We start from the raw sequence: 53,133 nt of genomic DNA on the forward strand, positions 1-53,133 counted from the left end.
GCTCCACACAGCAGCGACAACGCGATCACGAAGGTCGTTCGACAAAGGTCGGGTCATAGATACTGGCCTCCATCCAGCCAGCATCTTGAATCACAATCATCCTGATTCGGGAATCACCTCAGATTCAGACCAAAGCGGAAACGGTCTAGAGCGTTAGCTCGCTAACCCTCTATTTGGTTGTTTTACGCAATTCCGCGAGGCGCGCACAGGGGAGACGAGCACTCCGCTTTCCCGGTTTCCGGGTCAGCGAAATGCTCGAACTCGATTTTTAGATGTTGGGCGCTGAAATTAAAGACGCTGTACGATCCAGCGCGCGCAGAGCTATGCGTGGCTGCTCGGCCGGCGGCGTGCCGCGCGGCGGATACCGGCAAAGTCTACCGAACGGGCGGCAACGCTGCTCGCCCCGACGCTGCACAGCCTGCGCAGCAATTCCATGTCACTGGCCATGGCATCGCGCTTTGCGAACCAGTCGTCCAGTGCTTCTGAGAAAATTTCAGCGGCATCGGAATAGGTGCCGGCTGCGACTAACCGGCGAAGCGCTTCTGCCTGCTGGCCAGTCAATTCCACGTTAAGCCTCTCGTTCATGGGACTATGAACCTCCTCGTTCATGAGACTATGAACCTCCGTGAAGCGGCGGAGGCGGATACTACCACCGTCACCACCTAGGGACAAGTACGGCACCACTTAGGAAGAAGTGCCGGCAAGGCAAGGGCATTCCGCTCAAAACAGCGATCTTACCTTCAATTTCCAGGTTTTTTCGACAGCCGATCCTGTGAATGAGGAGACGGCGGAAGGCCCGGCGCGCGCCACGGCGCTTGCGCCCCTCGCCTGCCCACCCTACCTTAAGGCCATGACCTCGACACCGTTTGAAACCACAGCGCTCGACGCATCGGCGATCCCGTTCGACAACAGCTACGCGCGCCTGCCGCCGCAATTTTTCGCGCGCCAGGCGCCGTCGGCGGCGACCGCTCCCAGATTGATCAAGCTCAATGAAGCGCTCGCCGAAGAACTCGGGCTCAACGTCGAGGCGCTGAAGCGCGAGGGGGCAGCGATCTTTTCCGGCAATCTCGTGCCGGCGGGCGCCGATCCGCTGGCGATGGCCTATGCCGGCCACCAGTTCGGCCAGTTCGTGCCGCAGCTCGGCGACGGCCGCGCCATCCTTCTCGGCGAGGTCGTCGACCGCAACGGCAAGCGCCGAGACATTCAGCTGAAGGGTGCGGGCCAGACCCCCTTCTCGCGGCGCGGCGACGGGCGCGCGGCGCTCGGCCCGGTGTTGCGCGAATATATCGTCAGCGAGGCGATGCATGCGCTTGGGGTTCCGACGACGCGGGCGCTCGCGGCCGTCACCACCGGCCAGCCGGTCTACCGCGAGGACATTCTTCCCGGCGCCGTCTTCACCCGGGTCGCTGCCAGCCACATCCGCGTCGGCACGTTCCAGTTCTTCGCCGCACGCGGCGATGACGAGGGCATCAGGACGCTCGCCGACTATGTCATCGACCGCCACTATCCGGAGCTGAAGGGCAGCGATGCCCCCTATCTCGCGCTCTATCGGGCCGTGTCGGAGCGGCAGGCGGCGCTGATCGCCCGCTGGCTGCAGATCGGCTTCATCCACGGCGTCATGAACACCGACAACATGACGATTTCAGGCGAAACCATCGACTTCGGCCCCTGCGCCTTCGTCGACACCTACCATGCCGGCACTGTGTTTTCCTCGATCGACCAGAACGGCCGCTACGCCTATGCCAACCAGCCAGCCATCGGCCAATGGAACCTTGCAAGGCTCGGCGAGACGCTGCTGCCGCTGATCGACGCGGATGTGGACAGGGCGGTGGAAGCCGCCAACGCCGTCATCAAGGATTATGGCGAGCGCTTCCAGCATCATTGGCTTGCCGGCATGCGCCGCAAGATCGGCCTTGCCAACACTGAGGAAGACGATCTCGATCTCGTCCAGGCGCTTTTGGCGCTGATGCAGGATGGGGAGGCCGATTTCACCCTCGCCTTCCGCCGCCTTTCAGGCACGATGGAAGCGGGCATGGATGAGGAAGGCTTCGCGGCCAGCTTCAAGGACCCGGCGGCACTCTCCCCCTGGCTTGACCGCTGGCGGGAACGCCTGTCGCGGGATCCGCAAGCCACGCTCCAGCGGAAGGCGGCGATGCGGCGCGTCAACCCGGCCTTCATTCCCCGCAACCACCGCATCGAACAGGCGATCCAGGCGGCGGTCGAGGACGACGATTTCTCGCTGTTCGAAGCGCTGCTGAGGGTGCTCGCCAAGCCCTATGAGGACCAGCCGGAGTTCGAGCCCTACACGCGGCCGCCGCAGCCCGCCGAGCGCGTGCTGCAGACCTTCTGCGGGACGTGAGCCCAGCTTCGCTGAGGACATTGCTCCTCACTGGGGGCGGCCCTTGTCGGCCAATGACCTCCAATGTTCTTCCGCGCTTTGGATGTTGGAGGCGCTGCTGCTCTGAAAATCGGCCAGACCTTCCTTGTCGGCATTAAGGTAGAGCTTGCCATCGATAATCGCCCAGACCTCCGGATCGGCCTTAACGGTGGTGCCAAGAACCATGGCCCCCGCACAAAAGCCGCCGAAACGCGGCGCGTAGGTCTCCGGCTGCTTGGCGAACATGTCGCGATGCGCCTCGTTCGCAAACCACCAACGCGCACCCAGCCACTCGGTCTCAAAGTCTGACTTGCCCTGGATCGGTCGTCCGTCGGTGAAATAGGCGACGCTATCGTAGCCCCCTATCGCCACCTTTTTGAGATTGACGCTTACGGGGACCTTGGTGTCTTCGCCGAACGCCTGCAGCCCGGCCGATAGGCCGGCGTAGATCCCGATCGTGCAGGTCAACAACAGGAAATCTCGTCTGGAGACAAACATTCGCCACCTCCTGGCCGAGCCAAACCTTGCGAAGTGCGATTTCGTGCAGGAATTTTACTCTATTTGCACTGGAGGAGCTATGTTCTTCATCTGACGCAACGCGGGCTTGATTGCGGGGATACACCGACACGATAGGCGATGCGGCATGGAAGATCATTCGTCGCTCAGAAAACTCGCCGCTATCCTGATCGCCGATGCTGTCGGTTTTTCGCGGCAGATGGGCAAGGACGAGGAACGCACCTTGCGCGCCTTGCATGCGAGGCGCGATCTCATCGAACGTGAGATCGGCGCTTATCACGGCCGTGTCTTCGGAGGAGCCGGCGACAGTGTCGTCGCGGAATTTCCAAGCGCGGTCGATGCGCTGAAGGCGGCACTGGAGATCCAACGATCGATCGCCGCGCTCGATCATGCGGCTCCCGAAGAGGAGCGCATGCCTTTTCGGATCGGCATCAATCTCGGAGACGTGATCGTCGAAGCGCAAAACCTCTACGGCGAGGGCATCAATATCGCCGAGCGGCTTCAAACGCTGGCAGAGCCGGGCGGCATCTGCATCTCCGGCAGCGTGCGAGAGCAGGTCAGGGACAAGTTCGATTTCGACTTCATCGACCTTGGCACGAAGCAGCTGAAGAATATCGCGCGGCCGATCCAGGTTTTCTTCGTTCCTGCCGTGGGTGGGAAGGCCAGGCCGGCGAGGATCTTCGGGCGCACGGGTCGGCATTCCTGGTACCGGCTGGGAATTGCCGGCGCGATGGTGGCGGTAGCGCTGGCTGTCGTCGGTACCGCAGTTTTTCTGCGGCCCCCCGAACACGCAGCTTACAACGGATCGGGCCAACCGATCATCGCCGTTCTGCCCTTCGCCAATCTGAGCGGCGATAAGGAGCAGGACTATTTCAGCGATGGGATCACCGAGGATATGGTCGCAGCCCTGGGCCGCTTTTCCGATCTCTCGGTTCTGGCGAGCGCCGCGACCGCGAGGTTCAAAAACAATACCGGCGACCTTGCGGATTTACCGCAGAAGCTCGGCGTACGCTACGTCGTCAGGGGCAGCGTGCGCCGGAGCGGCGATCGAATAAGAGTGTCCGTGGACCTGACCGACACCGATACGGACATCCATCTGTGGACGCGGCAATTCGACAGGGAGCTCACCGACATCTTCGCCTTGCAGGACGAGATCACCCGCAACATCACCGGCGCTCTCGCAATCAAGCTGTCGCGCATCGAGCAGGATCGGGCGCTTCAAAAAGGGACGCAGAGCCTCGATGCCTATGACTACTTCCTTCGCGGACGTGCCCATCTGGCAACTGGCGGTCGCGCAGAGGTGCTTGCCGCGCGCGCAATATTCGAAAAAGCCATCGAGCTGGACCCGCGCTATGCCGGCGCAATCTCCGCCCTTGGGGAGACTTACCTGCTGGAGGCAAACCAGGGCTGGAGTGAATTTGTCGGCGATGCCCTGAAACAAGCCGAGGCGCTCGGCCGTCAGGCGCTGTCTCTCTCTCCCGAACTGACCGACGCGCATCAATTGCTCGCCTACGTTTACCTTGCGCGGGGAGAATACGACCGCGCGATCCTGGAGACGAACCGCGCCATCGAGATCAATCCGAGCGACGCCTATGGTTATGCCTCGCTCGGCTCCATGCTCATGTGGGCGGGTGATGCCAACGGAGCCATCGAGGCCGTCGAAAAGGCGAGGCTGTTTGATCCCACGCTCCCGTCGGACCATGTCTCTGTTTTGGGCTTCGCCTATTTCCTTGCCGGCCGCTACGAGGAGGCCGTCGCCACTCTGGAGCCACTTGCCGGAGGGGAAGCAACCTATTTCGTCTTCGCGGGACTGGCCGCGACCTATGCGCAAATCGGCCGCGCGCCGGATGCCAAACGCGCCGCCGACGAGGTTACGCGGCGTTGGCCATTCTTCAAGACCGCGCTTTTCGTCGAACAATGGCGCGACGACAAGTCTCGCAAACTCGTCGCTGACGGTCTCATCAAGGCAGGACTGGACTGACAGGTCACGAGGCCGCCGCGATGCTTCCGGCGAAGGTTTGCCCGACACATGGCTGGTCGAGCCGAGGTCGAAGGTCATCGGCGTCGCCGACGGTCAACCCGGCTGCGGCCATCGCTGTAGCGCTTCGCGGCCGGCATCCGTCAAACCGTAGATGCCTCTGTCGAGCCGTTCAAACCAGCCATATACATTGGAAAGCAGTATCTTGCCCGCCTCGGGTACGCCCGCCCTGATCTCGCGAACACGCGACGGTCCTGCGGCGAGAGCCGCCGCACAGCCGAGCGCCTGCTGGCGATATGCCGTCATGACCGGTGCGCGCGTGCTGCCGCCAAGCGCTGGATCGCCGCGTCGACGCCGGTGTTCGCTGACGAGGCGCGAACGCCGTTTCGAATTGGTCCGAGGCATTGGTGATACGGAGCCTACGATTATGCTGACATCGCCGGTATCGGAGATGCCCAGCATGCCGATGCCCAGTCGGCGGCAGAGATCGCGGTAGCGCTTGTCGGCCTCTCGTCCTCTGCCTTTGGCCGATATTCTGGCGGCGATCCAAACCTCGTCCGAAACCGCGGCCCGGTCGACGGCCTGCAGAATGAGCTCGAGATTGAAGGTCAGCTTCAGCTCGCAGATCACCACAACCGGCGGATCGCCATCATTGAGGCCGACAAGATCGCAGCCGCCAACTTCGCCTTTGACGACGTAGCCCGCCTTTTCGAGAAAGCCCTTCACGGGCAGGTAAAGAGAAGTTTCCATATTTCGGGGGATTTTGAAATTTGAGAATCGTTCCCCCAGGCTACATCGATAGCCGTTGCGCGTCACCGTGGGTTGGCGACGTGGAGGTCGCGTTCACTTCCAAGGCGTCACGAACGCCTAATGATATCGCCTGACGCACCACTTCCAACACCGTTCGGGTCTGGCCCGCAATGTCGGCTTCAACGGCCAAAAGCCGACCTCAAGAGAGTTTGCTATCGGCAGGTCGAATGCGTGCAAGAACGCGACCGAGGGCCTTTTCCAGCGCCGCGGTCCCACGGAACTTGCGGAAGTCCTCGAGCACCTGTTCGTTCAACCCGCCCTTGGTCGAATGCTCGCCGACGAGCTCGTCAAAGCTCGTGAGAGGTCTTGAACGGGCGGCATGGGCAAGGCCGGAAAACAACTGACGGAGGTAGGCGTCGCCAGAGGCCTTGGGAAGTCCCTGGCTCTCCAGCCAGCTCGACGTCGCGTCCAGGATGCCGAAATAGGTGCCCATCAGGGAACTCGCCGTGGCGAGAAGATCGAACTCGCGTTTGCTTTCAACTTGGACCGCCGCTCCGAGCACCGAGAAGACGGCATTTGAAACCTCGTCGGGCGGGTGGATCGCGGTCGCGCCCTGGAGATCGGCGACGAAAGGAAGCGGAATTGCCTGGCTCAGGCGAACAGGCTGATCGATCCACGCCTGCAGTCCATCGAGTGGCGTGGCCGCGACAAAGCTGATGACATGGTGGTTCGGCCGAAATTGCAGAGCGCGGACGACCTCCTCGGCGATCTGCGGCCTTACCGCCAGGAATACGAGATCGGATCGGTCGAGGACATCCTGGTTGCCCGATGCGATCGACACGTTCCGGTTCGCCGCGGCGAGGCGGGCGGCGACGCTTTCGCTGCGAGGCGACACCACGATCGAGGTGTCGCGAAACTCCGTCTTGCTAAGGCCGGTGACGACCGCATCCGTAATCGCTCCCGTCCCCACGAACCCGATCGTCATCCGCTTCGGATCGATCTCCATTGGCACCCCCCTTGCGACGGCTTGCGCCCCGCAACGAGCGCTGCAGCCTATACCGGCTTCCAATACGCCCGAAGCGCCCCAACTTGTCCAGACCGTCGTCGACGTTGGCGCAAGCGCCGTCGGCGGCCGCATGGAGACAAGGCCGCGCGCTGGATTGAAGAAGGGCCCTCAGCGCGCTAGATGCGGCCACGCATGCCAAGCCTGCCGTGGTGAGGGCGATGCCAATGCCTGCTGAACGTAAGGTAACGAAATCTGAGGAGGGTTCCATGCCAAGCATGCGCGCTGTTGAAGTCAAGAACGCGAACGGCTCATTGCAACTGGTCGAACGGGAGATTCCGACCCCCGGCGCTGGCCAGGTCTTAATCAAGGTCCAGGCCTGCGGCGTATGCCACAGCGACGCCTTCACTGTAATGGGAGCATTTCCGGGCATCGCCTATCCGCGCGTGCCTGGCCACGAAGTGGTCGGCGTCATCGAGAAGGTCGGTGAGCGCGTGCCGAATTGGAAACCTGGCAAACGCGTCGGCGTTGGCTGGCACGGCGGCCATTGTGGGCATTGCACCTCCTGCCGTCGCGGCGATTTCATAACCTGCGAGAACGCGCAAATTCCAGGCATCAGTTATGACGGCGGCTATGCGGAGTATATGGTCGCGCCGTTTGAGGCTCTGGCTGCCATCCCCGATGAACTCGGGGCGGCCGAGGCCGCGCCGCTTCTGTGCGCGGGCATCACGACCTACAACGCATTGCGCAACAGCGGCGTTCGTGCGGGTGATACCGTTGCCGTGCTTGGTATCGGCGGGCTCGGTCATCTCGGGGTGCAATTTTCCGCGAAGATGGGCTGCCGGACGGTGGCCATCGCGCGCGGCGCCGACAAGGAGCCGCTGGCGCGTGAGCTCGGCGCTCATGTCTACCTTGACAGCACGACCCAGGATGTCGCCGCCGAACTGAGCAAGCTGGGCGGCGCCCGCGTGATCCTGTCCACGGTCACCAATTCGCAGGCGATGAGCGCGGTGCTTGGCGGACTGGCCGTTAATGGCAAGTTGATCGTAGTGGGTGTTTCGGCCGAGCCGATCGAGGTCTCGCCACTCCTGTTGATTGGCGGGCGTCGCGGGATCCAGGGATGGCCTTCCGGAACATCGAGCGACTCGGAAGACACGCTTGCGTTCAGTGCCCTCGCCGACATTCGGCCGATGATCGAAACGATGCCGCTCGAGCGGGCTGCCGAGGCCTATGAGCGGATGATGAGCGGCGCGGCGCGGTTCCGGATGGTGATCACGACCGGCAAATAGTCTCTCTCTGCCGACATCGGAAATGCCTGGCGACTTCACCGAACAGTCGCCAGGCGAACACGCGGCGGCCCTGGCGCATGTGCGTTCGCGCCGACAGCAAGATGGATCTCGGCCTCGATCAACGAGGCGCAAGCCGAATTGCTCCCTTCTCGACACGACTCCATATCTCCAATATGTATGCATTTGCAGATAAAATTCGGAGGAGATTTTCTTGGTTGAGGGCAGCAGCAAACCGGTCGTTTTGGTTACCGGCGGTGGAAGCGGCATCGGCGCGGCTACGGCGGTGCGGCTTTCGGGCGAATATGAGGTGGCCATTTGCGGTCGGCGCGGCGATGCGCTGAAGGCGGTCGCCGAACGCGCCGACGGCATCCACCCGTTCGTCGCCGACATCGGCGATCCGGCGGCCGCGAGCAAGCTGATCGGCGATATCGTCGCGCGGTTCGGCAGGCTGGACGGGCTGGTGCTCAATGCCGGCATCGTCATTACCAAGCCGTTTGCCGAGACCTCGCTCGAAAACTGGAACCAGCAGTTGGCGATCAATCTGACCGGGCCGTTCGTGCTGGCGCAGACGGCCTTGCCGCATCTGCTTGCCCGCCACGGTGCCATCGTCTCGGTCAGTTCAGTCGGCGCGGTGCAGACAGGTCCGGGGCTTGCAGCCTACTCCGCGTCGAAAGCCGGCCTCACGCTGATGACGCAGGCGATCGCCTATGAGCATGCGCGCAACGGCCTGCGCGCCAATATCGTTGCACCTGGATGGATACGCACGGAGATGGGCGATGAGGAAATGGCGACGATGAACATCGCCGAAGACCTGGAGGGCGCCTACGCCAAGGTCAGCGAGGACGTTCCCCAGCGGCGGGCCGGCACGGCCAATGAAGCTGCCGAGGCGATCGCCTGGTTGCTGTCGCCGGCCGCATCCTTCGTCAACGGCGCCGTGCTCGCCGTCGACGGCGGATCACTCATCGCCAATGTCGGCATGACCTATTTCGACAAGATCGCCTAGCTCTACTCTACCGTCGCGCTTTTCTTGGAATTGCTCCGGGCACGATCGCACCCACTCACGCGGTGCGATCGTCATCCGGCTTGCCTATCATCGAGCGGATCGCGCCGCGAATGCGGCGGGCGTTGATCAGCACCGCGCAGAAAATCGCCAGCATGACCAGCGCGATGCCGGTCTGGACCAGGGTGAAATGCAGGGTATCGCGCGAGACGAAATATCCGGCGATGACGCCTGCTATCCCCAAAGGAAGCTGAACGAGAATCGGCATATGGCACCCCGCCTTTGGCGTGCATCCTATGCACGTCACTCGAAGCCACGCAACGGCTTTGCGCCGCCGCTCTATCTGTTTGTTTTTACGCAATTCCGGACGGAAAACCGCATCACGCTTTTCCTGGAATTGCCCTACCCCACCATTCCCGCGATGATCTTCGATATGTCGGCGAAGGCGGCGTCGAGTTCCGCGCCGGCAAGCTTCGCGTCGGCGACATAGGCGGTCACCAGGACCGGCCCGCGCTCCGGCGGCCAGATGACGGCGATATCGGCGGCAGCGCCGTCCTTGCCGGTGGTCGCGATGCCCCCGACCTTCCAGTCCTTGGCGAGACCGGCGCGAAGGCGGGCGTCGGCCAGTCTTTCCGATACCATCCAGTCGACGAGCTGCGCACGCAACGTGTCGCTCAGCGTATTGCCGAGGGTCAAGAGACCGATCGTGTCGAGCATGGAATCCGGCGTCGTCGTGTCGCGCGGATCGTCGGCCTTGCGATCGTCGAACTCCGGCGCCGGGCGGTCGACGCGGGTTTCCGTGTCGCCGGTGCTGCGCAGCCAGGCGGTCAGTGCCTTTGCCCCGCCGGACGCATCCAGAAGCAGATTGGCGGCGGTGTTGTCGGCGGCGGTAACGGCGGCCTTGCAAAGCTCGGCAACGGTCATGCCCTCGCCGCCCTCATGCGCCTCGGTTGCCGGCGAGCCGGCGACCACCGCGTCCTTGGAAAAGGTGATGCGACGGTCGAGCTTCTCGGCGCCCTGGTCGACCCTTGCGAGCGTGAAGCCGACGATGAGCGCGTTGACGGTACTGCCGAGCGCGAAGCGTTCGGTTTCGCGTGCGCCGAGCGAAATATTCGTTTCGGTATCGAGCACGGACACGCCAAGACGGCCACCCATCCGCTGCTCGATCGCGGCAAGCTGCTTGTCGGCATCGTCCTGGACTGCCTGGTCGGCAGCCGAAGGCGCGCTGCTCGGCAGCCCGTATTCATCAAGCGCGCCTTGCGCATTCGGCGCCGACGCCGGCGCTGGATCATCGGCAAGAGCCAATCGCGGCGGCAACGCCAACGCTGGCAGAACGAGGGCCGAGCCGATGAGCAGACGGCGACGGGTGGTAGAAACGGACATGCGAAGCCTCCGGCAGAATCAGGCTGATTCTCAGCTACGCGGCGAATATGGCAAGCGTCTGTTGCAAAAGACCGAAATGAAGGGAAGCCGTTATCGTTTCAGGCAGAGCGCGGTCCACGCCGCTATGCAGCGCCTGCGAGCGTGACCTCCACCGTGACATGGGAGAGTTCATGGATGCCGGAGAGCTTTTTCTTGTAGAAGGACGGCTCCTGGCGCTGCGGCGTCACGACTGAAACGATTGCGGCGTGATGGCCGGGGCCGACCTGCCAGACGTGAAGGTCGGTAATGCGGTCGGCGCCGGTCTCGATCGCCGCGCGGATTTCCGCCGGCAGATCCTCGCCCTGCGGCAGCGCATCGAGCAACACCGAGCCTGAGGCCTTCGCCAGCCCAAAGGCCCATTGCGCGATGACCAGCCCGCCGACGATGCCCATCAGGGGGTCGAGCCACACCCAGCCGAAGCGGCTACCGGCGAGAAGTGCTGCAATCGCCAGCACCGAGGTGAAGGCATCGGCGATGACGTGAACGTAGGCGGACCGCAGATTATTGTCCTTGCCGCCGCCGTGATCGCCGTGATGATGATGGCCGTGTTCATGATGGTTGTGCTCATGATGGTGGTGAGCGCCGTGGTGATGATCGTGGTCGTCGCGCAAGAGCCCGGCGCTGACGAGATTGACGGCAAGGCCGACGGTGGCAATGGCAATCGCCTCGGAAAAATCGATCGCTACCGGTTGCATCAGCCGCCTGAGGCTCTCCCAGCCCATCAGCAATGCGACGAGCGCCAGCACGATGGCGCTGGCGAAGCCGGCGAGATCGCCGAACTTGCCGGTGCCGAAGGTGAAGCGCCGGCTGCGGGCCTGGCGGCGGGCATAGAGATAGGCAAGCGCCGAGATCAAGAGCGCGCTCGCATGCGTCGACATGTGCCAGCCGTCGGCCACCAGCGCCATGGAACCAAAGGCCGTTCCCGCGCCGATCTCCACCACCATCATCACCGTCGTCAGCGCGATCACCAGCCAGACCCGGCGTTCGTTGCGGCGGTGGTCGGCGCCGAGGAAGACGTGGTCGTGCGTCAATGCATCATCACCATGGGAAGCGCTCATCGCTTCGCTCTCCTGTCGTCGTTCCGCGCGGCAGACGTCAGCGCAGATAGGTCTTCAAAACATCGGTGATCTCGCCGACCGCCTGGCGTCTCGCCGCCTCGCTTTCGGCCTCAAGGACGTGCTCACGCAGGTGGTCCTCGAGGATCTCGCCGGTAAGTCCCGTCAAGGCGCCCCGGATGGAAGCCAGAAGCTGCAGCACCTCGCCGCACGGACGCTCCGCCTCCAGCGCGCGCTCCACCGCCTCCATCTGCCCTTTCAGGCGGCGGACACGGGACAGAAGTTTTGCCTGTTCGCGGACGGTGTGGGACATGACGGCTCCAAATACTATAGGGGGGTATACTATATGGCATGCATAAATGAAAGCCGCTTTTCCCGCCGCATGTCGCCTGCCCCCAGCGCGAAGTCGGCTCTCTTGACAAGCCGCGCATTTCGGATCATCAAGTCCCCCATGATCTCGAACGCGCACATCAACAGCTCGTATTTTTGGTCGTTCCGGTAACGGGCGGCTGACGACAGATCATATGTCAACAGGCCGCCGTCAGGCGGCCTTGTTGTTTGAACAGCGTCCTGACGGCACATCAAGAAGGACGCGAAGACATGCTAGACGACAGCGATATCTCTCTCTCACGCCCGCCAGTCGTCACGATCCGGGCTGCCAAGCCGCGTGACCTGCCGGAACTCAACGACATGATCCGCCTGCTTGCCGCCCATCACGGCGATGGCGCCGCCATCACCCCTGAACGGCTCGAGCGCGATCTCTTCGGTCCGCTGCCCTGGATCACGGCGCTGGTTGCCGAAGGTGCCGACGGCCTTCTCGGCTACGCCATTCTCGTGCCGCTCTACAGAGCAGAGGAAGGCCAGCGCGGCATGGATCTTCACCACCTCTTTGTCCGCGACGGCCATCGCGGCCACGGCGTCGGCCAGCATCTCGTCGATCGCGCCCGCGATACCGCGCGAAAGGCCGGCTGCGGCTACCTCTCGGTCAGCGCCGCGACCGGCAATTTTCAGGCGTATCGCTTCTACGAGCACATGGACTTCATTCCGCGCCCGGTCACCGGCATGCGCTATCTGCAGGCGCTGGCGTGAGGCACGCAGCGACGGAGGTTCGGCGCGACGGTTTCGGCGGGGGCTCGACCGCGATATACTTCGCGTAGGCGCCAGCGCAGTTGAGAGGATGTCATGACCAGGCTCGCAATCATTTACGCCGAAGGTTTCGCTGACTGGGAAGTCGCGCAGCTCACGGCGTCCGCACGCGGCGAATTCGGCTTCGAGATCGTTTCATCGACGCCGGGCGGCCTGCCCGTGACCTCGATGGGCGGCCTTCGCGTCGCGCCGGACACGGCCGTTGAAAACCTGGACCCGATGGCCTTCGACGGGCTGGCGATCTGCGGCGGAACGAGCTGGGAAAGAGGCATAGCGCCCGACCTCACGCCGGTGATCACGGCGTTTACCGCCGCCGACCGCGTGGTTGGCGCGATCTGTGCCGCAACCCTTTCGCTCGGACGCGCCGGCACGCTGAACACCATCCCTCATACCAGCAATGGCCTCGATTTCATCGGCGGCACGCCCGGCTACCGTGGCCATGCGCACTACCGGGATACGCCGCAAGCGGTCCGCGCCGGACGCATCGTCACGGCCCCCGGCACCGCACCGGTGACTTTCACCACCGAAATCTATCGAGCGCTCGGCAAAAGCAGCGAGGAACTGGAAGGCTACATGGCGCTCTTCGGCGCCGAGCACGCGCGGGCGGCATAGACCGTCTCCATTCGGACGGAAACCGCGTCACGCTTTTCCTGGAATTGCTTCAGCGCCCCGGCACCGCCTTCAGGTAGGCGGCGATCGCCTCGCGGTCGGATGCGGGCAGGCGCGCGATGTTTTTCTGGACGTCGGTCATCGAGCCGCCGACGGTGTCGAAGTCCGGCGTGAAGCCGGTTTCCAGGTAGTTGACGATATCGCTCTCGCTCCAGCTGCCCATCGATTTCGAGGCGGGCGTGATGTTCGGGATGCGGCCCTTGCCTTCCGGGTTCGGCGCGCCGGCCAGCCACTGGTCCTTGACGAAACCGCCGAGCGCATCGCGCGGAGTATGGCACTCGCCGCAATGGCCGGGACCTTCGACCAGGTATTGACCGCGCTTTACCCGTTCGTCGGGATTGTCGAGCGCGACGCGCGGCTGATCGTCGAGATAGAGAAATTTCCATAGGCCGATGCCGAGCCTGATGTCGAAGGGAAAGGGCAGATCATGCGGCGGGGCCACATTGCCGCTCTTCGGCAGCGTCTTTAAAAATCCCCAGAGGTCATTGATATCCTTGTCGGTGACGCGGGTATAGGAGCCGTAGGGGAAGGCCGGATAGAGGTGTTCGCCGTGGCTGCCGACGCCGCGCTTCATGGCGTCGCCGAAATCGGCGAGCGTCCAGCCGCCAAGGCCCACCTTCTCGTCGGGCGAGATGTTCGGAACGTGAAAGGTGCCGAAAGGACTTTTCAGCGCAAGACCGCCGCCGAGCGTCAGTCGCGCATCGCCTTCAGCACCCGGCGCTGCATGGCAGCTGACGCAGCCGCCCGCCCAGAATACCATTTCGCCGTTCTTGACGTCGGGTTCGCCGAGCCCCGCCCAATGCTCGGCCGGCAGCGGCGTCGGGGCGAACACGACGTAGCCGACGCCGAGCGCAATGGCGAGGACGCCGAGCACGCAGAGCAGCCACCTGACGAATCTTGCGATCATCCCCACGTCTCCGCATCGCCTAGCGCATAGCCTCGCCGGAAGCCCCATCCGGCCGCTGCCACCGCGCTGTCCCCGCTCAGTTGCGTCCTTGACGCGTATTTAGATAGTACACGCCAGCTTCTTGGCATCCCCTCGGCCCCGCCAGACATCCCCCCACCAGGGGAGATGTCACGAAGTGGCGGGGAGGATGTTAAAAAAACGGTCGTGTCCTGTCTGCCGCGCCGAAGCATGTGGTGAAACCGACAGGCGCTAGTCCTTCTTGATGCGGTAGGCCTGGTGGCAGGCGCCGCAATCGGCACCGAGCGACTTCAGCAAAGCGCCCACTGCCGCCGGATCGGCTGGAGGCGCTGCCATCGCCGTTTCCGCATCGGTCTGGAGTTTGGCCGCCTTCGCCTTGAAGTCGTCCATGTTGGTCCAGAGCTTCGGATTGACTTCCGGATCCTTCATGTCGCTGCCGGCGCCGAACTGTGCCGGGAAAGCCTTCGCCATTTCAGCAATCGTCGAGAGTGACGCCTTCACCACCTCGGCATCGTAGGGCTTTTCGCCCTTAGCGATCCCTGCGAGCGCACCGGCCGCGCCGCCCACCTTCTTCATGATGGCGATGCGGCTGTCATGCGTGCCTTCCGCGGCGAAGGCGGAACAGAGCGCCACGCCGGCAAACAAAGCCGCAGCCGAAATCATCTTCCACTTCATTGTCCCACTCCCCTTTGTCCGCGTCCGCACAGGACCGGCGCCTCTCTACACCGGTCATGTTGGCCGCTTTCCGATTGTCTATGAAGTCACAAAATGGTGAGAGCGTGCAGGTGGTTGGAGATAGAACCCCCCTCTGTCACTTCGTGACATCTCCCCCTCAAGGGGGGAGATTAGGAGTAGGACGCCCACCCCAGCCAATCTCCCCCCTTGAGGGGGAGATGTCCGGCAGGACAGAGGGGGGTGTCACCGCACTCCGGTTGCCGTTCACGCATTGAATCATCAAGCTCTAGCATCGATTCAACTGGATGGATCCATCCCTTTGTTTTTCCTCATCAAGCAGCCTTCCAGCCATGCCATAGGCCGAAGGCGGAGACCGCGACCAGCAGCGCGCCCGCGACGCGGCCGACGGCGGCCGTCGTGGCCGGATTGGAGACGAGGAATGCCCGGCTGCTGCCCGCCGTCGCCGCCAGCGTGCCGTATACGGCAAACTGCGTGAAAACCGTCATCGCCCCCATGATCAATCCCTGGATCCAGATCGGCCCATAGGCCGGCTTCAGGAATTGCGGATAGACGGCCAGCATGAAGAGATAGGCTTTCGGATTGATCAGGCAGGTGATCGCCCCCTGGCGGAACGCGCGCCATGCCGAGCGGCTGCAGGCAGGTCCCTTGTCGTCGACGATAATCGAACTTCTGACCAGGGTGATGCCGATCCAGGCCATATAAAGCGCACCGGCAATCAGCAGCGGATTGAAGAGAAACGGCATGAAGCGCGCAAGCAGCCCGATGCCGAGCGCGCCGTAGAGCGAATGCACGGCACCGCCGAGCATGATGCCGCCGGTCGCCGCAAGGCCGCGTGCCCGACCGCCAGTCAGCGCATTGGCAAGCACGAAGAGCATGTCCATGCCGGGCACGATGATGATGCCGAAGAGGAGGACGAAATAGAGCCAGAGATTGTCGCTGTAGTTCATGTCAGTTGCCTGTCGAGGTCGCGCGGCGGGATGCGTTGCTTTTCAATTCGATAGGCAAGCTTATACTGCCATCCAACTGACAGCGTATTGTCAGGAGCGTTGAGTGACGGGGGCGCGACACGGGAAAAGACGTCCCCGCTTTTGGAGAAGAGATGCGCAAGGCCTCGCGACTGTTCGAAATCATCCAGATCCTCAGGCTTTCCGACAAGCCGGTGACGGCGGCTGTCACCGCCGAGCGGCTGGAAGTCACGGTGCGCTCCATCTACCGCGATATCGTCGCGCTGCAGGCCATGCGCGTGCCGATCGAGGGCGGGCGCGGCATCGGCTATATCCTGCGGCCCGGCTTCGACATGCCGCCGCTGATGTTTTCGATCGAGGAAGTGGAGGCGATCGTCCTGTCCTTGGCGCTCCTGGAGCGCACCGGCGACAGGGAGCTGAAGGAGGCGGCCGTGCGCGTCGGGGAAAAGATCTCCGGCGCCGTGCCGCCGCCGCTGCGCCAGGCGCTGAACAAGAGGGCGCTCTACGCCTGGGGCACGCCCGCACAACCGCCCGCCGCCGCCGACCTCGCGCTCGTCCGCCGCGCGATCCGCGACGAGGAAAAGCTCGATATCGCCTATCGCGACGACGCAGGCCGCCAGACGAGGCGCACCATCCGGCCGATCGCCCTGATCTACTATTCCGAAAACGCCAACCTCGTCGCCTGGTGCGATCTGCGCCAGGCAATCCGCAATTTCCGCAGCGATCGCATCGAGGCTTGCGCCGCGACGGAAACGTTCTTCAAGGGCGAAGGCGAAGGATTGCGCGGCCTGTGGGTCAGCAGCTGGGCAGCCAATGCGCCCGGTGGCTATGCGCTCGGGTAGGCTTTCAATGGCAATGCGTTCCCGTGTAGAAACAACACTTGGGAAAACGCATTCACGGCCCGATTAAACCTTTATTCATCTTAAAGTGGCTTAATATTGAGATACACGCACGCTTGTGCGCCTAACACCACTGTTTCGAACCAAAGCAGATGAGCCTGAAATTTCCTCAGCAGAGGCGGCATTTTGAAGCGGCGGCGCTGCTGCTTTTGATCGCGGCGATCCTTGCCACCGCATTTGGGTTGACGACGGCGCTCAAATCGCCGGATCCGCTGCCGCGTTATTGGACGAATTCAGACTTTGCCAACTACTGGCTTGCCGCCCGGCTCGTTCTCGAAGAAAAAGCTCTCGACCTTTTCCAAGGCCACTTCACGTATTTCGCTCACATGCAGGAGACCTTCGGTTCCGACTACGGCTGGCGCAGTTGGAGCTATCCGCCGCATTACCTGCTGTTGATCACGCCGCTTGGTTTCCTTAGCTATCTGCCGGCGGCGGTGGTTTTTCCGTCGGTCACCTTCCTGCTCTTCTTGCACGCTCTGTGGACGGCGGGGCGCCAGAGCATAACCTGGCTGACCGCCCTTCTGGTGCTACCGGGGATTCTCTGCAATCTCATTTTGATGCAGAACGGCTTTCTGACCGCCGCGCTGCTGCTCTACGGCCTCGGCCTGCGGGAACGGCGGCCGGTACTTGCCGGCATCGCGATCGGACTTCTCACCATCAAGCCCCAGCTTGGATTTCTCCTGCCTGTCCTTCTCTGCTTTGAACGGCGCTGGCTGGGTGATCGCTTCGGCAGCCGCCACGACGGCGATAGCGGTCGGGCTCTCCGCCTTTCTGTTCGGCCTCGACAGCTGGCTCGGCTATATCGCGAACACCCTGCCTTACCAAGGCTCGGTCATGTTCTACGCGACAGGCGGTTTCCTCTACATGATGCCTTCGCCGTTCGGCTCTCTGCGCAGCCTCGGCATCGAGGCTCACGCCGCCCTTACGGTGCACATGGCGCTGGCCGTGCCGGCGCTCGGACTCTATCTCTGGACTATGGCAAGGCTCCGAACGAATGAATCACGCGCCGCCAGCACACTGTTTGCGATGTTCCTGATCGGACCCTATTCGTTGAGCTACGACTTGCTGACGCTGACCAGCGTCATGGCCTTGCAGGTTCAGTCGATACGGAAGGGGCGCGAAGCCTCGCAGAGCCGGCTTGCCTTGGCGGACTTGACGCTGATAACCGCCGTTGCGGCACTGCCGGCTGTCATTTTCGTTCTCGGGGTTTACGGCCTGCCGATCTCGCCGCTCGTTATCGTGGCTGCGTGGCTGCGCCTTTCAGTTTCGCATCGCGGCGGAAGCACGGTTACCGCCTAGCTACCTGGTCAGGCTCTCCAACATCAACGTCCGGCTCTCCTCGCGACCGAAGCCCGTGACTTGCAGGCGGTCGGGAAAGACGGCGACGAGGGCGTAGGCGTTGGTATCGGCCGTATCGACCATGCCCTTGAAATTCAGGTAATGGGTGCCGCCGGTGAAGCCGTATTTGCCGGCGTGGTCGTGGCCGTTCATGTAGGCTGCAACGTGGTCGTGGCGGGAAAGCAGTTCGACGATCCGCTCGCTATCCCAGCCGCTGTGATTGCCGGGCGGATAGACGGGATAGTGGTTCATGACGATCACCCGCTCGCCTTCGAGCTTCGCCGCATCGAGCCGGCGGGAAAGCCAGGCCAGCTGCTCCTCGCCGATCGCCGCATTCCACGTTTCTCCGTTCGCCGCCCCTTCGGCACGCATGCGGGCGAGCCAATCCTCAGCCTCCCGACGACGCGGATCGCCTGCGGGATAAGCGTGCACGCTGACGGCATTGCCGTTCAGCAGGATGAAGCGGTGACCGGCGTGGACGACGTCGTAGTTAGCGGCGGGCATCCCGAGCCTTGAAACGACCGAGCCGAGGCGTTCGGGCACAACGGCAAAATCGTGATTGCCGAGCAGGATGTGGTGCTGGTGCCTCAGCGTTTCATAGACCGGCAGGATCGCGTCGAAACTCTCCCAGATCCCGTCGATGACGTCCCCGAGCGTCACCACGAAGGCAAGATCGTGGCGGTTGAATTCGGCGATCGCTTCGCCAAGCTTGTCGAGGCTCAAGGCGGGATAGCGGTCGAGCGCCGGGATGGGCTCGATTGCCGCATATTGCGGGTCGGCGACGACGCCGAAGCGAAAAAGGGGAAGAGAGGAAGGTGACGTCATGCCGGCATCCGTAATCGGCGCCTGTGACGGCGGCATGACGGGCGCCACGAAAACACCCGGCGCCTGTTGGCACCGGGTGCAAAAAAGTCTGGAGCATTTCTGCTATTCGCAGAGCCGCGAGATTACTTCGTTGCGGCCTCGTAGCGTTCCAGCACGTAATCCCAGTTGATCAGGCTGTCGACGAAGGCTTCGAGGTACTTCGGGCGGGCGTTGCGATAGTCGATGTAATAGGAGTGTTCCCAGACGTCGACGCCGAGGATCGGGGTTGCGCCGTGCACGAGCGGGTTTTCGCCGTTCGGAGTCTTGGAAATTTCGAGCTTGCCGTTCTTCACCGAAACCCAGGCCCAGCCGGAGCCGAACTGGGTCGCGCCGGCATTGGCAAAGTCTGCCTTGAACTTGTCGTAGCCGCCTAGGTCGGAATTGAAGGCAGTTTCGAGCTTGCCGGGCAGCTTGTTGCCGCCGCCGCCCTTCTTCATCCACTTCCAGAAGTGAACGTGGTTGTAGTGCTGGGCGGCATTGTTGAAGAGGCCGGCATTGGTGCCGAAAGACTTCTTCACGACGTCTTCCAGCGACAGATCGGAAAGGCCCGCTTCGGCAGCCAGCTTGTTGCCGTTGTCGACGTAAGCCTTGTGGTGCTTGTCGTGATGGAATTCGAGCGTTTCGCGCGACATGAAGGGAGCAAGGGCATCGTAATCGTAGGGAAGTGCGGGCAATTCGAAAGCCATGATCGTATCTCCTCGTTGGCAATGGTCGCGCTTAGCGGTTGAGCGGGAACATAGGAGGGGAACCAGTCTTAGGCAACCGCCGAAATACCAAAAATCGGCTGTCCAAAGCAAAATTAGTCTTCAATTTCCGTTATCTATGGGCTCACATAAAAGTGCTTCGAAACCAGCAAGGCAGGTTGTCTCGAACTAGCGACGAACGCGCTATGGTTTTGTCGATCGCGCGCATGCCGCTCTCAACCGCTCCGAAGGACGAAGACGACGCCCAAGCGTGACCGCGCGGCTCAAAGGCCGCGGCCGAAATAGACGTCGACCGCGGCGATCCTGTCGGCCGCGAAGCGCATGAGTTCGACGTTGCGAAAGCTGCCGCCGTCGAGCTTTTCGGCGCGGTAGCCGACAATCACGGTGTCGCCGTCGGCGATCAGATGCTCGATGTGGATCTCCCGGAACACCTTTTCCTTCGGCCAGCAGCGTTCGAAATAGGTGGCGCGGTCGATATGGTCGTCGCGCGGACTGGAAAATGTGAACCCGTCAGTCAGCATCGGGGCGACGAGATCGGGCCGCTGAGCAAGATAGGCGGCAAAGAGACGGCGGACGGTGTCGAGGCGGTGATCGGTCATGTGGGCTCCTTTGTCTTGGGATCAAGGCCACCGATTGCACTTTGCAATCGGTTATGACACATCTGCGTCATCCGAGCAAATCCTCGCCCCATCCCGGCTTGGCATGGGGAACGCCTTGGTCCAGAGTGCGGCCGTCCCAACCCCTTGGAAGAAATAGGCATGCCCGAGGCACAACAGATACTGGAGCGCCTGCGCCGTCTGGCGGCGAAAGACAATCGCCCCGCCGCACCGATCGAAGAGCGCCGCGGCGCATCCGGGCTTTTCACCTTCGTTACCCGCGAGCGCGAGCGCATCGCCGGCTGCGCCTTTTCGCGCCTCTCTATCGTCGCCATCGTCGAGGGCGCCAAGGAGCTGGTTACCATGGGTCGGCATCTGCGCTTTACGGCCGGCACCGTGCTGGCCTTGCCGGCGGGCTGGCGTGGCGACGTCGTCAACGATCCTGATCCGAAGAGCGGCGTCTATCGCGCGATCTTCATGGACTTCCCGGACGAACTGGTAAGCCGCACTGCCAACGCCTTCCCGCCGCGCCTTGACGAAACGCGGCTTGACCTTGGGCTCGATCCGGTGCTGGCGGGAGCGATCCATCACGCCGGCGAAGGCATCGCCACCGGCAATCTGCCGGCAACCCTCATCGAACATCGCGTCATGGAAGTGCTGATGGTGCTGGGGCTGAAGGGAGCCCTGCCCGTCCAGCCGCGGACCACGGCGGATGGCGTGCGCGCGCTCGTCCGCTGGGAGCCGGGCCGCGCCTGGACCGCCGATCTCATCGCCGATGCGCTCGGGACCAGCAACGCGACGCTCAGACGCAGGCTTGCGCGGGAAGGCACGTCGCTTCGGGCAACGCTGGGTGCGGAGCGCGCCAGGCTGGCGGAGACCATGCTTGCCGCCGACGGCCTGACGCTGCGGGAAGCGTCGCTGGCCTCGGGCTATCGCTCCACCCGGCGTTTCGCCGAACGTCTCCGCGAGCATCGCGAGCAAGCCGAGGCCGCATCCGGCACCTGAGCGTTTCAGGCTTCATTTTGAGCGTTTGCGCGCAAACCCGTCTCCGTCGCGCTGATAGTGTGCCCGCCATCGCAAGACGGAGGCGAAATTGATGACCAAAAACAGACGGATTTTCAAAAGCATGGCGGCCTTGGCAGCAACGCTCGCGCTTTGCGCGGAACCGGCCTTGGCGGCCGATATCAAGGTCGCGTTCGCAAAGGGCGAACCGGGCGGGCGGCTGCCGGCGGCGAATGCTTCCTGCATGGTGACGGCGGCGGCCCGCGACGCCCCTGCCCCGAACCTCAGCCCGGCAATCACCTGGTCGAAGGGCCCGAAGGGCACCCGTTCCTATGCGCTGACCATGGTCGATCCTGATGTGCCGACCGATCTGTCGCTCATCGACAGGGAAGGCACCACCATCGGCGACGACCAGCCGCGCATGGAATTCGTCCATTGGATTCTGGCGGACGTTCCGGCCGGCCTCACCGCGCTTGCCGAGGGCGCGGATGGCGATGGTCTGCCGAAGGGCGGCCTTGCGCTTGACATCACCGACCATGGCCGACGCGGGCAGAACGGCTTTGCCGCCTTCTTGAAGGACGGCCCCCATGGCGGCTATAGAGGGGCCTGCCCGCCCTGGAACGACCTGCGCCCGCATCGCTACCGCGTGACCGTCTCTGCCCTCGACGTCGAAAGACTGGATCTGCCGGAGACCTTCACGCGCGCCGATTTCACCGCCGCCGCCAAGGGGCATGTTCTGGCCGAGGGAACCACGGAATTGACCTACACGACCAACGAGAAGACCGGACAATGACCGACACGAAATGGGACGCAGCAGCGACCGAGCCCGAAACCGCCTACTGGATGCGCAATCTGCTCGTCTGCCTCGGCGGCTCGTTTACCACCATCGTGGCGATGACGCTGCTGCTTCCCTTCCTGCCGCTCTACATCGAGGAACTCGGCTTGAGCGACAGGGCCGCAATCGTCCAATGGTCGGGCATCGCCTATGGCGCCACCTTCTTCGCCGCCGCACTGGTCGCCCCGCTCTGGGGGCGCATCGGCGATATCTATGGCCGCAAGCTGATGCTGGTTCGCGCCAGCCTCGGCATGGCGATCGTGATTTCGCTGATGGGCATGGCCGGCAGCGTCTGGCAACTCGTGGCGCTGCGCCTGCTGACCGGGCTTGCCGGCGGCTATTCCTCCGGCTCCATGGTGCTCGTCGCCACCCAGACGCCGAAGGCCCGCTCGGCCTGGGCGCTCGGCACGCTGTCGGCCGGCATCATGGCGGGCAATCTGGTCGGGCCGCTGATCGGCGGCGCACTGCCGCCGATCGTCGGCATCCGCAATACCTTCCTGCTTGCCGGCGGCTTCATTTTCATCGCATTTCTCGCGACCACGTTCCTGATCAAGGAAGAAAAGTCGCCGGCGCGCAGCAAAGCGGCAAAGGCCGGCGGCGGCTGGAAGTCGATCCCCGACACGCGTCCGGTGGTGGCGATGCTGATCACCGGCATGCTGTTGATGCTCGCCAACATGTCGATCGAGCCGATCATCACCGTCTATGTAGCGCAGCTCACCGACAACCAGGCGCAGGTGACGATGATTTCCGGCATCGTGATGTCGGTGACCGCGCTCGGCGCGGTGCTGTCGGCCTCGCGGCTCGGCAAGCTCGCCGACCGCATCGGCCACTGGCGGGTGATCATGACGGCCATGGCGGTCGCCGCCGTGCTCCTCATTCCGCAGGCCTTCGTCACCGCACCTTGGCAGCTGATCGCACTGCGCTTTCTGATGGGTTTGGCGCTCGGCGGCCTCCTGCCCTGCATCACGGCCGTCATCCGCCACAACGTCCCGGATGCCGCAGCCGGCGGCATCCTCGGCCTTTCGATCTCGTCGCAATATGTCGGGCAGGTCGCAGGCCCCGTCATCGGCGGCTTCGTCGGGGGCCATATCGGCATGCGAGCCGTCTTCCTCGGCACCGCCGTGCTGCTGGCTGCAGGCGCCGCGTTCTGCTGGGCGTCGCGACCGAAGCAGGAGGCGCCCTGAACCCAGGTTTGCGACGAGACATGCAACCGTGTATGCTAAGCCATACAAGTGGAGCCATACGCATGACCTTGAGCATTCGAAACGACGAAGCCGATGCCCTGGCTCGGAAGCTGGCCGAGATGAGCGGCAACACCAAGACGGATGCCGTTATCATCGCCCTTCGCGAGGCGATCCAAAGGCGCATCCGCCAGGAAGCGCCAAGGGAGACCGCGCGGCGCATTCTGGAAAAGCGCGGCCTCGTCTTCCAGCGCAACCGAAAGGCCGTTCCGCCGGACGCCTATCATGATCTGGACCATGATCTGACCGGTGGCGAATAATGTTCGTCGACGCATGCGCGATCGTGTCGATGATGGCGGGAGAAGAGACCGCCGATGCTTACGAAGCGGCCCTCATTCAAGCCGAGGCTCCCTTCACCTCGTCACTGGCCGCCTGGGAAGCCATCATCGTCCTGTCCCGACCGGATCAACTCAACTGCAAATACAGCGATGCGGAGGGCGCCGTCGTCGAATGGCTCGAAGCGCGGCAGATTGCATTGCAGGAACCGCAGTCGCCCCGCGAGGTGCTGGCCAACGCAGTGGCGGTTGCCGAAAGACACGGTATCGGCCGCCGATACCTCAGCAATTTTGACTGCTTTCACTATGCGCACGCCAAGGTTCTGGGCCAACCATTGTTAACGTTGGATCAGCAGCTACGCGGCACGGACTTGAAGACGCTGCCATAGCGCGTCGTAAAAACGCACCCCCGCTTCATCACCCTACATCAACAGATAGTCGCGCGGTGCCGGAAGCTCGGGAAGATCGGTCTCTCCGAGCGCCTCGCGCAGATTGATCTCGACGCTGTCGGCCAGCGCCTTGATAGGCACGGCGTTCGATTGGTTGCCGAACGGCACTTCCAGCTCGTCACCCAGAGCGTCGAGGCCGAAGAAGGCGTAGGCGACGAGGGCGGCGGCCAGCGGCGTCAGCCAGCCCATGGCGTTGGCCAAGGCAAAGGGCAGCAACAGGCAGAAAAGGTAGGCCGTGCGATGCAGGAGCAGCGTGTAGCCGAAGGGCACGGGCGTGGAGCGGATGCGCTCACAGGCCGCCTGCGCCGCCGCGAGATCGCCAATGCTGCGGTCGAGCAGGCTGAAGGGAATATCGGCAAGCACGCCTCTTTCGCGAAGACCCACGATTTCGCGTTCGATCGCGGTCAGTAGACGGTCCGGCCCGTTGCGGCTGGTGCGATAGTGCTCGACCAGCTCGGCCGGCATGAAGGCCTCCGCCGCGTCGCGGCTTTCGCCGGGGCGCAGATGCGGCACCAGCGCGTGAGTGAAGGCGATGACCAGCCGCACCAGCCGCCGCCGCTCCGCCTCACCGTTCTCGCTGTTGCCGTGCTCGACGACCAGGAGCTGGCGCGCAACCTGGCGGGTCGTAAATATGACCTGCCCCCATTGCTTGCGCGCCTCCCACCAGCGGTCGTAGCAGGCGTTGTTGCGGAAGCCGAGGAAGATGGAAAGCGCGATGCCGATCAGGGCGAACGGCGCGTTGCTGAAATCCGGCAGCAGCCCCGGCCGAAACGCGTGGAGGGCGACCACCAGCGCCGACAGCGCGCCGATTGCCAGGATCTGCGGAAATACCCGCTGGATGATGGAGCCGCGCAGGATGAAGAAAAGCTCGAAGATACCGGGCCGCGGACGGATGATCATGGAATGGCTCTAGCAGAGCGATCGTCCCGACAAAAGCGCGTTTTCCGCGCCGATCGCGTTCAGCCGCGACCGGCCGACCCTTGAGCGCGGCGGGGTCGCTTGGGCGGCATGCATGCCGCGCACCACCTCGGTGGTGCGCGGATTTTGGTCATCGCTTTCCTCTCAGGCCAGCATCCGCACATTCGGCTCGCGAGCCCAGAAGCGCTTGGCGGCGGCTTTCAGGAAGGCATCGTCGAGCCCCGTGGTGCCGTCGTCCGGCGCGATCCCTGCCCTGTCGATCAGCGGTTTGGCCGCCGGGTTGGAGCCTATCGCTTTCAGATGGCCGTAGGCGTCCATCACCCACTGGATCGCCGCGCCCTCCTTGGCGAGCGTGGCGGCACCCTCGTCGGAAAGCAGGACGGCGACGGCGTCGAAGAGTTGCGAGGGCGAGCCCAGCAACTGTCCGTCCGCCTGCGTCGTCTTGCCGTCGGAGAGTTTTACGCCGCCGACTTTCGGCGCGACGACGAAGCTTGCGGCCCCCGCGCCCTCGATCGCCTTGCGCAGCGCTGCGAGCGCTGAAGCGTCGCTACCGTCGGCGATCAGGATGCCGATCTTGCGTCCGTCCAGCGTCTCTTTCATGTTCTTGTGAATCGAAAGCGCCGGCGAAGGCTCCATGTCGATCGGCGCACGCGCCGCCGGCGATTTTTGCGGCAGCTGGATACCGAGCCCGTTTGCGACGCGGCTCGCAAGATCGCCATCGACGTTGATCAGGTTGGCGACCATGCGCGGCGGCACCTGTTTCAGCCCCACCTTGGAAAGCTCGAAGACGAAGGACGAGGCGATGTGCGCCTGCTCTTCCGGTGTCTGCGATTTCCAGAACAGACGCGCGTGGCTGTAGTGATCGGCAAAGAGTTCGGCGCGCACCCGCAGCTTTTCCCCTTGCTCCTCGTTCTCCAGCCGACCTTCGGCGGTCGTGAAACCTGTGACCGGGCATTCGCGCGGCCCGCCCTCCTCGCCGTGCGCGGCAAGACTGTTGGGCTCGTAGTTCGCCCGGCCGGTCGGCACATTCATCTGCATCTGTCCGTCGCGCTGGAAATTCATGACCGGACATTTCGCGGCGTTGATGGGAATCTGATGAAAATTCGCCGTTCCCAGCCGCGATTTCTGCGTGTCGAGATAGCTGAAGAGGCGCCCCTGCAGCAGCGGATCGTTGGTGAAGTCGACGCCGGGCACGATGTTTGCCGGACAGTAGGCCACCTGCTCGGTCTCGGCGAAGAAATTGTCCGGGTTACGGTCGAGTACCAAGCGGCCGACCTTTCGGACGGGAATAACCTCCTCCGGGATAAGCTTGGTGGGATCGAGCACGTCATAGGGCAGCCCATCGGCAAAGGCTTGGTCGAAGATTTGCAGGCCGAGTTCCCATTCCGGGAAGTTGCCGCTCTCGATCGCCTCCCAGAGGTCGCGCCGATGATAATCGTTGTCGGCTGCCTGCAGCTTCAGCGCCTCGTCCCAGACGGTGGATTGCAGTCCGAGCTTCGGCTTCCAGTGGAATTTGACGAAGCTGGATTTTCCCTCGGCGTTGACGAGCCTGAACGTATGGATGCCGAAACCCTCTATCATGCGCAGCGAACGCGGGATGGTACGGTCAGACATCGCCCACATCAGCATGTGGGTCGTCTCCGGCATCAGCGATGCCCAGTCCCAGAATGTGTCGTGGGCGCTGCCGGCCTGGGGGAAGGCGCGGTCGGCCTCCATTTTCACCGCATGCACGAGATCGGGAAACTTGATGGCGTCCTGGATGAAGAACACCGGGATGTTGTTGCCGACGAGATCCCAGTTGCCTTCCTTGGTATAGAACTTCACGGCAAAGCCGCGCACGTCGCGCGGGGTGTCGACCGAGCCGGCGCCGCCGGCGACGGTGGAGAAGCGCACGAAGACCGGCGTCTTCTCTTTGGCACGCTGGAAAAGGTCGGCGCGCGTGATGTCGGAGAGAGACTCGTAGAGCTCGAAATAGCCATGCGCGGCCGATCCTCGGGCATGGACGATGCGCTCGGGAATGCGCTCGTGGTCGAAATGAAAGATCTTCTCGCGCAGTACGAAATCTTCGAGAAGCGTCGGCCCGCGCGTGCCTGACTTCAAGCTGTTCTGGTTGTCTGAAACACGGATGCCCTGATTGGTCGTCAGATGCGCGGTATCGCCGTGGGTGTGCGAACCGTCTTCCGGCACGCGCTGGTGCGTTTCACCGCCGCTGCCCCGATCGGTGTCAAATGGGGTGTCGTTAGACATGCGTCCCTCCCTTTTTGCTTTTCGCTTACGGGATGAAACGACAGCTTCGGCCTATGGTTCCGTAGTCCTCGGAAAGGATATCGAGGCACCGATGCCGGTGCCTCGCCACGGTGCGGCTATGGGCGGGAGCCGGAGCGCGCCCAATCCATGTAGAGTTCCAGCGCCCCGCGGGCGACCGGGCCTTCCTGGAAGTCGCGGCCATCGAGATGGGCGATGCTCACCACCTTCGAATAATTGCCGGTGGTGAAGATTTCGTCGGCGCCCATGAAGTCCGCGACCGTCAACGTCGCCTCGCGCACGTCGTGGCCGCCATCGCGGAGTAGGCCGATGATGCGCGAGCGCGTCAGACCGGCAAGGAAGGTGCGGTTGGCAACCGGCGTGAAGACGACGCCGTCCTTGACCATGAAGACGTTCGAGGTGGCGGTTTCGGCAACATTGCCGTTCATGTCGAGGGCAAGCGCGTTGTCGAAGCCGCGTGAGCGCGCCTCGACGATCATGCGGCCGTTGTTCGGGTAGAGGCAGCCGGCCTTGGCCTCGGTCATGGCGCTTTCCGGCGTCGGGCGGCGGAAGGGCGAGACCGTCAGCCGCGAGCCGCCGTGGCTGCCCATCGGCGCTTCGAAGAGGCAGAGCGCGAAGCGCGTGCTTTCCGGATCGACGGAGACGACGCTTGCCGGCCCGCCATGCTCGCCCCAGTACATCGGCTTGATGTAGATCGGCGTCTTGCCGTCGAACTTTTTCACGCCCTCGAGCGCCAGGCCTGCAATTTCCTCGGCCGTCTTTGTCGGCTTCAGGCCCATGGCGAGCGCCGAGCGGTTGACGCGCTGGCTGTGAAGGTCGAGATCGGGCGAAAGGCCGTCGAACCAGCGAGCGCCATCGAAGACGGTGGAGCCGAGCCACATGGCATGCGAGGTCGGACCGATCAGCGGCGGGTTGCCGGAAAGCCATTCTCCATCGACAAAGGTCCAGGTGGTCGAGCGCGGGTTTGTATCGACAGCCATCGCCGTCTCCTTTCAATATTCATGCGTCGCTTTCCCATAGCCGGGAAAAGCAGAATTGGGATGAATGCTTACATCAAAAAATGTCATGCGGCTCCATCCTGGATAGACGTGCAATGTCGCGCTAGCGTCAACATTCAACCCTGCGACAGGACGAGTATCGATGGGCGATGCCAATGACCGGGATCAAAAGCCGGTGCGGCTGCTTGAGCCGGACGACGTCGAAGCATTCAAGGCGATCCGTCTGGAAGCGCTCAATGCCGAACCCGCCGCCTTCGCCAGCACCGCGGCGGATTGGGAAAGCATGACCGACAACGACTGGCGCCGGTTCCTGATCGACAATGCCGTATTCGTGGCGTTCCGAGCCGGCAAGCCGGTCGGCATCATGGGACTGATGCGTCAACGCGCCAGCAAGGCGGCGCATCGAGGCACACTGATCATGGTCTATCTGCGGGCAAGCGAACGCGCTGCCGGCCTCGCGGACGCGCTGCTGGCCGCCGTCGTGGCCCACGCCCGCGCGGCTGGCATCCGCCAACTGGAGCTTGATGCAAGCGCTGACAATCCGGCGGCCATCCGATTTTACGCGCGCCACGGCTTTGTCGAGATCGGGCGTATTCCCGCTGGTCTTCTCTATGAGGGCCGCGAGATCGACGAAATCATGATGGCGCGCCGGATCGCCCACCCTGAGGCAGAGACGTAGCGGCGAGCGCATGCGATAGTCGGAACAATTAAGGACAGAGGCCCAGACTATGAAAGCCATGATTTACGACGCCTTCGAGAAGGCTCCTGACATCCGCACCCTGCCCGATCCGACGCCCGGCGAAGACGCCGTCGTCATCGCCGTCGGCGCGACCGGCCTTTGCCGAAGCGACTGGCACGGCTGGATGGGCCATGACAGCGACATCCACCTGCCGCATGTGCCGGGTCACGAGCTCGCGGGCAAGGTCGTGGCCAAGGGCCGCGGCGTCATGCGCTTCAAGGTCGGCGACCGCGTCACCGTGCCGTTCGTCTCGGGCTGCGGGCACTGCGGCGAATGCCATTCCGGCAACCAACAGGTTTGCCCCAACCAGTTTCAGCCCGGCTTTACCCATTGGGGATCCTTCGCCGAGTATGTCGCGATCGACTATGCCGATACCAATCTCGTGCACCTGCCTGACAGCATCGACGATGCGACGGCGGCAAGCCTCGGCTGCCGCTTCGCCACCTCCTTTCGCGCCGTCGTCGACCAGGCGCGCACCCGCCCGGGCGAATGGATCGCGGTCCATGGCTCAGGCGGCGTCGGCCTCTCCGCGATCATGATCGCCGCCGCCCTCGGCGCCAATCCGATCGCCATCGACATCTCCGAGGAGAAGCTCGCCTTCGCGCGCGAGTGCGGCGCGGTCGCAACCGTCAACGCCTCTGCCGTCGCCGACGTCACGGAGGCGGTGCGCGAGATCAGCAAGGGCGGCGCGCACGTCTCGATCGACGCGCTCGGCCACCCCACGACCTGCTTCAACTCCATCAAGAACCTGCGCCGGCGCGGCCGCCACGTGCAGGTCGGCCTGATGGTCGACGACTACGCCACGCCGCAGATCCCGATGGCGCAGGTGATCGGCCACGAACTCGAAATCTACGGCAGCCACGGCATGCAGGCCTGGCGCTACGATGCCATGCTCGCCATGCTGTCGGCCGGCAAGATCGCCCCGCAAAAACTCATCGGCCGCCGCATCAGCCTTGAAGAGGCTGTCCCCGCACTGATGACGCTCGATAGGGCCGAAGGCACCGGGATAAGCGTCATCACCCGCTTTTGACCAGCCCGGAGCAGCACTCATGGGGTGGAGGAAAGCGTTTGGCGACCTATCTCGGAACAGCAGACAGGAGAGAACGCCGAAACCTGGCGTTCAAACAAAAGGAGCACTCCAATGGAAAAGAATAGGATTTGCCTCTGGTACGAGAAGGATGCCGAGGCTGCTGCCCGTTTCTACGCCGATACTTTTCCTGACAGCGCCGTGGGTGCCGTGGTGCGTGCGCCGGGCGACTATCCCGCCGGCAAGCAAGGCGACGTGCTGGTCGTCGAATTTACCGTCGTGGGTGTTCCCTGCATGGGCCTCAACGGCGGCTCCATGTTCAAGCACAGCGAAGCCTTCTCGTTCCAGATCGCCACCGACGATCAGTCCGAGACCGACCGCTACTGGAACGCGATCGTCAACAACGGCGGCCAGGAGAGCGAGTGCGGATGGTGCAAGGACAAGTGGGGCATATCCTGGCAAATCACGCCGCGCACGCTGACCGAGGCGATGGCTGCCGGAGGCGCCGAGGCCAAGCGCGCGTTTGCTGCCATGATGGAAATGAGGAAGATCGACGTCGCCGCGATCGATGCGGCGCGGCGCGGGTGACGCTCCCCCAGTTTGATGGCGAAATTGCCGGATCAACTGTCGAATTGTGGTCCGGCCGTTCGTCTAGATGGTGAAGGCAGGGCAACCGGCCCAGCCGACCATCGTTACAGGAGACGTCATGACGCAGTACCTGGTTGCCATTCACCACCCTGATGACTACGACCCGTCCGTCGCGGAGGACGCGGCGATGGAGCGCGACATCGACATGCTCAACGAGGAGATGATTGCTGCCGGCGTCAGGGTTTTCGTCGGCGGCCTCTGCACTGTAGAGGGCGCGAAGTCGCTGCGGGCTGAGGGGAATGGTCAGGTGAGCATCACCGACGGGCCATACCTTGAGACCAAGGAGCATATCGGTGGTTTTTGGGTGCTGGAAGCCGCCGATATGGACGAGGCGCTTGCGTGGGGGCGCAAAGCCGCCGTCGCCTGCCGGGCGCCGGTCGAGGTGCGCCCGTTTCACTAGCAATTCAGGAGAAGTGCGACGCGGCTTTCCGTGCGGAATTGTGTGAAAACAAACTGATCAAGGACCCGCTATCCTTGCTCGCTTTACCGCCAGCCGGTGCTCGCGCCAGACGGTGAACAGGCCGGCTCCAACGACAGTCACCGCGCCGACCACCATGTTCACGGAGAGATGTTCGCCAAAGAACGTGACGGCGATGACGGCGCTGAGAACGAGTTGCAGGTAGGTGATCGGCTGCACCTCGACGGCTGTCAGCAGCCCGTAGGCGCGTATCAGGCAGTAGTGGCTGAGCGTCCCGCAGACGCACAGCGCCGCTAGCGCCGGCCAGTCGGCGGGCGGGATCGTGGTCCAGTAGAACGGGCCGATAACGGAGATGGCGATGGCGCCCACGACCCCCGCATAGAACGTGCTCGTTATCGCGCTGTCCTTATGGCTGACGGCGCGGGTGGCGACGCTGTAGAGCGCAAACAACAGTGCGGCGCCGAGCGGCAACAGCAGGAAGACGTCGAAGTGGACGCCGACCGGATTGATGATGACGAGCACTCCGACCAACCCCACGAGTACGGCGGTGGCACGTCGCCAGCCGACATGCTCTCCAAGGAGCGGGACCGACAGCACCGTCACCAAGAGAGGGGTCGCCTGGAAAACCGACTGGCTCATGGCAAGGCCGGCGTGCTTGAAGGCAAAAACCACAACGACGATTTCCGAGACAAGCAGGACGCCGCGCACCACCTGAAGCCACGGGTGCGCGGTTTTCGCTACCCGCCGGACACCGCCCGACGAGGCTGAGGCGAGCAGCGTCACGAAAACAGCAAATGCCCAGAAGCGGAACATCGTCACAAGAATGGGCGGATAACGGTCGCCAAGAAACTTGGTAAACCCGTCCTGGGCAGCAAAAATTGTCACCGCAAGGAGGGCAAAGATATAGCCGCGCGTTTTATCGTTCATTGCATAGCTTTGGATTTGCAGCCAATCGGATTGCCGTACTGACGGTTCATGGTTCGAAGGAGGCGCTCGCGAGATGTCTGACGACGCGCCGCGCAGCACTCAATCTATGACTTCAAAGCGCCTAGCAAGTCATTTCTCCGGCACTTATGTAGCGATTGCATTGAAAACAAAAACGCCCGCCATGAGCGGGCATCAGACTGCTGACAAACTCTGACGGCTTACCAGGACTGCGCCGCCATCCGCCGTCACCCCGGACTCGATCCGGGGTCCAGCGCGCGCAAGTCCTTGCGCGCAAAAGACTTTTTCTCGCCGCCGACGCGGCGCGGCTGGATCCCGGCTCAAGGCCGGGATGACGGAGAGAACGGACAGCTCTGGCAAAAAAGAGTGCTTTGTCAGCAAACTGACGCTCGCCATGAGCGGACATTTTCGATGAAGTCGACGTTATTATAGCAAGACGTCCAGTCCCTTGCGCTCGACGAGATCAAGAATCTTGATCGCCGTGCTGCTTGGTTTCTTACTCCCTTGTTCCCATGCGGCAACCGTAATTTTTTTAACGTTGAGAAAGCTGGCAAACACAGCCTGGCTAGCCTTTGTAGAGGCCCTGATCTTCTTGATCTCGTCGGGAGAATAGTTCCGCAAAGGAGGGAGGGAGAGTGCGTCGAACTCCCTCATCGTGACGTCGTCGACAAAGCCTGCATCATGCAGGCTTGCCGCAGACTTATGTACGTTCTTCAGAATCCGGCTCATGGCACGCGATCTCCAATATCTTCGTTTTCTCCGGCGTCGCTCCCAATCGGAGCGCTGCCGCATTCGTTTGCCGTCACGCCTTGGCCGAGATTGCGCTCAGCTCTTCGAGATCGAGGTCTCGTTCCAGTTCGTGCAGCGTCTCGTCATCGATATCGCCGGCGCGGTGGAGGCGTATGAGTTCGCGGCGGCCGGTGGCGACGGCTTCGAGAATGACGTCGAAATGCGCGTGCAGCATCGGCGAGTAGTGTTCGGTACGCGCGGCATAGTCGACGCTTGCCGTGGCCCTGCGCTGATATTGCGCCAGCAATTGAGGATGGATGAGCTTCCCCTCGCCGTCGTAGGCGAGGCCTTGGACGGTCGCAAACTGCGCCTGGGCCATGGCGGCTTCGGCTTGGCTCATGTTGAGGCGCGCCTTTTCCGACACCTGCTCGGTCAGCCTTGCCCAGGCGATTACGCCGCCGAGGGTGGTCCCCTGCAGGAGCACCGTTCCGACAATGACCGCAAACGACGTGACCAGGATGAAGTCACGGCCGGGGAAGCCTTCCGGCACGCTCAGCGCCAGCGCCAGTGTCACGACGCCGCGAACGGCCGCCCAGCTGACGACGGTTGCGCCGCGGGCGCCGAGCGGCTTGTATCGATCTATGCCGACGACATTGCAGAGCTTGATCAAAAAGTCGGATCCGAATACCCAGGCGAAGCGCGCAAGGGTGAGTGCGACCAGGATCACAAGTATCGGCAATCCCATGGTTGCGATCACGACGCCAAAGCCGCCGCCACGTTCGACGACGCCCCGCAGCGACAACCCGATCAGCACGAAGACCGCGGCTTCCATCAGAAAAACGATCACGGTCCAGAAGGATGTGCCGCGTATGCGCGTCGAGGCCGAAAAGGCCGTGTGCTGGTACCAGCTCGCGATCAGGCCCGTGGTCACGGTCGCGATGACGCCCGAGACATGAATGCGTTCGCCGAGGAGGTAAGAGGTCCAGCACAACAGGGTCGTGGCGGCGATCATCAAATAATCATCGCCGAGCCTGCGTATGAATAGGACCCAGACCGTTCCGACGGCGATCCCGACAAGGGCGCCGCCCGCGGCCAAAAGCAAAAAGCTCCCCACCGCATCGGTCGTGCTGATGGCGCCCGTGACGCCGGCCGCGACCGCGAACCGGAAGAGCACCAGGCCGCTGGCGTCGTTGAGCAGGCTTTCGCCTTCGAGCAGGATCTGCAGGCGCCGGGGCAACTTTACCCGTTGCAAGACAGCGCGGGCGGAGATCGCATCGGGCGGCGAGACGATCGCGCCGAGTGCCGCGCATGCGGCCCAGGGCAGCGATGGAAATAGAAGATGGGTCACCACTGCCACGACCGCGCAGGTGAAAAACACGGCGCCGATGGCAAGCGAGGAAATACCGATCATATGCCGGCGCAAAGGACGCAGAGCTATGGTCCAGGCACCATCCATCAAGAGCGGCGGCAGGAAGATGACGAGCACCAAACCGGGATCGACCGTAATCGTCGGCAGCCCCGGCAGGAAGGCGAGCAACGCGCCGCCGGCAAGCAGCGCCACGGATGGCGGCAGCCCCAGCCTGTCGGCGGCATAGTGCAGCGCGATGATCGCCACAAACATCCCGATAACCAGCTCGAATAAATGCGTGGGGTCCATATACTTGTTTCCTAATATGATTTTGCTTGGCGATGGCCCCCATTACAAAGCGCGTTTTGTCAAAACGCAATCGCCCGAGGATGCGGATCCGGCCAAACCGAAAAGAAAATCGAACTCCCCGCTGCTTATCCCAGATTGACGCAAGGGCCGCCCGACCGTGACTACGCCTGATCACAGGGTGCGGATGTCCCGAATGATTACAAAAAGTTCATGGAACAAATAACGAGGCGAGAAGTTTGTATGCCGGCGATGCATGCCGAGCGACAACTGCCGAAGTCTTGTTTGGGCAGGGTGTCCCCCCCTCTTGGCGCGATTCGCCGCTGACTTCCTAACTTGGCCCCGCATCTTGCGGGGCCTTCTTTTTATCCCCGGTGAAAGACCCTCGCAGGCTGCCGCGACCCGGTGTCGCATATTATTTCAAGCATATACTATTGTTCTTAACGATTGGATAACCCATATGCGGATCGGCTCGAGGGAAACTCCTCGGCGTTGTGGTGGTCTGAGCCGCCGCATGGCGGGCACTGGTGCCCGGGGCCCTATCGCCCATGTCATGCGCCGGCAGCGCTGACCCTATTTCATGGAGACGAAAGAGATCATGGCTTTAGTTACGGCAGCAAACATTCTTGTGCTTGGCCCCGCTATCGAACGCCGTGCCGTTATCCGAGGCACATGGCTGAACGTGTTCGACGTGGCCGTGCCGTCCGGCAGCCGCGTGCCGCCGCTTTGCCACCCAGGCACGAAGGTGATCAGGGTCGTGGAAGGCCGTCTCCATTTCTGGCAGTTGACCGACAACGGCCCGCGGGAATTCGAGGCGCTGGCCGGCGACATCGTGCACATCGAGCCCTATATGCCGCATGGCTATTGGAACAGGAGCGGCTCGACCGCGGTGTTTTCGGTCGTCCTCGACAGCAATCTCGCCGAACTCTACGAGGCGCTCGCATCCATCACGTCGCGAGGCGATGATGCCGTGGCTGATACCGTGACCATCGCGAACAACCTTGGCGTTAGCATCCTGCCGCTTGATTTTCCGCTGACTGCCCGGTCGCCGGACAGCGACGCAACAATTCCGTCACATGAGGCAGGTAGAGCTGAATTTCGTCTTCGCTCTTGCGAAAGCGCCCGTTCATCTTCACACTATGACCCATGCCCGACAGCGAGCCGTCCAGTCCCCATTCACTGAAGTCCGACCCATCCGGTCGGGACGACGCTGTCGGTGACGACTGTAGACGACAGCTTCCTCTTACCCGCATTTCCCATTTTTCGCCCCTGCCTGTCCGCGTTCGCATAGAAGCGATGCGCCGAAAGGCGGGGCGTTTTCGCATGTTCCCAACAACAGAGGAGAGAATTGGCAGCGCCTCCACCCGCCCTGCCAAGCTTGAATATCTATGATCTTCGACTGGATCGCCGACCCCTCCGCGTGGGTTGGCCTTTTGACGCTCGTCGTGCTCGAAATCGTGCTCGGCATCGACAACCTCGTCTTCATCGCCATCCTTGCCGAGCGACTGCCGCCACACCAGCGCGACGCGGCACGCCTGACCGGCCTTGGGCTTGCGCTCGGCATACGCCTTGTCCTGCTAGCCTCGATCGCCTGGGTCGTGACGCTCACGAACCCGCTCTTTCATGTGATGGACTTCGGCTTTTCCGGTCGCGATCTCATTCTCATCGTCGGCGGCCTCTTCCTTCTGTTCAAGGGCACGATGGAGCTACACGAGCGACTGGAAGGCGAGCAGCATGACGGCGAAAAGAAGCGGGCTCACGCGGTCTTCTGGCAGGTGATCGTCCAGATCGTCGTGCTCGACGCGATCTTCTCGCTCGACAGCGTCATTACCGCCGTCGGCATGGTCAAGGAACTGCAGGTCATGATGCTCGCCGTCGTGATCGCTGTCGGCTTCATGCTGTTCTTGTCGAAGCCGCTGACGATCTTCGTCTCGAAGCACCCGACCGTCGTCATGCTCTGCCTCGGCTTCCTGATGATGATCGGCTTCTCGCTGATCGTCGAAGGTTTTGGCGTGCACGTGCCCAAGGGCTATCTCTACGCGGCGATCGGCTTCTCGATCATCATCGAGGCGCTGAACCAGCTCGCCCGCCACAACAAGGAGCGCTCGATCACGCGCGGCAACATTCGCGACCGCACCGCGGATGCGGTGCTCAACCTGCTTGGCGGCGGCGGACGGACGCAGGGCGCGGCGCTGGGGCAGACTTCCGACCCGACCGCGGCGCAACTTGCCGACCAGCAGGTGTTTTCGACCGAGGAGAAGGACATGATCCAGGGCGTCCTGACGCTCGCCGACCGTTCCGCCCGCTCGATCATGACGCCGCGCATCGATATCGAGTGGCTGGACCTCGACGCGCCCGAAGCGGAGCTGCAGCGTCGCGTCGCCGATCTCGGCCACTCCCGTTTCCCTGTCGCCCGTGGCAGCCTCGACCAGTTCATCGGCGTTGCCAGCGCCCGCGACCTGATGCGCGACCTGATGAAGGACGGCGGCATCGATCCCGAGCGCTCGATCCGCCAGCCGCTTATCGTGCACGAAAGCATCACGGCACTGAAGCTGATGGAGCAACTGCGCCGCTCCAGCCAGTCCGTCGCCGTCATCCTCGACGAGTACGGCGCGCTTGAAGGCATGGTGACCACCGGCGATCTCCTGGAAGCGATCGCCGGCGAATTCCCCGACGAAGACGAGGAGCGGCTGACGATCGAGCACGGCGACGACGGATCGCTGACCGTCGACGGCTGGATGGACATCCGCCAGGCCTCGCGGCTGGTCGAGGCCGACCTCGTCGACGAGGCAGACCGCTATTCGACGCTGGCCGGCTACATCCTGTGGGGTCTCGGCCACCTGCCGCAGGAGGGCGAACGCTTCGTCGACGGCAATCTCTCCTTCGACGTCGTCAAGCTCGACGGTCGCAACATCGACAAGGTTCGCATCCAGCGCATAGAAGAGGTAACCTAGCGCATCGTCGGGCGAAGGTCGCCCCGTTGAGGAGGCACGATGGCTCATCACACCGCCGCCTATGTTTTCGACGCCTACGGCACGCTGTTTGACGTGCACGCGGCGGTGCGCCGACATGCCGACCGCGCCGGACCGGAGGGGCAACGGCTTTCCGAGATCTGGCGCGCGAAGCAACTCGAATACAGCTGGACGCGGTCGCTGATGGATGCCTATCGCGATTTCGAGACGCTGACCGCGGAAGCGCTCGACTTCGCCTTCGCCTGCGTGCCGAGCGTCGACCCGGCGCTCAGGAACGACCTCATCGCCGCTTACCGCACGCTCGATTGTTTCTCCGAGGTGCCGCATGTGCTGAAGACGCTGAAGGACCATGGCGCGCGGATCGCCATCCTGTCGAACGGAACGCCGGCGATGCTCGAAACGGCCATCCGGCACAACGCGCTGACGTCGGTCATCGACGACGTGTTTTCCGTCGATGCCGTGCGCATCTATAAAACCGCGCCCGCGGCCTACGAGCTCGTCACCACCGCCTACCGGCTCTATCCGAACGCCGTCTCCTTCCAGTCCTCCAACCGTTGGGACATCGCGGGGGCGACGAAATTCGGCTTCCGTGGGGTCTGGATCAACCGCCAGCATGCACAGGACGAATATCGCGACCTCGGCCCCTCCGTCATCCTGCCGTCGCTTGACGGGCTTATCGCCGCTTCCGCCGAAGAATAGGGGACGCCATGGCCTGGTCCGCGAGCCAATATGTGAAGTTCGAAGACGAGCGCACCCGCCCTGCCCGCGATCTTCTGGCGCAGGTGCCGCTTGAGCGCATCGGCCGCGCCATCGATCTCGGCTGCGGCCCGGGAAACTCCACCGAACTCATCGTCGAGCGCTTCGGCGCCCCCGGTGTGCTCGGGCTCGACAGCGATGTGAACATGCTGGAGGCGGCGCGCGAGCGCCTGCCCGGCGTCCCCTTCGTCGAGGCCGACCTTTCGACCTGGTATCCGTCGGAACCGGCCGACCTCTTGTTCGCCAACGCGGTCTTCCAATGGCTTCCCGGTCATCTCGACATTTTCGACCGGTTGATGGAAGGGTTGAGCGCCGGCGGCGTTCTGGCGGTCCAGATGCCGGACAATCTTGCCGAGCCGACACACCTGCTGATGGAGGAAACGGCGCAGGCCGGTCCGTGGAAGACGAAGTTCGAAACGAGCGTGCGCCGCAAACCCTTGCCCGCGCCTTCGGTCTATTACGACCGCCTTATGCCGAAGTCGGCGCGCGTCGATCTCTGGCACACGATCTACAATCACCCCATGGAGAATGCGGCGGCGATCGTCGAATGGGTCAAGGGCACCGGCCTGCGCCCCTATCTCGACGCCGCCGGCCCCGACCACCGCGATGCGTTTGCCGCCGACTACCTCGCCCGCATCGTAAAAGCCTACCCGCCGCTCAGCGACGGCCGGGTCCTGCTGCGCTTCCCGCGGCTGTTCATGGTGGCCGTGAAGGCTTAGATATCCGCGCTTGCAGCAACGTTCGGCCACACTATAGTTAGCGCTATCGATGTTTGCTTACGGAGATACTCGCATGCCCAAGCAGAATGCTCTGGAAATCGATCTGGATCCCGAGCTTCGGTCCGCGTTCGTAGCCGCAGCGGAATCGGCGCACCGCTCCACCGACGATCTCCTTCGCGAACTCGTCCAGGACTATGTCGACGCGCAGCACGAGGAACCGGGATACACAGACTTCGTCAGGGCAAAGGTTGAGCGTGCCAGAACGTCCATGGAACGTGGGCAGGGCCGCGCCAATACGGACGTCGAAGCCGCGTTCGCGGCACTGCGCAGCCGCCTAAAAACCTTAACATGAAAATTATCTGGACACCGCAAGCAGAGCTCGACCGTCTAGAAATCTTTCAATTCATAGCTAGCGAAAATCCCGCTGCCAGCATCCGGATGGATCAACTTTTCGCTCGCTTCGTGGAGCGGCTCGCGGACTTTCCGCAGCTTGGACGGCCAGGCATGGTTGAAGGAACACGAGAAATAATTCCACATCGGCACTATCGCCTGATTTACGAAATCTTGGGCGACGAAATCTGGGTGCTTGCGCTGTTGCACACCGCGCGTCAATGGCCTCCAATGGAGGCGTGAAGAATGTGTCGAAGGCAACAATGAGGTGACGCCATGAGCGGCTCAGCAATTCGTCCCACCCCGCCCGTCACCCTCGTCATATTCGGCGCAACAGGCGATCTCACCCGCCGGCTGCTGATCCCGGCAATCGTCAATCTGGCGAGGGGTGGGCTCGTCGGCGACGATCTGCATATTCTCGGCCTCGGCATCGAGCCGGGCGGCACGGACATGCTGCTCGAGCGCCTCGACACGTTTCTGGCGACCCTTGACGGGATCGTGGAGGATGACGCCTGGAAGCGGTTGCGGCAGCGCATCTCCTATATTTCGGGCGATTTCTCAGGCGATGCCATCTATGAGGACGTCGGCCGCTATCTCGACAAATCGCCGACCGGCAACGCTGCCTTCTATTTCGCCGTGCCGCCGCAATTCTTCGGCAGCATCGTCGAAAAGCTGGCGGAGCATAAATTGACGGTCGAGAAGCCCGGCGCTTTCCGGCGGATCGCGATCGAAAAGCCGTTCGGAACCGATCTCGCCTCGGCAAAGGCGCTCAATGCCCGCATTCTTGCGCGGGTATCGGAGACCCAAGTCTTCCGCCTCGATCACTTCCTTGGCAAGGAAACCGTTCAAAACATCATGACGGCGCGCTTCGCCAACATGATGATCGAGTCGCTCTGGAACAGCAATTATATCGACCATGTCCAGGTTTCGGCCGCCGAGATCGTCGACGTCGGCACGCGTGGCAAGTTCTTCGACGCGACCGGCGCGCTTCGCGACATGGTGCCGAACCACCTCTTCCAGCTCCTCGCCATGGTCGCCATGGAGCCGCCGAACAGCTTCAGCGCCGAGGCGATCCGCAACGAGAAGAGCAAGCTTCTGCAGGCGCTCAGGATCTATACGCCGGAGGAAGCGGCCGCCCATTCCGTGCGCGGCGTCTATACCGGCGGCACGCTGGAGGGGAAGGCGATCCCCGCCTACCTCGAGACGAAGGACGTATCGCCCGACAGCACGACGGAGACCTATGTCGCGCTGAAACTCTATGCCGATACCTGGCGCTGGGCAGGCGTGCCGTTCTATATCCGCACCGGCAAGGCGATGAAGGCGCGCGACACCGAAATCGTCGTCACCTTCCGGCCGGTTCCCTTCGCCCAATTTCGCGAGACGGACGTCAATCACAACATGCCGCCGAACCGGCTTATCATCCAGGTCCAGCCCGACGAGGGCCTCAGCATGGAAATCTCCATCAAGGCGCCGGGGCTCTCGGTCGATACCGTGCCGGTGTCGCTGGATTTCCGCTACGGCGACCGCTTCGACATCGGCAAGATGACCGGTTACGAATCCCTGCTCTACGACCTCTTCATCGGCGACCAGACGCTGTTCCAGCGCGCCGACGGCATCGAAGCAGGCTGGGCGGCGGTTCAGCCCTTTCTCGACCTCTGGGCAAGCGGCGGAAAACCGGACCCCTACGCCCCCGGAAGCCCCGGCCCCGCCTCCGCCGACGCCCTGATCGCAAAGGACGGCAGGCGCTGGCACGAGCTTGGAACATCCGGCGAGAAGAAAGGCTGACAGGATCTCTCGCGGTCGCGCGTCCCATGCGCGGTTGCGGATTTCATCCGCGAGCGCGTTCGCGTTCATTCAAAGCCCCGCGTCGTTTGCTTTAGTACTTCAGGGAATTGTGCAGCAGGACAAACATAGATTTAAATATATTGTAGTAACAAAAAATGGCGATTATATTCGACCCGGCGAAACGCGATCGAACACGCAGCGAACGACAGCTTGATTTTGAACGCTGCGGAGAGGTGTTCGACGGAAATCACATCACGATTGAGGATGATCGGAAAGATTACGGCGAACGACGCTATTTCACCATCGGGCTGCTAGACGAACGAATGGTGGTGGTCGTTTGGACGCCCCGCGATGGTCACGAGCGGATCATCAGCATGAGGAAGGCCAATGACAGAGAGCAAAGATATTATGCCGATCGACTGGACGGATCCGGATGATGCGCCGGATCTTTCCGCAGTCGAATGGGCAGAAAAGATTGCCGCCGCGCCCGTCAGGCGTGGCCGTCCGAAATCGGACAATCCCAAGGCGTTGACGACGATCAGGCTGGATGCCGACATTGTCGAGCGCTTTCGCCAGGACGGCCCGGGCTGGCAATCGCGCATCAACGCCGCCCTTCGGGAGTGGCTTGCCAAGCATTGACGGCAAGAGGTCGCGAAAAATTCTCGCCGCGCAGGCTGGGACGAACAGACCGCCGACAAAGGCTCATTCTCCCCGCGGACGGGGAGAATGAATGACGGTAGCGATATTTTTCAGACGAACTGGCTGAGGCCGGGGATCGAGCCGACCACTTCGTCGACGATGCTGTCTCCTGCGTGCTGGCGGGCGATGGAGATGGTTTCCTTGGCAAGCGACGAGATCTCGCCCATGCCGAGGCCTTCGCTCATCAATGCCTGGCCGAGCCCCATGATGCCGCCGCCGACGCCGATGGCGCTCATCAGTCCGCCGAGCAGACCGCCGCCACCGGTTTCAGCACCATTGTACTGCGCGACGAGGTCGGAGGCGCCGGGGATCGATTGGATCATGTGGGCGACCGGGCCGTCCGGCGCTTCGCGCTGCAGGAAACCGAGCATCATGCCGAGGGCCTTTTCCGCCACATCAGGCGCAATGCCAACCTTGGTAGCGATCTGGTCTACGATTTCGTTCATTCTGGCCTCCTTATATATTGACGTTGACGTCAACGTAATTGAACTTCTCGAGCGAAACAAGCCGCCTTTTGCGACCATCCGCAAGTTTCGCGCCCCCGGCCTCGGGTCGCTTACACGGACGGTTGTCGCTCCCGACGTGCCTGCTATAACGACAAGGCGAGAATGACACTGACAGTATGACGTGGGAATAACGCTGAGTCGATCCGCAGCCACGCCGGACGACCGACCGCAGGAGCCGGACAGCATGCCGCAGGACCAGCAGATTTTCATCGGCGCCAGCCGCAAGAACGACGACAGTCTCAACAAGGACGAATACCTGACGCTCAAATTCGGCAATCGCCACGGGCTCGTCACCGGCGCCACGGGCACCGGCAAGACAGTGACGTTGCAGGTGCTGGCGGAGGGCTTTTCCAAGGCCGGCGTGCCGGTCTTCTGCTCCGATATCAAGGGCGACCTTTCCGGCATTGCCGTCAAGGGCGAGCCTAAGGATTTTCTCCTGAAGCGCGCCGAGGAAATCGGGCTTTCCCCTTATGTATTCGAGCAGTTCCCGGTGATCTTCTGGGATCTTTACGGCGAGAAGGGCCACCGCGTGCGCACCACCATCGCCGAAATGGGGCCGCTCTTGCTCGCTCGACTGATGGACGCCTCGGAAGCGCAGGAGGGCGTTCTCAACATCGCCTTCAAGATCGCCGACAAGGGCGGCATGCCGCTGCTCGACCTCAAGGACCTGCAGGCCTTGCTCAACTACATGGGCGAGAATGCGACGGAACTGTCGAGCCAGTTCGGCCTGATCGCCAAGGCCTCCGTCGGCTCGATCCAGCGGTCGCTGCTGGTGCTTGAACAGCAGGGAGCCGAACACTTCTTCGGCGAACCGGCGCTGAAGATCACCGACATCATGCGCGTCAGCCAGCAGGGCTACGGGCAGATCTCGGTGCTCGCCGCCGACAAGCTGATGATGAACCCGCGCCTCTATGCGACCTTCCTGCTCTGGCTGCTTTCGGAACTCTTCGAGGAATTGCCTGAGGTTGGCGATCCTGAAAAACCGAAGCTGGTCTTCTTCTTCGACGAGGCGCATCTCCTCTTCAACGACGCGCCGAGGGTGCTGATCGAGCGCGTCGAGCAAGTGGTGCGCCTGATCCGCTCAAAGGGCGTCGGCGTCTATTTCGTCACGCAGAACCCGCTGGACGTGCCCGAAACGGTGCTGGCACAGCTCGGCAACCGGGTGCAGCACGCGCTGCGCGCCTATAGCCCACGCGAGCAGAAGGCGGTGAAGACCGCCGCCGACACCTTCCGCCCGAACCCCGCCTTCGACTGCGCAAGCGTCATCACGAACCTCGGCACCGGCGAGGCGCTGGTTTCGATGCTGGAGGGCAAGGGTGCGCCTTCGATGGTGGAGCGCACGCTCGTGCGGCCGCCATCCGGCCGTGTCGGCCCCGTGACCGACGGCGAGCGCCAGGCGATCATCAACGCGAGCCCGGTCGCTGGCCAATACGACCAGGATGTCGACCGACAATCGGCCTACGAAATCCTCACCGCGCGCGCCCAGAAAAACGCCGAACAGGACGCCGCCAAGCAGCCCGAACAGGAAAACGCCGGCAGCCGCTGGACCCTTCCGGGCTTCGGCGACGACGACAAGGCGGCCGCCCCCGCCGGCCAACCGCGAGGCCGCTCCGGCTACCAGCGCGAGACGATCGTCGAAGCGGCGATGAAAAGCGTGGCGCGAACCGTCGCCACCCAGGTCGGGCGGGCGCTGGTGCGCGGAATTCTCGGCAGCCTGAAACGGTAACCGGCAGCGCTGGCGACGGTATACGACGGTGGCCAGCGAGGGCGTGGGTAGGCGCCCTCCGACTGCTGACAAGGCGTGCCAACGGCTCTTTCGTCAGCATCTGCAACCGTTTGATTTTATTGAGGCGCAGCAGATCCTCGGCACAAGGCCGAGGATGACGCCGCGTGGGGAGCGAGGAAGCCATGAAAACACCGCTGTCGCTGCTCGCCTGTGCGCTGCTTCTGATGGCGTGCCAACAGACCACGTCGGAGTTGCAGCCGATCCCCGGCAGCATCACCTATGGCGGCCAGCCGACGCAGAAACTGATGAAGTCGCCGATCGGCAGCCTGTTGCCTCATACGTTTACCGACCAGTGGGGAGACCGGGTGAAGGAAATCTATATCCTCCAGCCCGACCGCACCCTGAAACTGGTCAGCCGATTCTATATCGACTCGCCCTTCGACTGATCGCCGAAGCATCCATCAACGAACGCTGGCCGCGGCGGCGAAGAACGCTTCCGGGCTCTCCACCTCGACCAGCCGCTTGCGCTCGATCTGCCAGAACCGGTTGCCGATCGCGCGCACGAAGCTGCGGTCGTGGGAAACGAGCAGGCAGCTCACCTGATGCGCCATCAGCTCGCTTTCGAGCGCTTCCTGTCCCTCGATGTCGAGATGGTTGGTCGGTTCGTCGAGCAGGTAGAAGTTCGGGTTTGAAAGCCTGAGCACCAGCATGCCGAGCCGCGCCTTCTGGCCGCCGGAAAGCCGGCTGATCGGGCGAGCCTGAATGTCGATGTTCATGCCCGCGCCGGCAAGCAGCGCCCGTGCCCGCTGGTCGCCGACCTCGAAACGGCGGATAATCGTCTCCATCGGCGTTTCCTTGTCATTGAGGTCGGCCAGCGCCTGGTCGCTGTAGCCAAGCACCAGCGAAGGCGTCGCCTTGATGCCGTCGACAGCCGTTTCCGGATTGCCGATCGCGTTGCGCAGCATGACGACCAGCCGGGTTTTGCCGGCGCCGTTCGGCCCGAGCAGCACGATGCGATCGCCCTGGCAGATGAACTGCTTGCCGGTGCGAAAGAGCACGGTGCCGTCGGGTGTCCTCACCTCCGCATCATCGAGGGTCACCAGCACCTTGGCATGGGTGCCGCGATTGGCGAGCCTGACGGCACCCGCCGAGCGCTCCAGATGCGCGGGCTTTGCCGCGTCCTCCAGCCTTTCGGCGCGCTCCCTCAGCTGCTTCGTCTTGACCACCAGGAGGTCGCTGCCGGAATTGATGCCGATATTGTTGAGCTTGGCAGCCTGCTTGCGCAATTGCTCGGCGGTCTTCATGTCGCGTTCGTAACGGCGCGCGTCAGCGGCATCGGCCTCCTCGAGTGCCGCTCGCGCCCGCGAGTAAGGCAGCGAAAAGATCTGGCTCTGCTCCGGCCGCAGGAAGAGCGTCCGGTTGGTGACCGCGTCGAGAAAGGCGCGGTCGTGGCTTGCAAGGATCACCGGCACGTCGCGGGGCAGCGCGTTCAGCCATTCCTCCAGTGCCGCGATCTTGCCGAGATCGAGATGGTTGGTGGGCTCGTCCAGCATCAGCACGTCGGGCTCGGTCACCCAGACGCGGGCAAGCATCGCCAACCGCTGCCAGCCGCCGCTGAGCGCCTTCAACGGCCGCTCGCGGAATTCTTCAGGCACATCCAGCGAGGCGAGCACTACATCGACGCGCCAGCTTTCGCTCTCAGCCTGCTCTCGCGGAAGCGCACCGAGCACCGCATCGTAGAGGGAAAGCTCGAAGAGCGCCGGAGGCACGTTCTGCTCGACATAGCCGACCGTCAGCCCGCGCGCTCTCGTGATCTCGCCATCGGTTGCGTCGAGTTCGCTGGCGATGCAGCGAAAGAGCGTCGACTTGCCGCGCCCGTTGGCGGCAACGAGGCCGATCCGGTCTCCGGCGTTGACGACAAGGTTGAGTTTCGAGAACAACGGGCTCGACAGGACGACGCCGAGGTTGCGGATATTGATGAGGGTCATCTTCGCTCTCTGGTCTTTTTCCCCGTGACGTTTGATCGAGGGCGCTCGGCCATCATCGATGAATGTGTCGGCGGAAAGGGATATGAGATCGCAGACGCCGAGCATTAAGCTTGGCACTGCGGGCCACGAAGGGCGGACCAGAAAAGAAACGGTTGCGAGAAACGGCCTCTGGTCAGCCCTGCAAACGCATTTGCAGGGCGTTGACGGGGCCACGTTGCCGGTTGAACCGGAAATAATAGTTGTGCACGTGACCCTCCTTTCTCATGGGCGTGAAGTGACGCAAGGATAGACATGCTCGACGCAAGTCGCAAGTCGTCTCCGGCAGCATCTAAGCGCAAAGCGGCAGGCTACGCCTCCAAGCAGCCGCCGCCCTGCGGGACGCGGCAGCCCTGCCCTACCGTCCCGGTGCGACCAGGGCGAACATGGCGCCTTGCGGGTCGAGGCACTGGATGATCCATTGGCCGCCGGGGACTTCCATCGGGCCGTTGAGGACCTGGCCGCCGGCGGCCTTGACCCTGAGGTCGGCGGCGTCGATGGCGGGAACGTTGAAATAGAAGGTCCAGGCGGCGGACGGCATGCCGGCCGGCTTGTTCATCATGCCGCCGATCTCGGCGTCGTTATGGGCAAAGATCCTGTAGACGCCCATCGGCCCCATATCCATGTCGCGGCTGAGCGTCCATCCGAAGTGCTTCGAATAGAAATCGAAGGCCTTTTCGCCGTCGCCGGCGTAGAGTTCGTGCCAGCCGGTTGTGCCCGGCGTTCCCGGGGCGACAGGCGGCGGCGGCTCGCCGGGATTGGGCTTGAAGAGAGCGATTGCGGCGCCCTGCGGGTCGCCGACGATCGCGAAGCGGCCGATGCCGGGAATATCGGCGGCAGGGCGATGAACGACGCCACCGTCGGTGACGATATCAGCGGCCGCCGTGTCGACGTCCTTGACCGAGATATAGCCGAGCCACATCGGCGGAATACCCATGCTGCGGGCGCTTTCGGGCAAGTCCATCGATCCGGCCACGGGTCGTTCGCCCGCCGTGAACATGGTGTAGTTCATGCCCTCCATGCCGGCATCCTGGGCTCCCCAACCGACGACGTCCTTATAGAAGGTCTCGGCGGCGGCCATATCCGTCGTCATCAGTTCGTACCAAACGAAGGTCCCATGCTCCTGCGCCATTACCATTCTCCCTGTTGTATCCTTAAGGCGCCTCGCCGCCCGCGCGAAAAGGATGCAGCAGGATTGCGAACGGCGGATGAAGTCGCCTTGAACCCGAAAGAAGAATGGTAGGGAAGTTTCCTCAGTAGGCAAGCGCACCCACCCGCCAAAAGGCGACATAATTAAATATTCCACATTTGCGTGTATCTTCTGGAGCGAGTTCAGCCCGCTCGTTCCAGGTTTAGCGGCAGCGGCGATACTGCGCGGTCATGATGCGGCGCCAGTCGCCTTCGGGCGTCATCATTTCGGAGGCGAAGGTGCGGTTGTCATCGTCGTCAAAGGCGATGAACTCGCGGTATTTCGCCGTTTCCCCTGAACGCGTCATATCGGGACCCGAGGTATGGAGCGTCAGCGTTTGGCCCGCTTTTTCAAGCAAATCCTCGTCGAGCGATCCCTCGTAGATCCAGAGATGGTTGATGACCGTGTCGATCCAGGCGCCGACATATTTCTTTCGGGCGGGATCGTAGCCAAGCGTCAGCATGGTCGTGGCGGTGCCCCCGCCCGGCATCTCGCCGTGGCCTTCGCAGACCACCCAAAGCCCGTTCAGCGAGCGCACGCTTTCGCGCCAGACGCCGCGTTCGGGATTGCTGCTCGTTGCGTCGGCCACCAGATCCCAGCGGCCGACCAGCCGGTCGAGGAAAGCGTGCTCTTTCGATCGTTCCGTCGCCATGGCGCGCCTCTCCTATTCAATGGCAGGCGGCCTCGGCTTTCCGGCCTTCGTATTCGTCGTGGCGGCGCACGAAATCCATCGTCGACCCTTCGTTGCGGCCCTTTGGCGCGCGGTCGAGGATCATCAGCGTGGCGATCATCTCTTCCGGCCCTCGGGCGTAGCTGGAATAGGTGTGGAAGACGTCGCCTTTTTCGTCCTTGTAGAAGGCGCTGATACCAGGCAGTTCGTCGTTGGCCTCATCAGGCGCAATGGCGGTGAAATTGTAGAACACCTTGTCGCGCGACAGCTCCTCCTCGGTGAAGGAGACGTGATAGTCGAAATTGAAATCGTTGCCGAAAGCGGAGACCCAGGGGAATTTCCATCCCATGCGCCGCTTGTAGGCGTCGATTTTTGGCATCGGCGCGCGGGAGACCGCGACGAGCGTGACATCGTGGTGGTTGAGGTGCGGCAGCGTGCCGTCGAAATGGTCCGCGAGGAAAGAGCAGCCCGGGCAGCCGGCCTCCCAATCGGGGCCGAGCATGAAATGATAGATCATCAGCTGGCTGCGACCATCGAAGAGATCGCTCAGGCTCTTCTTGCCATCAGGCGTATCAAAGACATAATTCTTTTCGACCTTGACCCACGGAAGCGCCAGGCGCTCCGCATTGACCTTGTCGCGCAGGTGGGTAGCTTCTTTTTCCCTGGCGAGCAGCGCGCGGCGCGCCTCCAGCCAGACTTCTCGTGAAACGACTTCGTTCATTGGTACGCCCTCCTCGGCGCGGCCTCTTTCCGATCTTTCACTTGACTGATTACATTGATATCAATATTACATAATCATGTCAAACGCGATCGACCTGCCCTATGCGACGACGCTTCTGGTGCGCGACACCTGCCTCTGCCTGCATGTGCAGCGCGCCGCGCGGGCCTTGGCGCGCCGTTTTGATGAGGCGCTGAGGCCGGTTGGGCTGACCAACGGCCAGTTTTCACTGCTGATGTCGCTGAACCGCCCGGAGCCGCCACCGATGGGGCCGGTGGCGAACCTGCTCGCCATGGATCAGACGACGCTGACGGCGGCATTGAAGCCGCTGGAGCGGCGCGGCTGGGTGGCGATCACCCGCAACCCCAAGGACGGGCGCGGCCGTTTGCTTGCACTCACGCTTGCCGGCAAGGCCGTGCTTGCCGCCGCCGTACCGATCTGGGAGGCAACCCACGCCGAAGTCGAGGCGAAACTTGGCGGCAACGCGAATGACCTCCGGGGCGAACTGCTGGCCTTGTCTTGAAGTCCCGCGTCGCGTTCTCGTCAGGCGTTCCCCGCCCTTCTATCTTGAAATTGACGCCCCAATGCGCGGATCGCCATCGAAGTCCAGGCGGGAAAAGCCGATGCGGTGCCGCGGAAAATCGCAAAGCGCCTGAACGCCTGCCGGCGAGAGCCGGATCCGCCAGGTCTGTCGCTCGACCGGCTCACGCGCGGCAAAGGCGCGCGCCGACAGCAACGCGATGTTTTTCCCGTGCTGCGGATCGCGAACGGAGCGGTAGAGTATAGCCTCGATGCCGCCGGCACGCCGCATCGGCCAGTGCCTGGCAGGCGGCATAGTCGACCGGATCGCCCCATGCCGCCTGATCGCGATCAAGCGGCGGCAGCTCGGTGTCGATCGCGGCTTTCGTATCAATCGCGGCGGAAAAGGCGGTGTATTCGGCGGCATTCGCCGGGAGCGGCGTTTGCGGCGAATCGGCAAAGAACAGCAGCCGGTAGAAGGCCATTTCGGCGAGTGCCGTCTCGACCCTTTCGGACGCATAGAAAACGCCGAGCGTCCGCCCTGCCCGCCTGAAACGGGAGCCGTGCGGATAGACGGCGCCATAGCGAAACGGGGTCGCCAGCAGATAGTCGAGACCCTCGCATTCCGGCGGCAAAGCGGGCTTGCTCTCCTCCAGCAGCCGTTCGAGGAGGGCCTGCTCCTCCAGCGTATCGACCAGCTTCAGCGTCGAAACCTGATGCTGCGCCTCGACCAGCCGCCAGTAGCGGCCACAGATCGCGACGGCCTCAGACGAGAGCGCGGCGGGCGTCCAGATAGGCAAGGACATCGGTCAATCCGGCTATGGTGACGATCTTGTCGATGGGGGCCGCGCCGAAAGCGCGGTTGGCATTGCGCAGCCATTGCCGCGCCACCGTCTCGTCGCCTCCGACGATGGCGTCGAGCGAGCGGAAGAGACGCACGAAAAGGATGGCAAGCTCGAAGGATTTGCTGCCACGCTCCAGCAGGTGGTCCTGCCGCTTCATCCGCGATACGCTTGCCTCGGACAGACCGAGGATGTCGGCAAGCGCACGAGCTTTGAGCCCGAGCCTCTCGGCTGCCGCCACCGCGGCCTTCGTAATCACCTCTGCCTCGGATGAGGTCAGAGACGGGGTTATCGACGGGATCGGCATCTCTCGCATCCTTTCCATGGAAAGAATATAGCGATTATATTTCACATGAAAAGGTACATTCGCAGATATCGCTCTCCTCCCGCGTCCAGCGGAAGGAGAAGCGGTCTCTTGGGGGTCGGCGGCCGATCAAACGACCGTGAAGGCCACTTCGGTCGAAGTGCGCATGGCGTGGCTGTAGGGGCAGACGATGTGCGCGGCCGCGGCCAGCTTTTCGGCCTGAGCTTTCTCCAAGCCGGGAATGTGAACAGCCAGCGAAACCTCGATCCCGAAGCCGCCGCCGTCTTCGCGCGGGCCGATACCGACCGTCGCGGTGACCTTCGCATCTTCGGGGATCTTGATCTTCTGCTGGCCGGCGACAAATTTCAAAGCACCGAGGAAGCAGGCCGAATAACCGGCGGCAAAGAGTTGCTCGGGATTGGTGCCGGTCGCGCCGTCGCCGCCGAGTTCCTTTGGAACCGTGAGAGTGACGTCGAGAACGCCGTTCTCGGAAACAGCGTGACCTGCGCGGCCGCCGGTGGCGGATGCCTTGGTGGTGTAAAGAATCGGCATGTCGGATCTCCTTTTTGATTTGACAGAAACTTCAATATCGCACAATTTAATTGCACACAAGATAATTTTGCAGCTTTCTTTTGTGCTCGAAACTGGGAGAATTATCTCCAGCGAAATGGCAGGATTAGAATGACGGACAAGACCATCGACCCGGTGATACCGGAGGAAGAGAAGCGGCTCGAGCGCCAGCTCTGCTTTGCCGTCTATGCGACGGCCCACGCCTTTACCCGCGCCTACAAGCCGATCCTCGAGCGGGTGGGCCTCACCTATCCCCAGTATCTCGTGATGCTGGTGCTTTGGGAAAGGGACGTGATGCCGGTAAAGGTCATCGGCGAGCAGCTCGACCTCGATTCAGGAACGCTGTCGCCGCTTCTGAAACGCCTTGAGCAGACGGGGCTTGTCACCCGTGCCCGCGATCCGCGCGACGAACGGCAGGTGATCGTATCGCTGACGGAAAAGGGCAGCGCAATGCGCCGCGAAGTCGATACCATCATGACCGCGATCGGCCGGGCGGTCGGCTGCGGCCTGGATGAAGTGACCGCGTTGCGAGAACGGCTGCAGGCGCTGCGTGCCAACCTGACCGCGGCGGAGTGAGGCGTCTTGCCGTCACACGGCTCCATTCACCTTGCTGTTGAGGCAATTAGCGGAAGCGGCCGGCCCCGCGTCTCGTCGTCGAAACGGCCCGCCAGCCGGTCGCGATCCAACTTCTAGAAGGTTGCTCATTTCAAAGAAACGGCAGGAATAGACGACGTTTAGCGCAACTACAGCACGACAACGCGCGCTTTGTTCGGAACCCGATTGTAGAGATCGATGACATCCTGGTTGAGCAGGCGGATGCAGCCGGAAGAGACGGCCTTGCCGATCGAGCGCCAGTCGGGATTGCCGTGCAGGCGATAGAGCGTGTCCTGCCCGTCCTTGAAGATGTAGAGCGCGCGGGCGCCGAGCGGGTTCTTCAGGCCGGGATCCATGCCGCCGTTGGCGATCGAATATTTGACCAGTTCCGGCTGGCGCCCGACCATTTCGTCCGGCGGGTTCCAGCGTGGCCATTTCTGCCGCCACTGAATGACCCCCTCGCCTTCCCATTCGAAGCCCTGGCGGCCGACGCCGATGCCGTAGCGCATGGCGGTCGCATTGTTTTCGACCACGTAGAGGAAGCGGTTATTTGGATCGACGACGACAGTCCCCCCCGGCTGGCCGGTCGGGTTGGGCACGTGCTGGCGATAATAGCGCGGGTCTATCTGCTGATAGGGGATGGCAGGGAGTTCGTGCCCCTCGTCGTTCATGGCCGCATACATGTAGGCCGGATCCGGCTGCGGCCCGCCATAGCCCTGCTCGTAGTAGCCGCCGATGGGCTGAGCGCCGCCGAAGGTATTGTAGGCGGGGTCACCGTACTGAACGGTCTGAACGACCGGTCCGCCGTAGCTCGGATAGGATGCGCAGCCCGAAAGTGCTGACGCGGCGCCGAAACCGGCAAATGCAAGGAAATTGCGACGGGAGAGGAAAGACTGAACCATATCGACGGCTTCGCTCCTGGAACGGACGACAGGAAGAACGAGTGGGCCGCCGGCTGAGAATCATCTTCTGCCAACGGTCAGCAGGCGCTTTCAGAACAAATCTAAAGAGCGGCGACCGCCTCGGCTATCGCGCATCTGCAACATCACGAAAAATTGTTATGCTTAGAGAACGACGACTTCCGCCTTTGCGGACACGCGACCGAAGAGGTCGATGACGTCCTGGTTCAGCATCCGCACGCAGCCCGACGACGTCGCCTTACCGACGGACTGCCAGTCTGGCGTGCCGTGGATGCGATAAAGCGTATCCTTGCCGTTTTTGTAGATGTACATCGCGCGGGCGCCAAGCGGATTGGTCGGGCCCGGGTTCATGCCGCCGCGTTCGGCGGAGAGTGGCCGCATGTCCGGTTCGCGCGACACCATTTCGGCCGGTGGCGTCCAGCGCGGCCACTTCGTCTTCCACTGGATGACGCCACGGCCAGACCAGGCATAGCCTTCGCGGCCGAGACCCACCCCGTAGCGCATGGCCTTGCCGCCCGGCTCGACGAAATAGAGAAAGTGCGACTTGGTGTCGACGACGACCGTGCCCGGCTTTTCCACCGTCTGATAGTCCACTTCCTGGCGCAGGAACTGCGGAGGAATGCGCTGGTACGGAATGGCCGGCAGCATGAAATCATCTTCGTTCACCTGCGCATACATCGCCTGATGAACGGGATTGGAAACCGGCAGGCCATACGAGCTGTGGAACCGCGTGCGGAAGAGGTCGTGCACCTGCGACGGCGGGCGAACGCCGGAATTCGGCGGCAACACGACGAGGCTGGGAGGCGCCTGACGCTGCACCGGCGTTCCGTCCGGCCGATAGAACACCGGCGACGTCTCCTGCACGAAGCGATCCGGATCCGTGGCGCCGGTATCG

The 53,133-nt window shown here is 62.8% G+C and carries 61 protein-coding genes and 2 pseudogenes (1 of these 63 only partly in view); 32 read left to right on the forward strand and 31 right to left on the reverse strand.

What is annotated here, in order from left to right:
- Positions 1-321: 321 nt before the first annotated feature.
- Positions 322-585 (reverse strand): hypothetical protein, encoded by a 264-nt coding sequence (locus AB4048_RS15020; protein ID WP_442202771.1) that lies wholly within the window; start codon positions 583-585, stop codon positions 322-324.
- 265 nt (positions 586-850) lie between these two features.
- Between AB4048_RS15020 and AB4048_RS15025 the strand changes: the two genes are divergently transcribed.
- Positions 851-2,359 (forward strand): protein adenylyltransferase SelO, encoded by a 1,509-nt coding sequence (locus AB4048_RS15025; RefSeq protein ID WP_442202916.1) that lies wholly within the window; start codon positions 851-853, stop codon positions 2,357-2,359.
- A gap of 27 nt (positions 2,360-2,386) precedes the next feature.
- On the opposite strand, the gene AB4048_RS15030 is transcribed toward AB4048_RS15025, so the two are convergent.
- Entirely contained in the window at positions 2,387-2,875 is a 489-nt protein-coding gene (locus AB4048_RS15030) for a YHS domain-containing (seleno)protein (protein ID WP_442202772.1), read from the reverse strand.
- Positions 2,876-3,020: 145 nt separating this feature from the next.
- Here AB4048_RS15030 and AB4048_RS15035 point away from each other — a divergent pair, with 145 nt between their 5' ends.
- The gene (locus AB4048_RS15035; protein ID WP_442202773.1) at positions 3,021-4,874 is read left to right on the forward strand and encodes a tetratricopeptide repeat protein; all 1,854 of its coding nucleotides are present in this window, start codon (positions 3,021-3,023) and stop codon (positions 4,872-4,874) included.
- 93 nt (positions 4,875-4,967) lie between these two features.
- Here the strand turns inward: AB4048_RS15035 and AB4048_RS15040 are convergent, their stop codons facing one another.
- Together AB4048_RS15040 and AB4048_RS15045 are read right to left on the reverse strand one after the other, a co-directional pair.
- On the reverse strand, positions 4,968-5,621 hold the full coding sequence (locus tag AB4048_RS15040) for a DUF2161 domain-containing phosphodiesterase (protein ID WP_442202774.1): 654 nt from the start codon (positions 5,619-5,621) through the stop codon (positions 4,968-4,970).
- A gap of 199 nt (positions 5,622-5,820) precedes the next feature.
- Positions 5,821-6,627: a pyrroline-5-carboxylate reductase gene (locus tag AB4048_RS15045; RefSeq protein WP_442202775.1), complete on the reverse strand. Its 807-nt coding sequence runs from the start codon at positions 6,625-6,627 to the stop codon at positions 5,821-5,823.
- A 266-nt stretch (positions 6,628-6,893) separates the two neighbouring features.
- On the opposite strand from AB4048_RS15045, the gene AB4048_RS15050 reads away from it, so the two are divergent.
- Positions 6,894-7,913: an alcohol dehydrogenase gene (locus AB4048_RS15050; protein WP_442202917.1), complete on the forward strand. Its 1,020-nt coding sequence runs from the start codon at positions 6,894-6,896 to the stop codon at positions 7,911-7,913.
- A gap of 211 nt (positions 7,914-8,124) precedes the next feature.
- Positions 8,125-8,916 carry an SDR family NAD(P)-dependent oxidoreductase gene (locus AB4048_RS15055; RefSeq protein ID WP_442202776.1) on the forward strand — a complete coding sequence of 264 codons (792 nt, stop codon included), beginning with the start codon at positions 8,125-8,127 and terminating at the stop codon, positions 8,914-8,916.
- Between the two features lie 55 nt (positions 8,917-8,971).
- Here the strand turns inward: AB4048_RS15055 and AB4048_RS15060 are convergent, their stop codons facing one another.
- The 4 genes from AB4048_RS15060 to dmeR all read right to left on the reverse strand — a co-directional run bounded on the left by AB4048_RS15060 (position 8,972) and on the right by dmeR (position 11,703).
- Positions 8,972-9,181 carry a hypothetical protein gene (locus tag AB4048_RS15060; RefSeq protein ID WP_442202777.1) on the reverse strand — a complete coding sequence of 70 codons (210 nt, stop codon included), beginning with the start codon at positions 9,179-9,181 and terminating at the stop codon, positions 8,972-8,974.
- A 134-nt stretch (positions 9,182-9,315) separates the two neighbouring features.
- Positions 9,316-10,296, reverse strand: a complete 981-nt coding sequence (bla, locus tag AB4048_RS15065) for a class A beta-lactamase (protein ID WP_442202778.1) — start codon at positions 10,294-10,296, stop codon at positions 9,316-9,318.
- 122 nt (positions 10,297-10,418) lie between these two features.
- Positions 10,419-11,393, reverse strand: coding sequence for a CDF family Co(II)/Ni(II) efflux transporter DmeF (gene dmeF / locus AB4048_RS15070; protein WP_442202779.1), 975 nt, complete (start codon positions 11,391-11,393; stop codon positions 10,419-10,421).
- Between the two features lie 37 nt (positions 11,394-11,430).
- Entirely contained in the window at positions 11,431-11,703 is a 273-nt protein-coding gene (gene dmeR / locus AB4048_RS15075; protein ID WP_442202780.1) for a Ni(II)/Co(II)-sensing transcriptional repressor DmeR, read from the reverse strand.
- 287 nt (positions 11,704-11,990) lie between these two features.
- On the opposite strand from dmeR, the gene AB4048_RS15080 reads away from it, so the two are divergent.
- Together AB4048_RS15080 and AB4048_RS15085 are read left to right on the forward strand one after the other, a co-directional pair.
- Complete coding sequence (locus tag AB4048_RS15080) at positions 11,991-12,479, forward strand: GNAT family N-acetyltransferase (protein ID WP_442202781.1); 489 nt, start codon at positions 11,991-11,993, stop codon at positions 12,477-12,479.
- Between the two features lie 93 nt (positions 12,480-12,572).
- Positions 12,573-13,148, forward strand: coding sequence for a type 1 glutamine amidotransferase family protein (locus tag AB4048_RS15085; RefSeq protein ID WP_442202782.1), 576 nt, complete (start codon positions 12,573-12,575; stop codon positions 13,146-13,148).
- A 49-nt stretch (positions 13,149-13,197) separates the two neighbouring features.
- Here the strand turns inward: AB4048_RS15085 and AB4048_RS15090 are convergent, their stop codons facing one another.
- The 3 genes from AB4048_RS15090 to AB4048_RS15100 all read right to left on the reverse strand — a co-directional run bounded on the left by AB4048_RS15090 (position 13,198) and on the right by AB4048_RS15100 (position 15,773).
- Complete coding sequence (locus AB4048_RS15090) at positions 13,198-14,112, reverse strand: c-type cytochrome (RefSeq protein ID WP_442202783.1); 915 nt, start codon at positions 14,110-14,112, stop codon at positions 13,198-13,200.
- Between the two features lie 249 nt (positions 14,113-14,361).
- On the reverse strand, positions 14,362-14,805 hold the full coding sequence (locus AB4048_RS15095) for a c-type cytochrome (protein ID WP_442202784.1): 444 nt from the start codon (positions 14,803-14,805) through the stop codon (positions 14,362-14,364).
- 332 nt (positions 14,806-15,137) lie between these two features.
- Positions 15,138-15,773, reverse strand: coding sequence for a LysE family translocator (locus AB4048_RS15100; RefSeq protein ID WP_442202785.1), 636 nt, complete (start codon positions 15,771-15,773; stop codon positions 15,138-15,140).
- 152 nt (positions 15,774-15,925) lie between these two features.
- Here AB4048_RS15100 and AB4048_RS15105 point away from each other — a divergent pair, with 152 nt between their 5' ends.
- Both AB4048_RS15105 and AB4048_RS15110 read left to right on the forward strand, forming a co-directional pair.
- Complete coding sequence (locus AB4048_RS15105) at positions 15,926-16,633, forward strand: helix-turn-helix transcriptional regulator (protein WP_442202786.1); 708 nt, start codon at positions 15,926-15,928, stop codon at positions 16,631-16,633.
- Between the two features lie 383 nt (positions 16,634-17,016).
- Positions 17,017-17,319 (forward strand): annotated as a pseudogene (locus AB4048_RS15110) (glycosyltransferase 87 family protein); the annotation flags it as partial.
- Here AB4048_RS15110 and AB4048_RS15115 read toward each other — a convergent pair.
- The gene (locus tag AB4048_RS15115) at positions 17,218-17,430 is read right to left on the reverse strand and encodes a hypothetical protein (protein WP_442202923.1); all 213 of its coding nucleotides are present in this window, start codon (positions 17,428-17,430) and stop codon (positions 17,218-17,220) included. The pseudogene AB4048_RS15110 and the gene AB4048_RS15115 sit on opposite strands and share 102 nt — an antisense overlap.
- Here AB4048_RS15115 and AB4048_RS15120 point away from each other — a divergent pair.
- On the forward strand, positions 17,408-17,989 hold the full coding sequence (locus tag AB4048_RS15120) for a glycosyltransferase 87 family protein (RefSeq protein ID WP_442202787.1): 582 nt from the start codon (positions 17,408-17,410) through the stop codon (positions 17,987-17,989). The genes AB4048_RS15115 and AB4048_RS15120 overlap by 23 nt on opposite strands.
- On the opposite strand, the gene AB4048_RS15125 is transcribed toward AB4048_RS15120, so the two are convergent.
- The 3 genes from AB4048_RS15125 to AB4048_RS15135 all read right to left on the reverse strand — a co-directional run bounded on the left by AB4048_RS15125 (position 17,990) and on the right by AB4048_RS15135 (position 20,195).
- The gene (locus AB4048_RS15125) at positions 17,990-18,853 is read right to left on the reverse strand and encodes a metallophosphoesterase (protein WP_442202788.1); all 864 of its coding nucleotides are present in this window, start codon (positions 18,851-18,853) and stop codon (positions 17,990-17,992) included.
- A gap of 122 nt (positions 18,854-18,975) precedes the next feature.
- The gene (locus AB4048_RS15130; RefSeq protein WP_442202789.1) at positions 18,976-19,578 is read right to left on the reverse strand and encodes a superoxide dismutase; all 603 of its coding nucleotides are present in this window, start codon (positions 19,576-19,578) and stop codon (positions 18,976-18,978) included.
- Between the two features lie 281 nt (positions 19,579-19,859).
- A complete protein-coding gene (locus AB4048_RS15135) occupies positions 19,860-20,195 on the reverse strand; it encodes a nuclear transport factor 2 family protein (protein WP_442202790.1) in 336 nt (111 codons plus the stop codon).
- 159 nt (positions 20,196-20,354) lie between these two features.
- On the opposite strand from AB4048_RS15135, the gene AB4048_RS15140 reads away from it, so the two are divergent.
- The 5 genes from AB4048_RS15140 (at position 20,355) to AB4048_RS15160 (ending at position 23,934) form a co-directional block, all read left to right on the forward strand.
- Entirely contained in the window at positions 20,355-21,197 is an 843-nt protein-coding gene (locus tag AB4048_RS15140; protein ID WP_442202791.1) for an AraC family transcriptional regulator, read from the forward strand.
- A gap of 91 nt (positions 21,198-21,288) precedes the next feature.
- Positions 21,289-21,987, forward strand: a complete 699-nt coding sequence (locus AB4048_RS15145) for a YbhB/YbcL family Raf kinase inhibitor-like protein (protein WP_442202792.1) — start codon at positions 21,289-21,291, stop codon at positions 21,985-21,987.
- The gene (locus AB4048_RS15150; protein ID WP_442202793.1) at positions 21,984-23,213 is read left to right on the forward strand and encodes a multidrug efflux MFS transporter; all 1,230 of its coding nucleotides are present in this window, start codon (positions 21,984-21,986) and stop codon (positions 23,211-23,213) included. Before AB4048_RS15145 ends, AB4048_RS15150 begins: the two co-directional genes overlap by 4 nt.
- 62 nt (positions 23,214-23,275) lie before the next feature.
- Positions 23,276-23,530, forward strand: a complete 255-nt coding sequence (locus AB4048_RS15155) for a type II toxin-antitoxin system VapB family antitoxin (RefSeq protein ID WP_442202794.1) — start codon at positions 23,276-23,278, stop codon at positions 23,528-23,530.
- A complete protein-coding gene (locus tag AB4048_RS15160; RefSeq protein ID WP_442202795.1) occupies positions 23,530-23,934 on the forward strand; it encodes a type II toxin-antitoxin system VapC family toxin in 405 nt (134 codons plus the stop codon). The genes AB4048_RS15155 and AB4048_RS15160 overlap by 1 nt, the downstream gene beginning before the upstream one ends.
- Before the next feature lie 33 nt (positions 23,935-23,967).
- On the opposite strand, the gene AB4048_RS15165 is transcribed toward AB4048_RS15160, so the two are convergent.
- The 3 genes from AB4048_RS15165 to AB4048_RS15175 form a co-directional block, all read right to left on the reverse strand.
- Positions 23,968-24,894, reverse strand: coding sequence for a bestrophin family protein (locus AB4048_RS15165; protein WP_442202796.1), 927 nt, complete (start codon positions 24,892-24,894; stop codon positions 23,968-23,970).
- 162 nt (positions 24,895-25,056) lie between these two features.
- Positions 25,057-27,159 carry a catalase gene (locus AB4048_RS15170; RefSeq protein WP_442202797.1) on the reverse strand — a complete coding sequence of 701 codons (2,103 nt, stop codon included), beginning with the start codon at positions 27,157-27,159 and terminating at the stop codon, positions 25,057-25,059.
- 116 nt (positions 27,160-27,275) lie between these two features.
- A complete protein-coding gene (locus tag AB4048_RS15175; protein WP_442202798.1) occupies positions 27,276-28,157 on the reverse strand; it encodes a branched-chain amino acid aminotransferase in 882 nt (293 codons plus the stop codon).
- A 160-nt stretch (positions 28,158-28,317) separates the two neighbouring features.
- Here AB4048_RS15175 and AB4048_RS15180 point away from each other — a divergent pair, with 160 nt between their 5' ends.
- From AB4048_RS15180 to AB4048_RS15195, 4 genes are all read left to right on the forward strand, one after another.
- Positions 28,318-28,854, forward strand: a complete 537-nt coding sequence (locus AB4048_RS15180; protein WP_442202799.1) for a GNAT family N-acetyltransferase — start codon at positions 28,318-28,320, stop codon at positions 28,852-28,854.
- 49 nt (positions 28,855-28,903) lie between these two features.
- The gene (locus AB4048_RS15185) at positions 28,904-29,944 is read left to right on the forward strand and encodes a zinc-dependent alcohol dehydrogenase family protein (RefSeq protein WP_442202800.1); all 1,041 of its coding nucleotides are present in this window, start codon (positions 28,904-28,906) and stop codon (positions 29,942-29,944) included.
- 111 nt (positions 29,945-30,055) lie between these two features.
- Positions 30,056-30,529, forward strand: a complete 474-nt coding sequence (locus AB4048_RS15190) for a VOC family protein (RefSeq protein ID WP_442202801.1) — start codon at positions 30,056-30,058, stop codon at positions 30,527-30,529.
- Between the two features lie 118 nt (positions 30,530-30,647).
- A complete protein-coding gene (locus AB4048_RS15195) occupies positions 30,648-30,989 on the forward strand; it encodes a YciI family protein (RefSeq protein ID WP_442202802.1) in 342 nt (113 codons plus the stop codon).
- Positions 30,990-31,046: 57 nt separating this feature from the next.
- Here AB4048_RS15195 and AB4048_RS15200 read toward each other — a convergent pair whose 3' ends face one another.
- A complete protein-coding gene (locus AB4048_RS15200; protein WP_442202803.1) occupies positions 31,047-31,934 on the reverse strand; it encodes a DMT family transporter in 888 nt (295 codons plus the stop codon).
- Between the two features lie 73 nt (positions 31,935-32,007).
- Here AB4048_RS15200 and AB4048_RS15205 point away from each other — a divergent pair, with 73 nt between their 5' ends.
- Positions 32,008-32,148 carry a hypothetical protein gene (locus AB4048_RS15205; protein WP_442202804.1) on the forward strand — a complete coding sequence of 47 codons (141 nt, stop codon included), beginning with the start codon at positions 32,008-32,010 and terminating at the stop codon, positions 32,146-32,148.
- A 230-nt stretch (positions 32,149-32,378) separates the two neighbouring features.
- Here the strand turns inward: AB4048_RS15205 and AB4048_RS15210 are convergent, their stop codons facing one another.
- Both AB4048_RS15210 and AB4048_RS15215 read right to left on the reverse strand, forming a co-directional pair.
- Positions 32,379-32,681 (reverse strand): helix-turn-helix domain-containing protein, encoded by a 303-nt coding sequence (locus tag AB4048_RS15210; RefSeq protein WP_442202805.1) that lies wholly within the window; start codon positions 32,679-32,681, stop codon positions 32,379-32,381.
- Positions 32,682-32,754: 73 nt separating this feature from the next.
- Positions 32,755-34,338 (reverse strand): Na+/H+ antiporter, encoded by a 1,584-nt coding sequence (locus AB4048_RS15215; protein WP_442202806.1) that lies wholly within the window; start codon positions 34,336-34,338, stop codon positions 32,755-32,757.
- A 595-nt stretch (positions 34,339-34,933) separates the two neighbouring features.
- On the opposite strand from AB4048_RS15215, the gene AB4048_RS15220 reads away from it, so the two are divergent.
- The 9 genes from AB4048_RS15220 (at position 34,934) to AB4048_RS15260 (ending at position 41,596) form a co-directional block, all read left to right on the forward strand.
- Positions 34,934-35,518: a cupin domain-containing protein gene (locus AB4048_RS15220; protein WP_442202807.1), complete on the forward strand. Its 585-nt coding sequence runs from the start codon at positions 34,934-34,936 to the stop codon at positions 35,516-35,518.
- 199 nt (positions 35,519-35,717) lie between these two features.
- Positions 35,718-37,289: a TerC family protein gene (locus AB4048_RS15225; protein WP_442202918.1), complete on the forward strand. Its 1,572-nt coding sequence runs from the start codon at positions 35,718-35,720 to the stop codon at positions 37,287-37,289.
- Between the two features lie 39 nt (positions 37,290-37,328).
- Positions 37,329-38,006, forward strand: a complete 678-nt coding sequence (locus AB4048_RS15230) for a haloacid dehalogenase type II (RefSeq protein WP_442202808.1) — start codon at positions 37,329-37,331, stop codon at positions 38,004-38,006.
- Positions 38,007-38,014: 8 nt separating this feature from the next.
- Positions 38,015-38,782 (forward strand): trans-aconitate 2-methyltransferase, encoded by a 768-nt coding sequence (gene tam, locus AB4048_RS15235; RefSeq protein WP_442202809.1) that lies wholly within the window; start codon positions 38,015-38,017, stop codon positions 38,780-38,782.
- A gap of 73 nt (positions 38,783-38,855) precedes the next feature.
- On the forward strand, positions 38,856-39,134 hold the full coding sequence (locus AB4048_RS15240) for a hypothetical protein (RefSeq protein ID WP_442202810.1): 279 nt from the start codon (positions 38,856-38,858) through the stop codon (positions 39,132-39,134).
- Positions 39,131-39,415, forward strand: a complete 285-nt coding sequence (locus AB4048_RS15245; protein ID WP_442202811.1) for a type II toxin-antitoxin system RelE/ParE family toxin — start codon at positions 39,131-39,133, stop codon at positions 39,413-39,415. The genes AB4048_RS15240 and AB4048_RS15245 overlap by 4 nt, the downstream gene beginning before the upstream one ends.
- Positions 39,416-39,448: 33 nt before the next feature.
- Positions 39,449-40,957 carry a glucose-6-phosphate dehydrogenase gene (gene zwf, locus AB4048_RS15250; RefSeq protein ID WP_442202812.1) on the forward strand — a complete coding sequence of 503 codons (1,509 nt, stop codon included), beginning with the start codon at positions 39,449-39,451 and terminating at the stop codon, positions 40,955-40,957.
- Positions 40,958-41,112: 155 nt separating this feature from the next.
- A complete protein-coding gene (locus tag AB4048_RS15255; protein WP_442202813.1) occupies positions 41,113-41,394 on the forward strand; it encodes a BrnT family toxin in 282 nt (93 codons plus the stop codon).
- The gene (locus tag AB4048_RS15260) at positions 41,345-41,596 is read left to right on the forward strand and encodes a BrnA antitoxin family protein (RefSeq protein ID WP_442202814.1); all 252 of its coding nucleotides are present in this window, start codon (positions 41,345-41,347) and stop codon (positions 41,594-41,596) included. The genes AB4048_RS15255 and AB4048_RS15260 overlap by 50 nt, the downstream gene beginning before the upstream one ends.
- Positions 41,597-41,706: 110 nt before the next feature.
- Here the strand turns inward: AB4048_RS15260 and AB4048_RS15265 are convergent, their stop codons facing one another.
- Positions 41,707-42,102, reverse strand: a complete 396-nt coding sequence (locus AB4048_RS15265) for a hypothetical protein (protein WP_442202815.1) — start codon at positions 42,100-42,102, stop codon at positions 41,707-41,709.
- A 244-nt stretch (positions 42,103-42,346) separates the two neighbouring features.
- Here AB4048_RS15265 and AB4048_RS15270 point away from each other — a divergent pair, with 244 nt between their 5' ends.
- Positions 42,347-43,888, forward strand: a complete 1,542-nt coding sequence (locus tag AB4048_RS15270; RefSeq protein WP_442202816.1) for a helicase HerA-like C-terminal domain-containing protein — start codon at positions 42,347-42,349, stop codon at positions 43,886-43,888.
- Between the two features lie 182 nt (positions 43,889-44,070).
- A complete protein-coding gene (locus AB4048_RS15275; RefSeq protein WP_442202817.1) occupies positions 44,071-44,334 on the forward strand; it encodes a hypothetical protein in 264 nt (87 codons plus the stop codon).
- Between the two features lie 15 nt (positions 44,335-44,349).
- Here AB4048_RS15275 and AB4048_RS15280 read toward each other — a convergent pair whose 3' ends face one another.
- The 4 genes from AB4048_RS15280 to AB4048_RS15295 all read right to left on the reverse strand — a co-directional run bounded on the left by AB4048_RS15280 (position 44,350) and on the right by AB4048_RS15295 (position 48,492).
- Positions 44,350-45,876, reverse strand: a complete 1,527-nt coding sequence (locus AB4048_RS15280; RefSeq protein ID WP_442202818.1) for an ABC-F family ATP-binding cassette domain-containing protein — start codon at positions 45,874-45,876, stop codon at positions 44,350-44,352.
- 394 nt (positions 45,877-46,270) lie between these two features.
- Entirely contained in the window at positions 46,271-47,044 is a 774-nt protein-coding gene (locus AB4048_RS15285) for a VOC family protein (protein ID WP_442202819.1), read from the reverse strand.
- A 220-nt stretch (positions 47,045-47,264) separates the two neighbouring features.
- Complete coding sequence (locus AB4048_RS15290) at positions 47,265-47,753, reverse strand: DUF1579 domain-containing protein (protein ID WP_442202820.1); 489 nt, start codon at positions 47,751-47,753, stop codon at positions 47,265-47,267.
- Positions 47,754-47,769: 16 nt separating this feature from the next.
- Entirely contained in the window at positions 47,770-48,492 is a 723-nt protein-coding gene (locus AB4048_RS15295) for a DUF899 domain-containing protein (RefSeq protein WP_442202821.1), read from the reverse strand.
- A 76-nt stretch (positions 48,493-48,568) separates the two neighbouring features.
- Between AB4048_RS15295 and AB4048_RS15300 the strand changes: the two genes are divergently transcribed.
- Entirely contained in the window at positions 48,569-49,012 is a 444-nt protein-coding gene (locus tag AB4048_RS15300) for a MarR family winged helix-turn-helix transcriptional regulator (protein WP_442202822.1), read from the forward strand.
- Between the two features lie 39 nt (positions 49,013-49,051).
- Here the strand turns inward: AB4048_RS15300 and AB4048_RS15305 are convergent.
- The 3 genes and pseudogenes from AB4048_RS15305 to AB4048_RS15315 form a co-directional block, all read right to left on the reverse strand.
- A pseudogene (locus tag AB4048_RS15305) lies at positions 49,052-49,814 on the reverse strand (RES family NAD+ phosphorylase).
- Complete coding sequence (locus AB4048_RS15310; RefSeq protein ID WP_442202823.1) at positions 49,774-50,157, reverse strand: MbcA/ParS/Xre antitoxin family protein; 384 nt, start codon at positions 50,155-50,157, stop codon at positions 49,774-49,776. Before AB4048_RS15310 ends, AB4048_RS15305 begins: the two are co-directional and overlap by 41 nt.
- Positions 50,158-50,283: 126 nt before the next feature.
- Positions 50,284-50,706, reverse strand: a complete 423-nt coding sequence (locus tag AB4048_RS15315) for an organic hydroperoxide resistance protein (protein WP_442202824.1) — start codon at positions 50,704-50,706, stop codon at positions 50,284-50,286.
- A 129-nt stretch (positions 50,707-50,835) separates the two neighbouring features.
- Here AB4048_RS15315 and AB4048_RS15320 point away from each other — a divergent pair, with 129 nt between their 5' ends.
- Positions 50,836-51,300 (forward strand): MarR family winged helix-turn-helix transcriptional regulator, encoded by a 465-nt coding sequence (locus AB4048_RS15320; RefSeq protein ID WP_442202825.1) that lies wholly within the window; start codon positions 50,836-50,838, stop codon positions 51,298-51,300.
- Between the two features lie 167 nt (positions 51,301-51,467).
- Here AB4048_RS15320 and AB4048_RS15325 read toward each other — a convergent pair whose 3' ends face one another.
- Complete coding sequence (locus AB4048_RS15325; RefSeq protein WP_442202826.1) at positions 51,468-52,220, reverse strand: L,D-transpeptidase; 753 nt, start codon at positions 52,218-52,220, stop codon at positions 51,468-51,470.
- Positions 52,221-52,382: 162 nt separating this feature from the next.
- Positions 52,383-53,133: the 3' portion of a L,D-transpeptidase gene (locus AB4048_RS15330; RefSeq protein WP_442202827.1), read on the reverse strand. Its footprint extends 74 nt past the window's final position; the window shows 751 of its 825 coding nt (coding positions 75-825); the start codon falls outside the window, past its right edge; it ends in the stop codon at positions 52,383-52,385.

The sequence above is a fragment of the Rhizobium sp. RAF56 genome (assembly GCF_052113965.1).
Taxonomy (GTDB): Bacteria; Pseudomonadota; Alphaproteobacteria; order Rhizobiales; family Rhizobiaceae; genus Rhizobium.

Bases quoted from the DNA above. Each gene is read 5' to 3' on its own strand.
- AB4048_RS15145 (WP_442202792.1), top strand. From the start codon at position 21,289: ATGACCAAAAACAGACGGATTTTCAAAAGCATGGCGGCCTTGGCAGCA.
- AB4048_RS15150 (WP_442202793.1), top strand. From the start codon at position 21,984: ATGACCGACACGAAATGGGACGCAGCAGCGACCGAGCCCGAAACCGCC.
- AB4048_RS15160 (WP_442202795.1), top strand. From the start codon at position 23,530: ATGTTCGTCGACGCATGCGCGATCGTGTCGATGATGGCGGGAGAAGAG.
- AB4048_RS15190 (WP_442202801.1), top strand. From the start codon at position 30,056: ATGGAAAAGAATAGGATTTGCCTCTGGTACGAGAAGGATGCCGAGGCT.
- AB4048_RS15085 (WP_442202782.1), top strand. From the start codon at position 12,573: ATGACCAGGCTCGCAATCATTTACGCCGAAGGTTTCGCTGACTGGGAA.
- AB4048_RS15125 (WP_442202788.1), bottom strand. From the start codon at position 18,853: ATGACGTCACCTTCCTCTCTTCCCCTTTTTCGCTTCGGCGTCGTCGCC.
- AB4048_RS15270 (WP_442202816.1), top strand. From the start codon at position 42,347: ATGCCGCAGGACCAGCAGATTTTCATCGGCGCCAGCCGCAAGAACGAC.
- tam (WP_442202809.1), top strand. From the start codon at position 38,015: ATGGCCTGGTCCGCGAGCCAATATGTGAAGTTCGAAGACGAGCGCACC.
- dmeR (WP_442202780.1), bottom strand. From the start codon at position 11,703: ATGTCCCACACCGTCCGCGAACAGGCAAAACTTCTGTCCCGTGTCCGC.
- AB4048_RS15080 (WP_442202781.1), top strand. From the start codon at position 11,991: ATGCTAGACGACAGCGATATCTCTCTCTCACGCCCGCCAGTCGTCACG.
- AB4048_RS15265 (WP_442202815.1), bottom strand. From the start codon at position 42,102: ATGAACGAAATCGTAGACCAGATCGCTACCAAGGTTGGCATTGCGCCT.
- AB4048_RS15025 (WP_442202916.1), top strand. From the start codon at position 851: ATGACCTCGACACCGTTTGAAACCACAGCGCTCGACGCATCGGCGATC.
- AB4048_RS15035 (WP_442202773.1), top strand. From the start codon at position 3,021: ATGGAAGATCATTCGTCGCTCAGAAAACTCGCCGCTATCCTGATCGCC.
- AB4048_RS15045 (WP_442202775.1), bottom strand. From the start codon at position 6,627: ATGGAGATCGATCCGAAGCGGATGACGATCGGGTTCGTGGGGACGGGA.
- dmeF (WP_442202779.1), bottom strand. From the start codon at position 11,393: ATGAGCGCTTCCCATGGTGATGATGCATTGACGCACGACCACGTCTTC.
- AB4048_RS15290 (WP_442202820.1), bottom strand. From the start codon at position 47,753: ATGGCGACGGAACGATCGAAAGAGCACGCTTTCCTCGACCGGCTGGTC.
- AB4048_RS15200 (WP_442202803.1), bottom strand. From the start codon at position 31,934: ATGAACGATAAAACGCGCGGCTATATCTTTGCCCTCCTTGCGGTGACA.
- AB4048_RS15185 (WP_442202800.1), top strand. From the start codon at position 28,904: ATGAAAGCCATGATTTACGACGCCTTCGAGAAGGCTCCTGACATCCGC.
- AB4048_RS15175 (WP_442202798.1), bottom strand. From the start codon at position 28,157: ATGGCTGTCGATACAAACCCGCGCTCGACCACCTGGACCTTTGTCGAT.
- AB4048_RS15325 (WP_442202826.1), bottom strand. From the start codon at position 52,220: ATGGTTCAGTCTTTCCTCTCCCGTCGCAATTTCCTTGCATTTGCCGGT.
- AB4048_RS15310 (WP_442202823.1), bottom strand. From the start codon at position 50,157: ATGCCGATCCCGTCGATAACCCCGTCTCTGACCTCATCCGAGGCAGAG.
- AB4048_RS15105 (WP_442202786.1), top strand. From the start codon at position 15,926: ATGCGCAAGGCCTCGCGACTGTTCGAAATCATCCAGATCCTCAGGCTT.
- AB4048_RS15155 (WP_442202794.1), top strand. From the start codon at position 23,276: ATGACCTTGAGCATTCGAAACGACGAAGCCGATGCCCTGGCTCGGAAG.
- AB4048_RS15215 (WP_442202806.1), bottom strand. From the start codon at position 34,338: ATGGACCCCACGCATTTATTCGAGCTGGTTATCGGGATGTTTGTGGCG.
- AB4048_RS15030 (WP_442202772.1), bottom strand. From the start codon at position 2,875: ATGTTTGTCTCCAGACGAGATTTCCTGTTGTTGACCTGCACGATCGGG.
- AB4048_RS15090 (WP_442202783.1), bottom strand. From the start codon at position 14,112: ATGATCGCAAGATTCGTCAGGTGGCTGCTCTGCGTGCTCGGCGTCCTC.
- AB4048_RS15050 (WP_442202917.1), top strand. From the start codon at position 6,894: ATGCCAAGCATGCGCGCTGTTGAAGTCAAGAACGCGAACGGCTCATTG.
- AB4048_RS15020 (WP_442202771.1), bottom strand. From the start codon at position 585: ATGAACGAGAGGCTTAACGTGGAATTGACTGGCCAGCAGGCAGAAGCG.
- AB4048_RS15180 (WP_442202799.1), top strand. From the start codon at position 28,318: ATGGGCGATGCCAATGACCGGGATCAAAAGCCGGTGCGGCTGCTTGAG.
- AB4048_RS15275 (WP_442202817.1), top strand. From the start codon at position 44,071: ATGAAAACACCGCTGTCGCTGCTCGCCTGTGCGCTGCTTCTGATGGCG.
- AB4048_RS15240 (WP_442202810.1), top strand. From the start codon at position 38,856: ATGCCCAAGCAGAATGCTCTGGAAATCGATCTGGATCCCGAGCTTCGG.
- AB4048_RS15315 (WP_442202824.1), bottom strand. From the start codon at position 50,706: ATGCCGATTCTTTACACCACCAAGGCATCCGCCACCGGCGGCCGCGCA.
- AB4048_RS15280 (WP_442202818.1), bottom strand. From the start codon at position 45,876: ATGACCCTCATCAATATCCGCAACCTCGGCGTCGTCCTGTCGAGCCCG.
- AB4048_RS15230 (WP_442202808.1), top strand. From the start codon at position 37,329: ATGGCTCATCACACCGCCGCCTATGTTTTCGACGCCTACGGCACGCTG.
- AB4048_RS15140 (WP_442202791.1), top strand. From the start codon at position 20,355: ATGCCCGAGGCACAACAGATACTGGAGCGCCTGCGCCGTCTGGCGGCG.
- AB4048_RS15170 (WP_442202797.1), bottom strand. From the start codon at position 27,159: ATGTCTAACGACACCCCATTTGACACCGATCGGGGCAGCGGCGGTGAA.
- AB4048_RS15285 (WP_442202819.1), bottom strand. From the start codon at position 47,044: ATGGCGCAGGAGCATGGGACCTTCGTTTGGTACGAACTGATGACGACG.
- AB4048_RS15220 (WP_442202807.1), top strand. From the start codon at position 34,934: ATGGCTTTAGTTACGGCAGCAAACATTCTTGTGCTTGGCCCCGCTATC.
- AB4048_RS15135 (WP_442202790.1), bottom strand. From the start codon at position 20,195: ATGACCGATCACCGCCTCGACACCGTCCGCCGTCTCTTTGCCGCCTAT.
- AB4048_RS15060 (WP_442202777.1), bottom strand. From the start codon at position 9,181: ATGCCGATTCTCGTTCAGCTTCCTTTGGGGATAGCAGGCGTCATCGCC.
- AB4048_RS15165 (WP_442202796.1), bottom strand. From the start codon at position 24,894: ATGATCATCCGTCCGCGGCCCGGTATCTTCGAGCTTTTCTTCATCCTG.
- AB4048_RS15260 (WP_442202814.1), top strand. From the start codon at position 41,345: ATGACAGAGAGCAAAGATATTATGCCGATCGACTGGACGGATCCGGAT.
- AB4048_RS15040 (WP_442202774.1), bottom strand. From the start codon at position 5,621: ATGGAAACTTCTCTTTACCTGCCCGTGAAGGGCTTTCTCGAAAAGGCG.
- AB4048_RS15100 (WP_442202785.1), bottom strand. From the start codon at position 15,773: ATGAACTACAGCGACAATCTCTGGCTCTATTTCGTCCTCCTCTTCGGC.
- AB4048_RS15295 (WP_442202821.1), bottom strand. From the start codon at position 48,492: ATGAACGAAGTCGTTTCACGAGAAGTCTGGCTGGAGGCGCGCCGCGCG.
- AB4048_RS15205 (WP_442202804.1), top strand. From the start codon at position 32,008: ATGTCTGACGACGCGCCGCGCAGCACTCAATCTATGACTTCAAAGCGC.
- AB4048_RS15210 (WP_442202805.1), bottom strand. From the start codon at position 32,681: ATGAGCCGGATTCTGAAGAACGTACATAAGTCTGCGGCAAGCCTGCAT.
- AB4048_RS15095 (WP_442202784.1), bottom strand. From the start codon at position 14,805: ATGAAGTGGAAGATGATTTCGGCTGCGGCTTTGTTTGCCGGCGTGGCG.
- zwf (WP_442202812.1), top strand. From the start codon at position 39,449: ATGAGCGGCTCAGCAATTCGTCCCACCCCGCCCGTCACCCTCGTCATA.
- AB4048_RS15300 (WP_442202822.1), top strand. From the start codon at position 48,569: ATGTCAAACGCGATCGACCTGCCCTATGCGACGACGCTTCTGGTGCGC.
- AB4048_RS15130 (WP_442202789.1), bottom strand. From the start codon at position 19,578: ATGGCTTTCGAATTGCCCGCACTTCCCTACGATTACGATGCCCTTGCT.
- AB4048_RS15195 (WP_442202802.1), top strand. From the start codon at position 30,648: ATGACGCAGTACCTGGTTGCCATTCACCACCCTGATGACTACGACCCG.
- AB4048_RS15245 (WP_442202811.1), top strand. From the start codon at position 39,131: ATGAAAATTATCTGGACACCGCAAGCAGAGCTCGACCGTCTAGAAATC.
- AB4048_RS15255 (WP_442202813.1), top strand. From the start codon at position 41,113: ATGGCGATTATATTCGACCCGGCGAAACGCGATCGAACACGCAGCGAA.
- AB4048_RS15320 (WP_442202825.1), top strand. From the start codon at position 50,836: ATGACGGACAAGACCATCGACCCGGTGATACCGGAGGAAGAGAAGCGG.
- bla (WP_442202778.1), bottom strand. From the start codon at position 10,296: ATGTCCGTTTCTACCACCCGTCGCCGTCTGCTCATCGGCTCGGCCCTC.